Origin of the sequence: Streptomyces sp. DSM 15324, assembly GCF_001514285.1 — a bacterium.
Classification (GTDB): Bacteria; Actinomycetota; Actinomycetes; order Streptomycetales; family Streptomycetaceae; genus Streptomyces.
Genome location: NZ_KQ949027.1, coordinates 397,389 through 454,835, shown reverse-complemented (window position 1 = coordinate 454,835; position 57,447 = coordinate 397,389). Strand labels below are relative to the sequence as shown.

Sequence of the window (57,447 nt, the reverse complement as noted above, 5' to 3'; positions counted from 1 at the left end):
GCGGGAGTCCGATCCGTTCGCCGTGGGCGACGAGGTGCCCGGGTTCGTCGGCGGGGTCGAGATCCCGGAGATGCTGCGGGCCCCGCGGCCGCCGCGAACGGAGAAGGAGCCGGAGGAGCCCGGGGACACGCCGAAGGACCCCGACGGGGCGGCGGGCGAGGAGGCCGCGGCGGTCAAGGGACGTCGCCGGTTCCGGCCCGCCCTCCCGAGCGGCGGCTGGAGCAACCCCTTGCTGCTGCTCACGGCCGTCGCGCTGGTCGTCGGCGCGGTGCTGGGAAAGCTGTTGCTGCTGGTCGCGGGCTGGGCGATCGCCTATGTCTCGCGCCGGCTGACCGACCGGGAGACCAAGCTGGCGGTCATGTGGCTGCCGGGGCTGTCCGTCGCGGCCGGGCTGGTGTGGCTGTGGGGCCGCAGCGAGGGCCGCTGGGGCGCGCCCATCGCCGAGGGGCACATGAACGACGCGATCGGCGAGACCTGGCCGTGGGTGGTGCGGGGCGCGGCCGTGGCGTCGGCGCTGTTCCTGGTCTGGCGCTCGCAGCGGCGGACATAGGCCGGGCCCCCGGAGGACCGGGGGCCCGGCCCGGCACAATGTCCCGCATGACCGTCGCCTCCCTCCGTGCCCGTACCGTCGGCTTCGACCTCGACATGACCCTCATCGACTCCCGGCCCGGTATCCACGCCTGCTGGACGGAGCTGTCCGCGCGGACCGGGACGTACGTCGACGCCGATCTCGTGGTCACGCGGCTGGGGCCGCCGCTGGTGGAGGAGATGGCGAACTGGTTCCCGGCCAAGGACGTGGCGGCCATGGCCGACCTCTACCGGGAGATCTACCCGGCGTACGCCGTCACCGGCACCCTCGCGATGCCCGGCGCCCACGAGGCGCTGGAGGCGGTGCGGCGGGCCGGCGGGAAGGCGATCGTCGTCACCGCGAAGTGGGAGCCCAACGCCCGGCTCCACATGGAGCACCTGGGGATGCGGCCCCATGCGGTGATCGGCAACCTGTGGGCGGCGCAGAAGGCGGACGCGCTGCGGGAGCACGGCGCGTCCGTGTACGTCGGCGACCATGTGGGGGACGTGCGCGGGGCCCGGCTCGCCGAGGCGTTCTCGGTGGGCGTGGCCACGGGGCCGTGCAGCGCCGCGGAACTGACCGAGGCCGGGGCGGACGTCGTCCTCGACGACCTGACCCGGTTCGGGGCGTGGTTCGCGGACTACGAGGGCTGATTCCCCGCCCGCGCCCGACGCCGGCCCGCCGCGATCGACCGGAGCACCCCGGCGCCCGCGACGAGGAATCCGACGCCCATGAGCATGCTCAGCCCGAACATGTACGTCGGGAAAGGCGTCGTACCGAGGAACAGCGGGGCGATCGTCACGAGGGTGGCCACGGCACCGACGAGGAAGACGACGGCCCCGGCACGGATCAGTCGGTCACCGGGAGCGGCGGAATCGGTTGGGGTTCTGTCACGCACCGGACCAGGGTAGTTCCAGTGCGCCGCCCTACCTCTTCCCGGGCTCCTGACCGGCGGCAGGGCAAGCCATGGCCCCGGCTGCTCTCGAGAGGGCTTCGGCCGTCGCCGGGTCGGCCGGCAGGAACGCCTCCAGTTTCAGCTCGGCAAGCGTCACGTCGACGGCGGTGGCGAAGGTCGTCACCGTCGTCATCAGGCGCAGCTCACCGTACGAGGAGCGAAGGTGAAGCGGCACCGCGAAACCGAGGTGCCCGGCGGACGGCTCCAGCCCGGGAACGTACCCGGTGAGCTCCGCGCGCAACTGCTCCAGGTGGCCGAGGCGCACCACGATGTGGCGGGCCCACTCGGCGAGGTTGAGGATACGGGGAGCCAGGCCGTCGGGATGCAGCGCAAGGCGGTAGATGTTCGTGCCCGGCCCCACCAGCTCGGGGGCCGCACCCTCGGTGATCAGGTCCAATGCGGTGTTCGCGGCGATCAGGTCCCCGCTCCGGTCCACGACCAGCGCCGGGTACGGCAGGTGCCCGCGGAGGATGTGGTCGATCGCCGTGCGTACGGGGGCCAGCACCGGATCGTCCAGGGAGCTCTCCGGGTATGCGGGCGCGTACCCGGCGGCCAGCAGCAGCTCGTTGCGTTCCCGCAGCGGCAGCTCCAGCGACTCGGCCAGGCGCACGACCATGTTCCGGCCCGGGACGGACCTGCCGGACTCGATGAAGCTGAGGTAGCGCTGGGTGGTGCCCGCTCGCAGCGCCAGGTCGAGTTGGCTGACATGACGGCGGGTACGACGTTCACGAAGCGCACGGGGGAAGTCCACGAGCCTGTTGTAACGGCGGAGGAGGGTCACAGGCCATTCCCCGCAGGGAATTGTCGCCACTCGTACCGGTCGTGAACATGGCCGACATGGACATCGGTGTGCTACTTCCGACCGGAACCGCCCAGTGGGGCGCTGCGGACGACCCTCGCGAGCTGATCGCCTTCGGCCGGTACGCCGAATGCTCGGGCTTCTCCTCGCTCTTCGTCAACGATTCGCTGATCAGCCCGCGCATCGAGGCGCTCACGATGCTGGCCGCACTCGCCCCGGTGACCGAGACCGTCATGCTGGGCACGGCTGCGCTGATGCCGTTCCTCCGTCGGCCGATCCAGGCCGCGCAGTCCCTCGCGTCGATCGATGTGCTGTCCGGTGGCCGGCTCACCGTTGCCGTCGGCGCCGGCTTCCCGGGCCGATTCGGGCGGCCCCTCTACACGCTGTCCGAGGTGCCGTGGGAAAGGCGCTTCGCCCGCCTGGACGAGACCGTCGCGCTGTGGCGGGCCCTGTGGGACGGTGCCGACGCCTTCCACGGCGAGATCCTCCGGTTCGATGACATCCCGCCCACGACCGGGCCGTCCCGAGCCGGCGGCCCACCCATCTGGCTCGGCGGCGCGACACCCGCGGCGCTGGCCCGCACCGGCCGGCTGTACGACGGATGGCTGCCCTACCCGCCAGACCCCGCCGACTACGGGTCCGGCCTCCGTACCGTCCACGAGGCGGCGGCCGACGCCGGGCGGGCGCCCGAGGGCATCACCCCCGCACTGTTCGTCTCGGTACGGATCGACGACGACGTCGAGAGCGGCCGTCGGGCACTGGACGACTACGCGCGGGCCACATACGGAATGCCACTGGAGGAGCTGGAACAGATCCAGGCAGTGGTCACCGGCTCCGCGGGCCAGGTGGTGGAGCGCCTGGGAGAGTACGTCGCCGCCGGTGCTCGGCACATCGTCGCCCGCCTCGGTGCCCTGGACCTGCACTCCCAGCGCGAACAGCTCGCACGGCTCGCGGACCTGATTCCCGCCGTCCGGGGGGCAGCAGTGGACTTCCCTGACCGGCTCGGCCGGACGGGGCGCCCGGTGATCGGGGGTCTGCTCGGGGACGTTCGCTGAGGCCCGGGAACGGTCGTGCGGCTGTCTTCCGGATCAAGGAAGAGGCCAAGTCCGTCTGGATCCGCACACTTTCCACACGCAACCGAGCTTCTGTCCCGCCGGCCTCGGACCACAACGGGCTCCGCGCCGTTTTAAGGCGTGTTCCGCTGGAGAGACCCCCGGTAAGGTGGTTCGACGGCTTGTTCAACGGCGTCCGGGTGTCTGTCCAGGACGGATCGAGGGAGTGTGTGCTTTGCCGACTGGCAAGGTCAAGTGGTTCAACAGTGAGAAGGGCTTCGGCTTCCTCTCCCGTGACGACGGCGGTGACGTCTTCGTCCATTCCTCCGTCCTCCCCGCCGGAGTCGAGGCCCTGAAGCCGGGCCAGCGAGTGGAGTTCGGCGTCGTCGCCGGACAGCGCGGCGACCAGGCACTCTCCGTCGTTGTCCTCGACCCGACGCCCTCCGTCGCGGCGGCCCAGCGCAAGAAGCCGGACGAACTGGCCTCCATCGTGCAGGACCTGACGACCCTCCTCGAGAACATCACGCCGATGCTGGAGAAGGGCCGCTACCCCGACAAGGCCTCCGGCAAGAAGATCGCCGGCCTGCTGCGCGCGGTCGCCGACCAGCTGGACGTCTGACCCGCAGCCGGGTCCGGGAGATCGAGCAGCCCCGGCCGGGGGGCCCACAGCTTCCCGGCCGCCGGGGCGGCTTTTTTCTGCCGTTCTTCCGCGATCAGGGGAACGCGAGCGACTCGGGTCCGAGCGCGGGCACCAGGCCCTCGGCCGCCGCCCGCGTCAGCAGTCCCCGGACCGCCGCGTAGCCGGCCTCGCCCAGGTCGGCCGTGAAGGCGTTGACGTACAGGCCGATGTGCTGGTCGGCGACCGCCGGGTCCATCTCCTGCGCGTGGGCCATGACGTACGGGCGGGAGATCTCGGGGGCGTCCCAGGCGGCCTGTACGGAGCTGCGGATCGCGGACGCCAGCGCGGTCAGCGTGTCCGGGCCCAGGGAGCGCCTGGCGATGATCGCGCCCAGCGGGATCGGCAGGCCCGTGGTGGACTCCCAGTGCTCGCCCATGTCCGCCAACTTGTGCAGACCGTAGTTCTGGTACGTGAAGCGCGCCTCGTGGATGACGAGCCCCGCGTCGACCTTGCCGTCCCGTACGGCGGGCATGATCTCGTGGAAGGGCAGGACCACGATCTCGCCCACCCCGCCGGGCAGCGTGTCCGCCGCCCACAGCCGGAACAGCAGGTACGCCGTCGACCGCTCGGAGGGCACCGCGACCGTGCGGCCGGTCAGTCCCCCACTGCCGAAAGCGTGGGAGGTGCCCCCAAGCCCCGGCTCCCGGGTCAGGACCAGCGGTCCGCAGCCCCGGCCCAGCGCACCCCCGCACGGCAGCAGGGCGTACCTGTCGAGGACGTACGGCAGCACCGCGTACGACACCTTCAGCACATCGAACTCGCCCCGCTCGGCCATGCCGTTGGTGAGGTCGATGTCCGCGAACGTCACGTCCAGCGCGGGCGCGCCCGGCACCCGGCCGTGGGCGAGGGCGTCGAAGACGAACGTGTCGTTCGGGCAGGGGGAGTACGCGATCCGCAGCCGCTGCTCACTGGTCATGCCGGTTCCAACTTTCCAGAAGGGGCGCGAGCTTCCCGAAGCCGGTCGTCAGCGCGGCCAGCGCCTCGCCGATGCGCCAGGCCGCGCGGTCGCGGGGGCCCACGGGATTGGAGACCGCCCGGATCTCCAGGACGGGGGTGCCGTGCGCGCCGGCCGCCTCGGCGACCCCGAAACCCTCCATGGCCTCGGCCAGCGCCCCGGGGTGGCGTGCGCGCAGGGCGGCGGCACGGGCGGCGGTGCCGGTGACCGTGGAGACGGTCAGGATCTCGCCGGTACGGGCCCCGGTGGCGTCCGCGGTCACTCGTACGAGTGAGTCCGGCGGACGGTGGGTGACGGTGCCGAAACCCAGCTCGGTGACCGGCAGGAAGCCCTCCGCGCTCTCCGCGCCCAGGTCGGCGACGGTGATCCGGTCCGCCACCACCAGCGAGCCGACGGGCGCCCCGGGCAGGAAGCCGCCGGCGATACCGGCCGAGACGACCAGGCCGTACGGCTCACCGGTCAGCGTCGCGGCGGTCAGCGCGGCGGAGACGGACGCGGCGGCGAGCGCCGGGCCGACCCCGGCGGCGAGGAGGTCGAACGGCCCGCCGGCGCGGTGCAGCTCCACCCCGGGCCGGGACACCGGCCGGCCGGGCTCCGGAAACGCCCGTGCCACCGCGTCCCGTTCTGCGGGGACCGCGGTGGCCACGAGGATGCGGGCGGAGGACGTGACTAGTCGTCCTTCTTCAGCTTGAACGACCACAGACCCGTCGCGGTCTGGCTGTCCTTCTTGCCGTCGCCGGCCTTGATGGTGACGAGCGTCGAGTCGCCCTGGGCGCCGTACTGCGCGTTGAAGAACACGCTGCCCGGGATGGTGCGGTACGTCTTGTCGCTGTCCTCGGTGAGCGGCTGACCGTTCATCAGGATGGTCCAGCGCTTGTCCGCGATGTCGGGGTCGACACCGAAGCGGACCGTCTCGTCCGGGTCGACGTCGATGGACTTGATGTCCTTGTCGGCCAGGCACTTCGTCAGAGCGGCGGCGTTCAGCGCCTTGCCCTCGCCGCCGCAGGTGGCCTCGGAGCTCACCGAGGCGCGGCCGACGGTGATCGTGGACAGCGGCGTCGGCTTGTCACAGGCCGACAGGACGAGCAGTCCGGCGGAAACGGCGCCGGCGGCAGCGACGGCGCGGCGTCGCGTTACGGAGTGCAGCGTGGTCATGGGGCGAAGGCTATCGGGCGGGTGCGGCGGTCTCTTTATGCGGGGGGCCATGCCGCCGTGTGTTACGCCACGCGGGCCTTCGCCGCTCCTCCGTGACGGGCCGAGCCGATCAGGCCACGCACCGTCGTCAGCCAGCCGAGCGCGAGGACACCGGCGGCCACGCACAGCCCCAGCGTGCCGTTGAGCGGCATCACGATGCCGATCGCGCCGCCCAGCACCCACGCCATCTGGAGCATGGTCTCCGAGCGGGCGAACGCCGAGGTGCGCACCAGCTCCGGCACGTCCCGCTGGATCAGCGCGTCCAGCGACAGCTTCGCCAGCGCCAGACAGAACCCGGTCGTCGCCGTCAGACACGCCACCAGGAACGCGCCGAAGAAGACCGCCGTCGTGATCGCCGCGCCCAGGACCACCGCGAGCACCGTCACGATGATGATCTCCGGCGCCCGGGCCCGCAGCCACGCCCCCACCGCCGTACCGAGCGCGTTGCCCACACCCGCCGCGACCGCCACCATGCCCAGCGACACGGCCGCGCTGGACCCGGTCAGCGGGTGCTCGCGCAGCAGGAAGGCGAGGAAGAAGGTCAGGAAGCCGGACAGCCAGCGCAGCGCCGCGTTCGCGCCGAGGGCGTGGGTGACGGCGATGCCGACGGTCCGCAGACCGGGGCGCTTGACCGGCTGCCGGTGCGGGCCGTGCAGATGCTCCTCGTCCGCCGCGAGCAGCGCGATGTCCTCGCCCTTGGCGGAGTCCACCTTCGGCGGCAGGGAGAACGACAGGAACGTACCCGCCATGAAGATCACGAAGGCGCCGTACAGCGGCCAGCGCTCCCCGATCGCGTGCAGCCCCGCCCCCACCGGAGCCGCCACGCCGGTGGCGAGGAGCCCGCCGAGGGTGACGCGCGAGTTCGCCTTCACCAGGGAGAAGCGCGGCGGGAGGAGCCGGGGGACCACGGCGCTGCGGACCACGCCGTACGCCTTCGACGCGACGAGCACGCCGAGCGCCGCCGGGTACAGCTCCAGACTGCCGGTGGCGACCGCCCCGGCGATGATCAGCGCCAGCAGGGCCCGGGCGAGCATCGCGCCCGCCATCGCCGCCCGGCGGCCGTGCGGCAGCTTGTCCAGGAGCGGGCCGATCACCGGGGCGAGGACGGTGAAGGGCGCCATGGTGATGGCGAGGTACAGCGCCACCCGGCCCCGGGCCTCGTCCGTCGGCACCGAGAAGAAGACGGTGGAGGCCAGCGCGACGGTGATCATCACGTCCCCCGCGCCGTTCACCGCGTGCAGCTCGATCAGCTTGCCGAGGCCGGACTCGCCTGCGCCGTGCGCGTGCGTGGCCTTCCTGATGCCGCGGGCCGTGCCGGTGAACGGGAGGTGCAGGGCACGGCCGACGGCACGGACGGACCCGCCGATCCGGCCCGGCCCGCCGATCCGGCCCGTTCCCTTCGGCCTTCTCGATTCCCTCGTCCCACCGGTCCCGGTGGCACCTTCGGATGCTTTCGCGGCTGCCACCCCGTCATAGTGCCCCGAGAATGGCCCGCATAGTGCGGTTCCCGCGCGGATGGAGGGGGTCGGGTACCGTCCGGATAGGGTCCGGGTACGGGCCTGGGACGGGTCCGGGACCGGTTTGGATACGGTCCGGGTACGGGCCTGGGACGGGTCCGGGCGGGTCTGGATACGGTCCGGGTACGGGCCTGGGACGGGTCCGGGCGGGTCTGGATACAGTCCGGGGACGGGTCTGGGTACGGGTCCGGGGACGGGTCTGGACGCGGTGCGGGTGCGGGTCCGGGGACGGTCCGGTACGGGGAAACGTCCCGTCGGTGTAGGCCGAACGTCGCGGAACAGGTAGCGTGCGTAGCGCGCCGTGGCGATCGTTCTCGGCCGCGCGCCTCCCCGGCATCCAGCAGAATGGATGACAGCAGGTGCGCCCGAGCGCGATCGGGCGCGGACGTCGACGCGGCCCTTCGGTCCGCTCCGTCCGCACCCGCCGCCTTCAGGCCGGCGCACCCGAGAGACGGCGTAGGAGAGAAGCGATACCTGTGAGCGCAGCGACCACGCGAAGCCGCACCCCCGACCGCCTGTGCGCCGAGGCCGTCGACCTCGCCCGCGCCGCAGCCGAGGAGGCCGCCGCGCCCGGCGTCGTCGGCGAGCACGTAGGCCTGCTCTCCGAGGGCGACCGGGTCGTCACGCACTACTTCGAGTGCAAGGAGCTCGGCTACCGGGGCTGGCGCTGGGCGGCCACCGTGGCCCGCGCCTCCCGCGCCAAGATCGTCACCCTCGACGAGGTCGTCCTGCTGCCCGGCCCGGACGCCGTCCTCGCCCCCGAGTGGGTCCCGTGGAGCGAGCGCCTGCGCCCCGGCGACCTGGGCCCCGGCGACCTCCTGCCCACCGACGCCGAGGACCTGCGGCTGGAGCCCGGGTACTCCGGCGAGGACGAGCCGGCGCCCAACGCGCCCGTCTCGCAGGAGATGGCCGAACTGGTCGAGGCCGAGGACGCCGAGGTCACGGCGGCCCCGCCGGCCGCCCTGCCCGCGGCCCCGGCCCGCGGCTCGATCTCCGCGGTCGCCGAGGAGCTGGGCCTGCGCCGCGCCCGGGTCCTGTCCCGCTACGGCCTGCACACCGCCGCCGACCGCTGGGAGGAGTCCTTCGGTGCCAAGACGCCCATGGCCCAGGCGGCCCCCGCGACCTGCGTCAGCTGCGGCTTCCTCACCCCCATCGGCGGCTCCCTCGGCCAGGCCTTCGGCGTCTGCGCCAACGAGTTCTCCCCCGCGGACGGGCGGGTCGTGTCCCTGGCCTACGGCTGCGGCGGCCACTCCGAGGCCGCGGTCATGCCGAAGCCCCCGCAGCCGCCCGCGCCGGTGATCGACGAGACCAGGGTGGACCCCTTCCCACTCCGCCCGGCCGCGGACTCGGGCTCGGTCCCGCCCGCCCCCGACGAGGCGACGGCGGAACTGGGCCACGCGTAGGCCTCCGGCGGGGGAACCCGGGGGGCGGGGCCGGCGTTGGCCTCCGGCCGGGGTGGGCCTCCGGCCGGGGTGGGTTCCGGGCCGGGTGGGCTTCCGGCGCGGGTGGGCTTCCGGCCCGGGTGGGCCTCCGGTCGGGGAGCTTTGGGGACGGGGCTGGGGTGGGCCTCCGGCCGGTGTGCCTGTGGGCCGGGGCTTTCGGAGCGGGGCGGCCGCGCCCCCCGGGCCGGGGTTCTGGGGCCCGGGGCCCGTGGAGCAGGGCGGCCGTCGGTTCGGTGGGTGGAGGAGTGGGTGGCTGTGGTTCCGGTCGGTCGGGGGACGCTGAGGGCTCGTCCGCTGTGAGCCGCGCCGCCAGTCCTGTGTTAGGGGAGCCTGGGAGCCGGGCCGGGGCTTTCGGAGCGGGGCGGCCGCGCCCCCGGAGCCGAGGCCGGAGCTTCGGCAGCGTGGCAACCGTGGAGCGGGGCGGCCGCGCGTGGGAGCCGGGGCGCCGGGGCTTTCGGAGCGGGGCGGCCGCGCCCCCGGAGCCGCAGCCGGAGGTTCGGCAGCGCGGGGACCGTGGAGCGGGGCGGCCGCGCGTGGGAGCCGGGGCGCCAGCCCCCCCGGGCCGGGGCCCGGGGGACCATCGAGCGGGGCGGCCGTCGGTTCGGTGAGGGGACGAGTTGGTGGCCGTGGTCCGGTCGGTCGGGGACGCTGAGGGCTCGGGTGCCGTCAGCCGCGCTGCCGGTCCTGGGTCCGGGCGGCGGCCCGGGTGGGCCCTGGTGCGCGATACCTTCTCCTCACGCCGACGAGGAGAGTGAACGTGAGCAAGTTCGTGCGGCCGGCCCCCGAGGGCGCTGACCCCTTCGGCACGGCCCGCCTGCGCCGCGGCGTCCTGGACGCCTGGGCCACCAGTCCCGCCCGTTTCCGCGAGGACGCCAACGCCGAGGAGGACCTCGTCCTCGGCGGCTACCGTGACCGTCTCGTCGTGGAGCTCGCCCAGAACGCCGCCGACGCGGCCGCCCGCGCCGGGGTGCCCGGCCGGCTGCGGCTCACCCTCCGCGACGGCGTCCTCGTCGCCGCGAACACCGGCGCCCCCCTGGACGCGGCCGGCGTGGAGTCCCTCGCCACCCTGCGCGCCTCCGCCAAGCGCGACACCCAGGTGTCCGTGGGCCGCTTCGGCGTCGGCTTCGCCGCCGTCCTCTCCGTCACCGACGAACCCGCCGTCGTCGGCCGGCACGGCGGCGTCCGCTGGGACCTCGCCGAGGCCCGCGAGCTGGCCGCCGACACCGCCCGCCACAGCCCCGGCCTCGGCGACGAGCTGCGCCGCCGCGACGGCCACGTCCCGCTCCTGCGCCTGCCCTTCGCCGCCCAGGGCACCGCCCCGGACCCGTACGACACCGCCGTCATCCTCCCGCTGCGCGACGCGGCCGCCGCCGACCTCGCCGAACGCCTCCTCGCCGCCGTCGACGACGCCCTCCTGCTCGCCCTGCCGGGCCTGACGGAAGTCGTGATCGAGACCGGCGCCGACGCGCCCCGCACCCTGCGCCGCACCACCGACGGCGCCCTCACCGTCGTCACGGACTCCCGCGAGGGCACCACCCGCTGGCGCACGGCCGCCACGCACGGGCCGCTCACGCCCGAACTGCTCGCCGACCGCCCCGTCGAGGAGCGGCAGCGGGCGCACTGGTCGGTCACCTGGGCCGTCCCCGTGGACGAGGAGGGCGCCCCCGCCCGGCCCCGCACCAGCCCCGTCGTGCACGCCCCGACCCCCAGCGACGAACCGCTCGGCGTCCCCGCGCTGCTCATCGCGTCCTTCCCGCTGGACACCACCCGCCGGCACGCCGCCCCCGGCCCGCTCACCGACCACCTGGTCGAGCGCGCGGCCGACGCCTACGCCGAACTCCTCGCCGACTGGCGCCCGGTGACGTCCGGCGTCATCGACCTCGTGCCCGGCCCGCTCGGCAAGGGCGAGCTGGACGGGGCGCTGCGCCGGGCGATCCTTCAGCGGCTGCCGCGCACCGCCTTCCTGCCGCCCGCCGTGGAGCCCGTCAAGGACGAGGACGACCTGCCCGAGGCGCTGCGCCCGAGGGACGCCGAGGTCGTCGAGGGCGCGGGCGCGGACACCGTACGGGTCCTCGCGGAGGTCCTCCCGACCCTGCTGCCCGCCGGTCTGGAGCGGCGCGTCGAGCTGCGCACGCTGGGCGTCGCCCGGATCCCGCTCGCCGACGCCGTGGACCGGCTCGCCGGGCTGGAGAAGGACCCCGACTGGTGGTACCGGCTCTACGACAGCCTCGCCGGCGTCGACCCGGACCGGCTCACCGGACTGCCCGTGCCCCTGGCTGGGGGCACCTCCCAGGCTTTTGGCTCTGGGGGAGGCCGGACGACGATCGGTCCGCGCCAGGTCCTGCTGCCCGTCGCGGACGAGGCCGGGGCCGACCCGGAGGTCCTCGCCCGCCTCGGCCTGAAGGTCGCGCACGCGGCCGCCGCGCACCCGCTGCTGGAGAAGCTCGGCGCCCTGCCCGCCACGCCGCGCGCGGTGCTCACCACCCCGCAGGTGCGGGCCGCGGTCGCCGCCTCCCTCGACGACGACGCCGGCGCCTGGGACGACCGGGACACGCCCGACGCGGAGGAACTCGCCGACACCGTCCTCACCCTCGTCCGCGACGCGGCCCTGGAACCGGGCGACGAGCCCTGGCTGGGCGCCCTCGCGCTGCCCGACGAGGACGGCGAACTCGTCCCGGCCGGTGAACTCGTCCTGCCGGGCAGCCCGTTCGCCGACGTCATCCGCGAGGACGAACTCGCCTCCGTGGACGCCGAGCTGGTGGAGCGCTGGGGCGAGGGGCCGCTCGCCGCGGTCGGCGTCCTCGCCGCCTTCGCGCTCGTCCGCGCCACCGACGTCGTCCTCGACCCCGACGAGCTGGAGCCCCGCGAGGGCGACTTCGCCGAGCCGGACGACGCGGGGCTGCTGGACGCGGTGGACGTCTGGTGCGAGGACATCCTCGACCGCTTCCCCGACTCCCCCGTCCCGCCGGTGGCCACCGAACTCGTCGCCGTCCGCGACCTCGACCTGGTCGACGACGACCGCTGGCCCCAGGCCCTCGCCCTCCTCGCCCAGCCGCCCCTGCGCGACGCCCTCACCCAGCCGGTGCGGATCCTCCTGCCCGACGGCACCCACGAGGTCGTACGCTCCTACACGGCCTGGTGGCTGCGCGGGCACCCGGTGCTCGACGGCCGCCGCCCGGCGGGCCTGCTGGCGGCCGGCGGCGACCCGCTCCTGCGCGGCCTGTACGACGAGGCCGACGCGACCGGCTTCGACGACGAGCAGGTCCTGCGGGCGCTGGGCGTACGGACGTCGGTGGCGGCGCTGCTCGACGAGCCCGGCGGCGCGGCCGAACTCCTCGACCGCCTGGCCGACCCCGACCGCCCCGTCGGCCCCGCCCAACTGCACGGCCTCTACGGTGCGCTGGCCGAGCTGGACCCCGATCAGGTCACCCTCCCCGACGAGCTGCGGGCGGTCGTGGACGGCCGGGTGGAGGTCGTGGACGCGGCCGACGCCGTGGTCGTCGACTCCCCGGACCTGCTGCCCTTCACGGCGGGCGTCCCGCTCCTGCCGGTCCGCCCGTCCCGCGCCGCCGAGCTGGCCGAGCTGTTCCAGGTGAGGCGGCTGAGTGAGTCGGTGACCGGCCGGGTCGACTCCGAGGGCGCGGAACACGAGGTCCCGGACCCGGTCCGCGTCCTCCTCGGGCCGCGCACCCCGTCCGTCTACGTCGAACACGAGGAACTCGTCGTCGACGGAGTGGAACTGGACTGGCGCCTCACCGACGACGGCGTCCTGCACGCCGCCACCCTGGAGGGCGTCGCCGCCGGCCTCGCCTGGGCCGCCGGCCAGTGGCCCCGCCGCTTCGAGGTGGCCGCCCTCCTGGAGGACCCGTCCCGCACGGCGGAACTGGCCCGCGACCGCTGGTTCGACTGACGCCTGCCCGGACGCCGCAGGGGCCGCCCGACCGGATGGGACGGCCCCCGCGGAAAACCCGTCAGAAAATCTTCCCCACTTCGTACAACTATTCACATCCTCCGTCGATCTCTCCTCATGAGCCAACAGGCTTCACCACCACGTGGGCCCTGTCCGAGACGAGCCGTAGGGATCGGCCGCAGCCAGGGTCCTCCTGCACCGGGGGATTGCATGCACATCCGTGCCACCGTGGCCGCCGTCTGCGGCGCCCTGGCTCTCTCCGCCCTCGCCGTCCCGGCCGCCCAGGCCGCGGGCGGGTCCTCTTTCGGGAAGGACGACGTCCGGAAGGCGGCCGCCGCGGCGCAGGCCGCCTCGGGCAAGACGGCCTTCACCGGGGCGACTCCCGCAGCCGACGGTGTCCCGTACCCGCTGAACATCACCTTCTCGGCCGTGAAGATCAACAACGGCAAGCCGATCGTCGCGGGCACCAGCGGCCACGTGAGTGTGCCGGTGACGTACAAGGTCACGCACGACGCGGCCTTCGACCTCGCGGCACCCGACGTCTTCCTGGACGTCGAGATCTACCGCGGAACCGCCTACGACGCGCCGGCCAAGGTGCTGTGGGGCGACGACTGGCCGACCTGCACGGCCACCTCGTCCACGGTCGCCGGCTGCAAGGGGACCATCGACGTCTACCCGGGCCAGGAGCTGGACAACGTCGACGCCACCTCCTGGAAGGCCGGCGGCTACGTCATCGACTTCAACGACCAGCTCGGCGTCGACATCGACGACGTCGACTGGTCCAAGGTCGGCTACGCCGAGCAGGACAAGCTCGCCACCACCAGGCTCCAGCGCCTCTCCAAGCTGACCGTCGACGCCTCCCCCGAGCCGGTGAAGAAGGGCAGGACCATCACCGTCACGGGCAAGCTGACCCGCGCCAACTGGGACGACAACAAGTACCACGGCTACGCGAGCCAGCCGGTGAAGCTGCAGTTCCGCAAGAAGGGCAGCTCCACCTACACCACCCTGAGGACCATCAGGACCAGCTCCACCGGCACCCTCAAGGCCACGGTCAAGGCGTCGGTGGACGGTTACTTCCGCTACAGCTTCGCGGGCACCTCGACGACCCCGGCGGTCAACGCCGCGGGCGACTTCGTCGACGTCAAGTGAGCACAGCACACCCAGTCATCCGCACTTCTCTGCACAAGGGGAACACCATCATGCGCGTTCGCGCTCTCGTCGTCGCCGCCACCGGCGCCGTCGCTCTCACCGCTCTCGCCGTTCCGGCCGCCCAGGCCGCGCCGGCCCCGCCGGCCGGTCCCGCCGTCACCTTCTCCAACGTGAAGATCAACGGCGGCAAGAACATCGTCGTCGGTCCCACCACGAAGGTCACCGTCTCGGCGAGCTACACCGTCACCAAGTCCGCGAGCCAGAGCGCGGCCTCCCTCTTCACCTTCCCGGTCCTCTACCGCGGTGCCGCGCTCACGCTGGACACCCCGGACAAGGACGTCTGGGGCGGTGACGAGCCGGGCACCTGCACGACGTCCTCCTCGACCGTGCTCAAGTGCACGGCGAAGATCCAGTTCCGGCCGACCGACAACACCGACTACGGCGACCTGACGAACGCCCACGCGGGCGCGTGGAAGATCGGCGGGGCCGCGATCGACATGAACACCGGTGGCGTCACCCCGCTGAGCAACCTCGGCGCCACCAAGGTCCTCCGCAAGGCCACCCTCACCACCGACGCCGCCCCGGAGCCGGTGGAGGCGGGCACGAAGCTCACGATCACCGGCAAGCTCGCGCGGGCCAACTGGGACACCAACAAGAACGCCGGTTACGCGTCCCAGTCGGTGAAGCTCCAGTTCAAGAAGAAGGGCGCGACCGCCTACACGACGGTGAAGACCATCAAGTCCGGCTCCACCGGCCTCCTGAAGACCACGGTCACGGCCTCCGCGGACGGCTACTACCGCTACGTCTTCGCCGGCACCACCACGACCGCTCCGGTCACCTCCGCCGCCGACTTCGTCGACGCGCAGTAACCCGCGAGGGCACGAAGAACGAGAGAAGGAGAGGGGAAGGCGTTCTTCCCCTCTCCTTACCTTTTCCCGTACAACCCGCCCCAGGAGCCACGGATCTACGCAGGTGAGTCAACAGACTCCCGAGATCACTTCTCTCCTCATGGGGAACGCACATGCGCATACGCGCCCTCGTCCTCGCGGCCTCCGGCGCCGTGGCCCTGACCGCCCTCGCCGTGCCCGCCGCGCAGGCCGCCCCGGCCGGTCCCGCGGTCACCTTCTCCGGCCTGAAGGTCAACAGCGGCAAGAACATCGTGGTCGGCCCCACGACGACGCTCACCGTCACGGCCGCCTACACGGTGACCAAGCCCGCGAGCCTGGACCCGAACACCTTCGCGAGCATGCCGGTGCTCTACCGCGGCACCACCCTCGGCGACGACTCCGACGGGCTCGCCGGTGACGACGTCGCCACCTGCACCACGTCCTCCTCGACCGTCCTGAAGTGCACGGCGAAGATCCAGTTCCGCCCGAAGTCCTCCGACGTCGACATCGACCTGACCAACGCCGACGCCGGCAGCTGGAAGCTGGGCGCCTTCGCGGTCAACGCGGGCGGCGGCGTCACCTACCAGGGCGGCCTCGGCACCACCAAGCTGCTGCGCCGCGCCACCCTCACCGCCGACGCCACCCCCGAGCCGGTGAAGAAGGGCAAGACCCTCACGGTCTCCGGCAAGCTCTCCCGCGCCAACTGGGACACCAACACGTACGCGGGCTACGGCACCCAGTCGGTGAAGCTCCAGTTCAAGAAGAAGGGCGCGACCGCCTACACGACGGTCAAGACCGTCACGACCAGCTCCACGGGCACCCTGAAGACCACGGTCACGGCGTCCGCGGACGGCTACTACCGCTATGTCTTCGCGGGATCCTCGACGACGGCCCCGGTGAACTCGGCGGCGGACTACATCGACGTCCAGTAACCTCTCCGCCCCTCAGTCGGAACCGCGGCGGTCGACCCCCCTCCACACGAGCTCCAGGCCGACCGCCGCGACCGCCGCGATCCCCACCCCGATCCACGGCATCGTCATCCCCACCAGCCGCAGCGCGAAGAAGTCCTGGAGCCACGGCACCACCAGCACCACCAGGAACGCCGCGCCCATCGAGGCGACCAGCAGCACCCGCCACCAGGTGTACGGCCGCGCCACGATCGCCAGCACCCACATGGAGATCAGGAACAGCGTGAGGGTGGCGACACTGGTCTCCGCCTCCAGGGCCCCCGCCCCGCTGTAGTAGTGCCGGGCGGCCAGGTAGGACACGAAGGTGGCGACCCCGGCCAGCAGCCCGCCCGGGAGCGAGTACCGCATGACCCGCCGTACGAAGTGCGGCCGGGCGCGTTCCCTGTTGGGGGCGAGGGCGAGGAAGAACGCCGGGACGCCGATCGTGAGGGTGGACAGCAGGGTGACGTGCCGGGGCAGGAAGGGGTACTCCACCTGCCAGCCCACCACCAGCAGCGCCAGCAGCACCGAGTACACCGTCTTCACCAGGAACAGCGTCGCGACCCGGGTGATGTTGCCGATCACCCGCCGCCCCTCGGCCACCACCGACGGCAGGGCGGCGAAGCTGTTGTCCAGCAGCACGATCTGCGCGACGGCCCGGGTCGCCTCCGAGCCCGACCCCATCGCGACACCGATGTCCGCGTCCTTGAGCGCGAGCACGTCGTTGACGCCGTCGCCGGTCATCGCGACGGTGCGGCCCCGGGACTGGAGCGCGCCCACCATGTCCCGCTTCTGCTGTGGGGTGACCCGCCCGAACACCGTGCCCTCGTCGAGGGCCGCGGCCATCGGCTCGCGCTCCGCGGGCAGCCGTCGCGCGTCGACCGTACGGCCCCGCAGCCCCAGCTTGGCGGCCACCGCCCCGACCGACACCGCGTTGTCCCCGGAGATCACCTTGGCGCGGACGTCCTGCTCGGCGAAGTAGCGCAGGGTGTCCGCCGCGTCGGGCCGCAGCCGCTGTTCCAGGACGACGAGGGCGACCGCGCCCGCTCCCTCGGCGACACGGGGATCGTCCAGGCCCCGTACGGCCCGGGCGAGCAGCAGCACCCGCAGCCCCTGCTCGTTGAGCCGCCCGGTCTCGGCGAGAGCCGGGTCCGCGTCGTCGAGCAGCACGTCGGGCGCGCCCAGCAGCCAGGTGCTGCTCTCGCCGTCGCCCTCGCTGAAGGTGGCGCCGCTGTACTTGCGGGCGGAGGAAAAGGGGAGGGCCTCCGTGCAGCGCCACTTCTCGGCGTCCGGGTAGGCGTCGAGGATGGCCCGCAGGGAGGCGTTCGGCCGGGGGTCGGACTCGCCGAGCGCGCCGAGCACCTGGCGCAGGTACGCCTCGTCGGCGCCGTCGAGGGCGCGCAGCTCGGTGACGTCCATGCCGCCCTCGGTGAGGGTGCCGGTCTTGTCCAGGCAGACGGTGTCGACGCGGGCGAGGCCCTCGATGGCGGGCAGTTCCTGCACCAGGCACTGCTTGCGGCCGAGCCGGATCACGCCGATCGCGAAGGCGACGGAGGTGAGCAGGACCAGTCCCTCGGGGACCATCGGGACGATCCCGCCGACCGTCCGGGCGACGGACTCCTTCAGGTCGTGGTTCTGCACGAAGAGCTGGGTGACGACCAGGCCGATCGCGGCCGGGATCATCATCCACGTCACGTACTTGAGGATCGTGGAGATGCCGGAGCGCAGCTCGGAGTGGACGAGGGTGAACCGGGAGGCCTCCTCGGCGAGCTGGGCGGCGTACGCCTGCCGTCCCACCCTGGTGGCCCGGAAGGCGCCGCCGCCGGCCACCACGAAGCTGCCGGACATGACCTGGTCGCCGGGGCGCTTGACCACCGGGTCGGCCTCACCGGTGAGCAGGGACTCGTCGATCTCCAGCCCGTCCGCCTCGACGCACACCCCGTCGACGACGACCTTGTCCCCGGGGCCGATCTCGACCAGGTCGTCCAGGACGAGGTCGGAGGTGGCCAGCTTGACGGCCTTCCCGTCCCGGCGCACGGTGGGGCGGACCTCCCCGATGACGGCGAGGGAGTCCAGGGTCTGTTTGGCCCGCCACTCCTGGATGATCCCGATCCCGGTGTTGGCGAGGATGACGAACCCGAACAGGCCGTCCTGGAAGGGGGCGACGACGAGCACGATCAGCCACAGGACGCCGATGATCGCGTTGAACCGGGTGAACACGTTCGCCCGGACGATCTCGCCGACGGACCGGCTGCTGCGTACGGGGACGTCGTTCACCTGACCGCGCGCGACGCGCTCCGCGACCTGGGCGGCGGTGAGTCCGGTCGCCGCCGGCGCGGTGGCGGACGCGTCGATGTCGGTCATGGATTCGACGGTACGTGCGGATCGGGGGGTTCACCCCCCGGAGTCCCGGAAGATCCGACCTGGGGAGGAGCGGGGGAGAGCGGGGTAGTGCGCCGGGTGTAGGGGGCTTTGTCCCACCGGGCCGAAGAGAGGGCCGCGCAGCGGCTACTCGGCGGGGGCCTGCTCGGTCTCGTGCGTCTGCCCGGTCCCCGGCACCGGCTCGCCCTCCGCGGCCGCCCGCGCCCGCTTGATCGCCGCGTCCCGGCTGCGGGTGATCCGGATGCCGAGGAGGCCCAGCGCGGCCCCGGCCAGACAGGTCCACAGCCACCACAGATGGCCGTGGTCGTCGAACCAGCCGTAGAAGGGGAGCTGTACGAGGAAGAGGACGAACCAGATGATCGTGCCGCCGGTGATGACCGGGACCACGGGCCCCTCCAGGGGCTCCGGCGCCTCATGCTTCGGTGTCCACTTCGCCATGGGGACAGCTTACGAGGTGGTCACATCTACGCGCGAAGATGGCTGATCGCATCGCCATATGTTCATACTGAAACGGTTTGAGTCTGGCCACTTCTCTTCGTAGGAAACACTAAATACATGTCCACCTCGGCCCCCGCCAAGGTCCCCGCCCCTGAACAGCCGGGAGCCGGGCCCGCCTACGGCGCACTCGACCGCTACTTCAAGATCTCCGAGCGCGGCAGCTCCCTGCCCCGCGAGATCCGGGGCGGTTTCGCCACCTTTTTCGCGATGGCGTACATCATCGTGCTGAACCCGATCATCCTCGGCAGCGCGAAGGACATGTACGGTCATCAGCTCGACAACGGCCAGCTCGTCACCGCCACCTGTGTGACCGCGGCCTTCACCACGCTCCTCATGGGCGTCATCGGCAATGTGCCGATCGCGCTGGCGGCGGGGCTCGGTGTGAACTCGGTGGTCGCGCTCCAGCTCGCCCCCCGGATGTCCTGGCCGGACGCCATGGGCATGGTCGTGCTGGCCGGTCTCGTCGTCATGCTGCTGGTCGCCACCGGTCTGCGCGAGCGCGTCATGAACGCGGTCCCCTTCGGGCTGCGCAAGGCCATCTCGATCGGTATCGGCCTGTTCATCATGCTGATCGGCCTGGTGGACTCCGGTTTCGTCACGCGCATCCCGGACGCCGCCCACACCACCGTCCCGCTCCAGCTCGGCACCGACGGCCATCTGGTCGGCTGGCCGGTCCTCGTCTTCATCCTGGGCGCGCTGCTCACCCTCGCCCTGATCGTCCGCAAGGTCCCGGGCGCGATCCTGATCTCGATCGTCGCCATGACCGTCCTCGCGCTGGTCATCAACGCGGTCGCGGACGTCCCGTCCTGGGGCCTGACCATCCCCGAGTGGCCCGGCAACCCGGTCGCCACCCCCGACTTCGGGCTGATCGGCGACGTCAGCCTGTTCGGCGGCTTCGGCGAGGTCGGCGTGCTGACCGGCGTGCTGTTCGTCTTCACGGTCCTGCTGTCGTGCTTCTTCGACGCGATGGGCACGATCATGGGCGTCTCCGACGAGGCGAAGCTGACCGACGCCAAGGGCGAGATGCCCGGCGTCAACAAGGTCCTCTTCGTCGACGGTCTCGCCGTGGCCGCCGGCGGCGCCAGCTCCTCCTCGGCCACCACCGCGTTCGTGGAGTCCACGGCCGGGGTCGGTGAGGGCGCCCGCACCGGTTTCGCGAACCTCGTCACGGGCGGCCTCTTCACCGCCGCGCTGTTCCTCACGCCGGTCGCCACCATGGTCCCGTCCCAGGCCGCCACACCCGCGCTGCTCGCGGTGGGCTTCATGATCCTGGCGAACTCGGTCAAGGAGATCGACTGGGCCGACTACACGATCGCCATCCCGGCCTTCGTCACGATGGTGATGATGCCGTTCACCTACTCCATCACCAACGGCATCGGCATGGGCTTCATCACCTTCGTGCTGCTGCGCCTGGTGGCCGGCCGGCCCCGCGAGATCCCGGTCCCGATGTACGTGGTCTCGGCGGTCTTCACGTTCTACTACCTGATGCCGGCCCTCGGGCTGACCTGACCGGGGCGGCTCAGGTGAGCCCGTAGAACTTCTCGGTCTCCTCGACGGCCGACTGGAAGCGCTGGTCGAAGTCATCGCGAATGAGCGTCTGGACGACATAGTCCTGGACGCTCATTCCGCGTTTGGCGGCGTGCTGTCGGAGCCGTTCGAGCAGCTCCTCGTCTATCCGCAGGCTGAGCACAGTGGTCCCCATGAGTCGAGGGTCGCCGCACCGTGCCGTTCGTCAGTGACTTTCCCCGCGCGTCTCACTCGTTCGAGTGACGAAGCGGTTTCCGTGGCCAGGGTCACGGGAATCCTGGCGCGCCCCAGCTTGTTTAGCCAGAGTAATGAGTTACGCTAAAGAGATGCCTGACCTCACCCATGGCGACGACGTGGCCGCCGTGAACTCGCTCCGGTCCGCAGTGATGCGGCTCTCCCGCCGGCTCAAACACCAGCGGGTCGACGAGTCGCTGAGCCCCACCGAGATGTCGGTGCTCGGCACCCTCTCGCTCTGCGGCAGCGCCACCCCGGGCGAACTCGCCCGCAAGGAACACGTCCAGCCGCCCTCGATGACCCGCATCGTGGCGCTGCTGGAGGCCAAGGGCCTGGTCCGGCTGGAGCCGCACCCCGAGGACCGGCGCCAGAAGGTCGTCACCCGGACCGAGCAGGCCGAGACCATGCTCGAGGAGAGCCGCCGCAAGCGGAACGCCTTCCTGGCCACCCTGGTCGACGGTCTCGACGAGGACGAGTGGGCGAAACTGCGCGCCGCCGCCCCCGTGCTGGAGAAGCTCGCACACCTGTAACGCGCAGTAGTTGAGGAGGCGAACCCTGTTGAGTACGGGACCCGGAGCAGACTCCGCCCCCGCACCGACCACCCCCAACCCCCAGCCCGCCCCCGACACCCCCGCCCCTGCGACCGGATCCTCGATGTTCAGCTCGCTGAGGGTCAGGAACTACCGCCTGTTCTTCGCCGGCCAGGTCGTCTCGAACATCGGCACCTGGATGCAGCGGATCGCACAGGACTGGCTGGTCCTGAGCCTCACCGGCTCCGCCACCGCCGTCGGCGTCACCACGGCCCTGCAGTTCCTGCCGATGCTGTTCCTCGGCCTCTACGGCGGGGTCCTCGTCGACCGCCTGCCGAGGCGCCGCACGCTGCTGGTCACCCAGTCCGCGATGGCCGTCACCGGCATCGCACTCGCCGCGCTCACCCTCTCCGGCCACGTCCAGGTCTGGCACGTCTACCTCGCCGCCTTCGCCGTCGGCCTCGCCACCGTCGTCGACAACCCGGCCCGCCAGTCCTTCGTCTCCGAGATGGTCGGCCCCGGCCAGCTCCAGAACGCGGTCAGCCTGAACTCGGCGAACTTCCAGTCGGCCCGGCTGGTCGGCCCCGCCGTCGCCGGCCTGATGATCACCGGCGTCGGCACCGGCTGGGCCTTCCTCTTCAACGGCCTGTCGTTCGTCGCGCCCATCGCGGGCCTGCTGCTGATGCGCGCCCGCGAGCTGTACGCCGTCGAGCGCGCCCCCCGCGGCAAGGGCCAGCTCAGGGAGGGCCTCCACTACGTGGCGGGCCGCCCCGACCTGATCTGGACGATCGTCCTGGTCGGGTTCGTCGGCACCTTCGGCTTCAACTTCCCCGTGTACCTCTCGGCCTTCGCCGACGACGTCTTCCACGCCGGAGCCGGCTCCTACAGCCTCTTCAACACCCTGATGGCGGTCGGCTCGCTCGCCGGCGCCCTGCTCGCCGCCCGGCGCGGCACGGCCCGGATGCGGGTCATGATCGGGGCGGCGGTGCTCTTCGGCGCGATGGAGATCCTCGCCGCGACGGCCCCCTCGCTCTGGCTGTTCGCCCTGCTCATGGCGCCGATCGGGATGTTCGGCATGACGATCAACGTCACCGCCAACACCAGTATCCAGATGGGCACCGACCCCGCCATGCGCGGCCGGGTCATGGCCCTCTACATGATGGTGTTCCTCGGCGGCTCGCCCGTCGGCGCCCCCATAGCGGGCTGGATCACCGACGCGTACGGCGTCCGCGCCGGCCTCGCGGTGGGCGGCGCGATCGCCGCGGCGGCCGCGGTCACCGTCGGCCTGGTCCTGGCCCGCGTCGGCAACCTGCGCCTGACGGTCGGCTGGCACCACGGCCACCCCCGGGTGCGGTTCGTCCCGAGGAAGAGCGGGGAGCCGGCCACCGTGGGGTGACGGGACCGGCTGGGTCAGTCGCGAGGGAACTCGTCGGTCTTGAGGACGAGCCCGACGACGGACCCGGTCAGGTCGATCTCGTCGCCGAAGCCGAGGCTCACCTCACCGTGGTACTCGCCGTCCTTCGGCAGGGTGTACAGGTACCACTTGCCCTTGTAGGGGTCGACGATCAGGTACACCGGCACCTCGGCGGCGGCGTAGGCGCTCTTCTTCGGCCCGTAGTCGTTGTGTGCGGTGTCCTTGGAGATCACCTCGGCGACGAGTTCGACGTCCTGACAGCGCCAGCGGCCCCTGGCATCCCGTTGCGCGTGCTCGGCCAGCAGTGTGACGTCGGTCGCGAATCCGTTGAGGTGTCCGGGGTAGTCGATGCGGACGTCGGACTTCAGCCGTCGGCGGGGGTACCGGGCGCGCAGCTGATCGTAGAGGGCGGCGATGATCTCCCGGTGGGTGTCCCGTTGCGGCGCCATACAGATGCTCCCCCCGACGATCTCCGTCTTGTATCCCTCGGGGATGGGCATCTTCTCCAGCCACTCGAACATCGTGTCGAGTGTGAGTTCTTCACCGCTCTCGGCCATCTCGATCCTGTCGTCCAGGACGGTCATGGTGGCGCTCCTCCCCGGCGACCCCGATGGACCAGTGCCGCCGCGCAGTACAACGATACGCACGGTGTCCGGGACACCGCCCGACAGACTGGTCCCATGAGACTCTTCGCCGCCGTGCTGCCCCCGGCTGACGTCGTCCATGAACTCGCCACCGAGGTGAGCGTGTTGCGCAGGCTGCCCGGCGCGGAGGGCCTGCGGTGGACCGGCCCGGACGGCTGGCACTTCACGCTCGCGTTCTACGGCGAGGTCGACGACGACGTCGTACCGCGGCTGTCGGCACGGCTGGAGCGGACGGCCGGGCGCTGCGCGCCCTTCGAGCTGGCCGTGCGGGGCGGGGGGCAGTTCGGGCACGGCCGGGCGCTGTGGGCGGGGGCGGCGGGAGACCTGCCGGCCCTGCGCCTGCTGGCCGACCGGGCGGAGGCGGCGGCACGCAAGGCGGGCCTGGACATGGGGGAGCACCGCCGCTACAAGGCCCACCTCACGCTGGCCCGCAGCCGCGACGCGGTGGACGTGGAGCCGTACGTCGAGACGCTGCACGGCTTCCGGGGGCGGACCTGGACCGTGCGGGACCTGGTCCTGGTCCGCAGCCGGCTGCCGCGGTCCGGCGTGCCGGGGGAGCAGCCGCGATACGAGCCGGTCGGGCGCTGGGCTCTCGGCGGGGCCGGTTAGGCTCGATGCGTGGACCCGAAGACCCGGAACCGGATCATGGCCGGTGCGCTTGTGTTGATGTTCGTCGTCGTCGCCCTGGCCGCGGCGCTCGGTAGGTAGAGGCGGGGGCTGCGCGTCGCCCGCAGGTGCGGGCCCGCGGTGGCCGGACGCGCGGTTCCCCCTGCCCTTGCGCCCCCAGACCTACCAGGCGAAGGCCTCCGGGGACGGCCCCGGGCCCGCCCCGGCCCTGAGAAGATCTCGTCCAGGCCCTCCAGCAGACCCTCGCTCGGCTCCAGCCCGACCGCGCGGCTCGCGGAGTCGAGCTGTTCGGCGGTGCGCGGGCCGACGCTCGGACCCGTCCCGCCCGGCCGGGCGAGGAGCCGGGCCGGCGCGGCCTCATCGGGCGGCACGCCGTGCTTCTCCAGCAGGTCCTCGCAGGGCTGGATCCGCGCGCGTGCGGTCGGGTCGGCCAGGGTGTCGGTGGCCCGCCCGGACGCCCGGCGCCCGCCCTCTCGTGACCGAAGTCCTCGCTGCCGCGCGCTTTCGTGCACAACTCCGTCGCGCAAATGGCGTTTTGGTGAGCTGTGTGTGTCAGGCGCTCACCAGCCCGGGTCACCAAGATTTGTGATGTGCATCACATGAAATGTCCTTCTGTGCAGGTCGCCGGAGGTCTGGCCGCGAGGGGTGGCGGTAGGGGGTGATGTGCCACCGGAATAGACTCAAGTGCCTTACGGCGCAGTACATGTGACGGTGCATCAGTTATTTGGTCGGCGGTTCGGCGCGTGCCATGTGATGGCGGGCTGTTCGCTCAAGGTGTGCCCCATTTGTGGAGGCTTCATGGGTGAGGCAAGTGAATTCTGTGTTGCCCGTGTGTCGAGAGGGATCAACTCGGCTCTAGATTTCGCCGTGTAGAGCGCGAACGTCGCACATTTCGCCCACATGTTTGGGCATCGCTCCGGCTGGGGGGTCTGAGTTCGTGTCGAGCTTCTTCGACGATTTCTGGTCATGGGTAGTCACGGTGACCGCCGAGACGTCATGGCGTGAGGTGATGCCGCTGGGCATCGCCGGAGCGTTCGTCTGGGGGCTGTGGCTCTACCGGGCGGTGCTCTCCCGGTTCGCCAAGCCCGTGGTGAACAACTACCGGACCACGGTGTCCGTGGTGGTCCCGGCGTACCGCGAGGACGCGGACATCCTGGTGGACTGCCTGCACACCTGGCTCGCCCAGGACCCGACCGAGGTCATCATCGTCCCGGACGTGGAGGACACCGAGGTCCTGCGCCGCCTGGCGCTGGTGCAGGATCCCCGGGTCCGGGTGCTGGCGTTCGAGCACCGCGGCAAGCGGTCGGCGCTGGGTGTGGGCATCCGCGCCGCGACGAGCGAGCTCGTGGTGCTGGTGGACTCGGACACCCGCTGGGAGCCGGGGCTTCTGGCCGCCGTACAGATGCCGTTCGTCGACCCCGCGGTCGGCGGCGTCGGCACCCAGCAGAACGTCTACCAGCGCACGACCAGCATCTGGCGGCGCATCGCCGACTGGCTGGTCAACCTCCGCTACTACGACTACGTCCCGGCCATGGGCCGCGCCGGTGCCGTGGCCTGCCTGTCCGGTCGTACGGCGGCCTATCGGCGGGCCGCGATCGAGCCCGTCCTCGACAACCTGGAGAACGAGTTCTTCCTGGGCCGGCGCTGCGTCGCCGGCGACGACGGACGGCTGACCTGGCTGGTGCTGGCGTCCGGCTATCAGACCGTGCACCAGTCCTCCGCGCGGGCGATCTCCATGTTCCCCTCCTCCTTCCGCGCCTTCGTCAAGCAGCGGGTGCGCTGGAGCCGGAACTCCTACCGCTGCTATCTGACCGCCGCGTACAAGGGCTGGCTCTGGCGGGTCCCCCTGGTCACCAAGATCACCGTGCTGCAGATCCTGCTGACGCCGGTGACGATGGGCATGGCGCTCGGGTATCTGATCTTCAGCCGTCTGGAGCTGACCGGCCGGGGCATCGTCCTCGTGCTGATCTGGCTGCTCGTGGGGCGCGGTATCCGTGGCTACTCCCATCTGCGCAGACACCCGCAGGAGGTTCTGCTGCTGCCGGTGCTGGCCCTCGTCGTCATCATGATCTCGTTGCCGATCAAGCTGTACGCCTTCGTCACCATGAACAAGCAGGGCTGGCTGACCCGTACCAGCGACAGCGTCGGTGGCGAGGGACAGGACTCGGCGTCCCTCGGCGGCGCGGCCCGGACCGCCACGGCCTCGTGGCAGGAGGTGTCCCAGTCATGACCCGTCATCACCTCTCGGCGGGCCTGCGCGGAGCCGTGGTGCTGGCCCTCGCCGCCGGTGCGCTCCTCGTCTCCGCCCCAGGCGCCCCGGCCGCCGACGGAGACGACAAGCCCCAGGTCAACGCCACGGACGCGGAGAACGAGACCGCGCTCGTGGCCGCGGAGGACCACCGCCTCGACCAGGTCCGCGCGGTGGCCGCCGTCGCCCCCCTCAAGGGCGGGCAGTGGAAGGCCCCGTACCGACTGGACACCGGCAGCGGCTACACCCTGGTCCTGACCCAGCGCAGCAACGCCTACACCATCTCCGACCTGCTCGAACTGGCCCCGCAGACCTTCGTCCGCGAGCAGGACGGTTCGTATCTGCTGACCGAGAACCTCTATCTCAACGCCGGCGCCAAGCTGAAGCTGTCCAACCCCGGCGGACTCACCCTGCGGATGGCCAGCAGCAACAGGGGCTTCGTCAGCATCGTGTCCTTCGGCGGCCGGCTCACCCTGGAGGGCACCCCGCAGGCGCCCCTGCGGATCACCGCCTGGGACGTCAAGAAGAAGAAGCCGGACACGGACGTGCGGGACGGCCGGGCCTACATCCGTGCCATCGGCGGCCAGTTCTCCATGACGTACGCCAAGGTGAGCGACCTCGGCTTCTGGAGCGGCCGCACCGGAGGGCTGAGCCTCACCGGAACCGACCGCCCCGACACCGGCAACATCAGGGAGTCGAAGGCGCCCTCGGCCTCGGACGCGAGCAGCGGTGACGTGGTGGCCCGGCCCTCGGGATCGCTGGCCACGCCGGACACCCGGTTCTCGGTGCCCAGCCTCTCCTACGTCTCCGCCGAGATCGGGCACTCCACGCTCACGGGCAACGCGTACGGCCTGTTCATCTCCGGTGCCAACGGGGTCAGCATCAGCGACAGCACGGTGCAGGAGAGCCTGGAACACGGCCTGGTCCTGCACCGGTTCGTCACCAACGCGGTGGTCGAGCGGACCGTCTCCAAGGACAACGGCGGCGACGGCTTCGTGCTGGCCCGAGCCACCGAGCAGGTCCGGATCAGTGGCGCCACGGCCTCGGGCAACGGCGGCAACGGCTTCACGCTCAGCGGCCGGCCGCTCGCCGACGGTCCCTCGGCCTCGGGCGAGTCCATCAGCAGTTACGGCTCCAACTCCGTGTCCGACAGCACCGCCAAGGACAACGGCCACTACGGGATCGAGATCTTCGGCGGCACGGACGTGGGCGTGCAGAACAACCGGGTCGAGGGCGGCGACATGGGCATCGTGGCGCGCAAGGACGCCACCAAGGTGGCCATCACCGGCAACCGCCTCGTCGGCCAGTCGAGGCAGGGCATCTCGGTGCGCGACGGCGTGACCGCCGCGACGATCACCGGCAACATCGTCGAGAACGCCGACACCGGCATCTACCTACGGGACTCGACCGGCGAGATACGCGGCAACACCATCCAGGACGGCACCAACCACGGGATCAGTCTCGTCGGGACGGTCGACGACTCCCTCGTCTCGTACAACGTCATCTCGGGGGTCGGCCCCAGCGCCGTGGACACCACGCGCGCCCACGGTGGCGTCACCGTCAAGCAGAACCAGACGTTCGCCTGGCACGACACCAGTTCCTTTTGGGTCAGGTTCCGGCACTACGCCAGCCCCATGACGCTGCTCTGGACGGGCATGCTGCTGCTCATCCTGTTCTCGGCGGTGCTGGGCCGGAGCCAGAGCCGCCGGCGCCGTCACGGCGGCCACGGAATGCTGGGCGTCCACCCGTACGCGGACAAGAGGCCACTGGCCGGCGCCGTCAAGGAGATCCCGATCCGTCAGACGCCTCAGCTCGACCTGTTCTCCGGAGATGACACGGAGACCACCACCCGGCGTGTCCTGACTCCCCAGTCCACCCAGGCCGGGCAACCGTCCCACTGACCTCCGACCCCAGCCTCCAGCCCCCTCAATCGACTGACCGACCGGACGGACCGGAGTTCCCGCCCATGTCTTCCACACCGCCCATGCCGTCGACCCCGCCGCCCGCTCCGCCGCCCCCTGCTGAAGGCGGTCCCTTCCGGCAGCCGGCCGTCTGGCTGGCCGCGGGCGCGTTGCTGGTCGCGCTGGTCGCGCTCGCCGTGGCGGTGGCGGGGAGCGGCGGCGGAGGGGAACCGAGGATGAAGGCCGGGGCCGACAGCGCCGGGCCCAGGGCCTGGGCGACGGAGGCGCCCCCGGACGAGGCGGGCACGTCGGCCCTGCCGACCCGGTCGGGGGCCCCCAAGGCCCCGACCTCGCAGGCCACCAGCGGCTCGGTACCCGACTCCGCGGTCACCTGTCCCGCGTCCGACTTCACGGTGCGCACCGCCGCCATGCTCGAACAGGCCCTCTCCCAGGCACGGCCCGGCGACACCATCTCCCTGGCCAACGGCACCTACCTGGGCAACTTCACCGCCGAGGTCTCCGGTACGGAAGCGAAGCCGATCTACCTGTGCGGCGGTTCCGGGGCGGTCCTCGACGGCGGCGGCATCGACGACGGCTACGCCTTCCACCTGGACCACGTCAGCTACTGGCGGCTGGTCGGCTTCACGGTCCGCGACGCGCAGAAGGGCGTGATGGCGGACGGTGTGGTGGGCACCGTCATCCAGGGCCTCACCGTCGAACAGATCGGTGACGAGGGCATCCACCTGCGCGCGTTCAGCTCGGACAACATGGTCCGGGACAACACCGTCCGCACCACCGGGCTGCGCCGCGAGAAGTACGGCGAGGGCATCTACATCGGCACCGCCAAGTCCAACTGGTGCATCGTGACCCACTGCAAGACCGACACCAGCGACCGCAACGTCGTGCTGGGCAACCACATCAGCGACACCACCGCCGAGTCCGTCGACATCAAGGAGGGCACCAGCGACGGCAAGGTCATCGACAACACGTTCGACGGATCGAAGCTGAGCAGCTCCCACAACAACGACTCCTGGGTCGATGTGAAGGGCAACGGCTGGCTGTTGCAGGGCAACACCGGAAGCCACTCACCGCAGGACGGCTTCCAGACCCACCAGATCGTCGACGGATGGGGCACCGACAACACCTTCCGGGGCAACACCGCGAACGTGGACGGGCCCGGCTTCGGCTTCCATCTCACGTCCGACGGCAACAAAGTCACCTGCGACAACAAGGCGAACGACGCGGCCGACGGCCTCGCCAACATCGCCTGCACCTCCTGACCCCACCCCGCCCACCCCGTTCCCCGCCTTCCGCTGTCCCCCGCCTTCCGCTGTCCCCCGTCACCCCGTCACCCCGTCACCCCTTCACCCGTTTCCCCGTTCTCCCGCTTCGGCAGGCCGCCATCGGCCGGTGCGGCGGGCGAACACGCCCGGACACACACCCCTGGAGCCACCGTGACCTCTTCGGACGACGCACGCAGAGTCGACACCACGACACACGCTCCCCGCCTGACCGTCATAGGCACCGGCTACCTCGGCGCCACCCACGCCATCTGCATGGCGTTCCTGGGCTTCGACGTCCTCGGCGTGGACGTCGACCCGGACAAGATCGAGCGGCTCAACTCGGGCGAGGTGCCCTTCTTCGAGCCCGGCCTCCCGGAACTGCTCGCGAAGGCCCTCGACACCGGCCGGCTGCGGTTCACCACGAACTTCGCCGAGGCCGGCGCATTCGGCGACGTCCACTTCATCTGCGTGGGCACGCCTCAGCAGCCGGGCTCGCACGCGGCCGACATGCGCTACGTCGACAGCGCGGTCGGCGAACTCGCCCAGCACCTGCGCCGACGCACCCTCGTGGTGGGCAAGTCCACCGTCCCGGTGGGTACCGCCGCCCGGTTGACGGACCTCGTTCAGCGGACCGCACCGGCCGGGACGGACGTCGAACTCGCCTGGAACCCGGAGTTCCTGCGCGAGGGCTATGCCGTGGACGACACCATGCGGCCCGACCGGCTGGTCTTCGGTACGGCGTCGGAGTGGGCCGAGCAGCAACTGCGCGCCGCCTTCGCCCCGGTGATCGCTCAGGGCACCCCGGTGGTCGTCACCGACCTGCCCACCGCCGAACTGGTCAAGGTCGCCGCCAACTCCTTCCTCGCCACCAAGATCTCCTACATCAACGCCATGGCGGAGGTCTGTGAGGCGACCGGCGCCGACGTCACCGGCCTCGCCGAGGCGCTGGCCTACGACGACCGGATCGGCGGCCGGTTCCTCAAGCCGGGCCTCGGCTTCGGCGGCGGCTGCCTGCCCAAGGACATCAGGGCCTTCAGCCACCGCGCCGAGGAACTGGGCGTCGGCCAGGCCGTCTCCTTCCTGCGCGAGGTCGACGCCATCAACCAACGGCGTCGGGCCCGCACGGTGGACCTGGTTCGCGAACTGGCCGGCGGAGAGCTGGCCGGCGCCAAGGTCCTCGCGCTGGGCGCCGCGTTCAAGCCCAACTCCGACGACATCCGGGACGCTCCCGCGCTGCATGTGGCCAGGACCCTGCACCAGGCCGGCGCGCAGGTGACCGTCATCGACCCGGCGGCCACCGAGAACGCCCGGCGCGCCTACCCGGACCTGACCTACGGCACGGACGTGCTCGGCGCGGCCGCCGGGGCGGACGTAGTGGTGCTGCTCACCGAGTGGACCGAGTTCCGGGAGATCGACCCGCACGCGCTGGGCGCGGTCGTGGCCCGGCGACGGATCGTCGACGGGCGCCACGCCCTGGACCCCGTCCAGTGGCGCGGCGCGGGCTGGGAGTACCGCGCGCTGGGCCGACCCTGATGCCACGTACCTTGCCTTGAGCAGACTCGAAGGCGTTGGCTGGGGTCCCATGGAGTACACGCAGCTCGGACGCACCGGACTCAAGGTCAGCCGACTGGTCCTCGGCACCATGAACTTCGGTCCCCAGACGGACGAAGCCACCAGCCACGCGATCATGGACGCGGCGCTCGACGCGGGGCTGAATTTCGTGGATACGGCGAATGTGTATGGGTGGGGCGAGAACAAGGGCCGTACCGAAAGCATCATCGGCAACTGGTTCGCGCAGGGCGAGCGCCGTGACAAGGTCGTCCTCGCCACCAAGGTGTACGGCAACATGGGCGCGGACGGCGCGGCGTGGCCGAACCACGACAAGTTGTCGGCAGTGAACATCCGGCGGGCCGTGGACGCGTCGCTCAAGCGGCTCCGGACCGACTACATCGACGTCTACCAGTTCCACCACATCGACCGGAACACTCCGTTCGAGGAGATCTGGCAGGCCATCGACGTCCTGGTCCAGCAGGGCAAGATCCTTTACGTGGGGTCCAGCAACTTCCCCGGGTACAAGATCGCCCAGGCCAACGAGACCGCCGCCCGGCGCGGCGGCACGATCGGCCTCGTCAGCGAGCAGTGCCTGTACAACCTCTTCGAGCGCCGCGCCGAGATGGAGGTCATCCCGGCCGCGCAGGACTACGGCCTCGGCGTCATCCCCTGGTCGCCGCTGCACGGCGGGCTGCTCGGCGGCGTCATCAAGAAGGAGGCCGAGGGCGGGCGGCGCGGCTCCGGCCGGGCCGCCGACGTCCTCGCCGACCCGGCCGCACGCGCCAGGATCCAGGCGTACGAGGAACTGCTCGACAAGCACGGCCTGGAGCCCGGCGAGGTCGCCCTGGCCTGGCTGCTCACCCGGCCCGGCGTGACCGGGCCGATCGTCGGCCCGCGCACCGCCGAGCAACTCGACTCCGCGCTGCGGGCGGTCGAACTGGAGCTGCCGGAGGAGCTTCTGACGGCTCTCGACGAGATTTTCCCCGGCCCGGGTCCCTCTCCGGAGGCATTCGCCTGGTGATCCACCGGGCCGCCGTACCCAAGGCCGCCGCTCCTGTCGCAGGGGCGGCGGTCACTGCACGGCCACCAGGGCACGTGCCGACGCGCCGCCGCGGCTCAGCCCTCGTACTCCCCGCCCAGCCCCCACCCCTGGTGCATCGCGTCCGCGAAGGCCGCCGCCAGGCGGTGCTCACCGCGGGCGCTCGGGTGGGTGCCGTCGTAGGTGTCGGTGTGCAGGTCCCAGTCCCGGGGGACCGACGCCAGCAGGACGGGCGAGGCCGGCTCGTCCACGTCCGCCGCGGTCTTCGCCAGCAGCTCGTTGAAGAGGGCTACCTGGGCCGCGAAGCCGGGGTCGTCGGCGGCGCGGACGTTGTGTATCACCGGCAGCCAGACCATACGGATCCGCGGGTTGGCCGAGCGGGCCTCGGCCACGAACGCGCGGGCGTTGTCCGCCGTCTGCTCCGCGTTCGTGTAGAAGCCGAGGTCGATCAGGCCGAGGGAGACGAGGAGGACGTCCGCCCGCGCGGTGCGGACCGCGTCGGCGATCAGGGGTGCCATGTGCAGCCAGCCCTCGCCCCAGCCGGCCAGATGGGCGCGCGGGAAATCGGGGTCGGCGTACGCGTACGAGGCCGGGGCGTCCGCCGCCTTGTCGTAGAGCGTCTCGCGCGGGCCCACCAGGGTGAACGGGCCGCCGTACGTGGCGCACAGATGCCGCCACATGCGGTAGCGCCACGTGTGGTCGCCCGCGCTTCCGATGGTCATCGAGTCACCTACGGGCATCAACCTGAGCATCCGCTCATGATGCGGGATCAAGGCGGCCCCTGGCGTGTGAGACCGGCCACGACGCGGGAACGCCCGGGCGGGATGGCACGCTTGAGGGCATGCGCCGACCCTTCGCCGCCCGAGCCGGGGCCCTTCTCGCCGCCACCCTCCTCGTGGGCGCCTTCGCCGTGCCCGCCTCCGCCGCCGGGGCGGACCGGGACGACACCGGGGACAAGGGGGACCAGGGGTTCACCATCGAGGATCCGCGCATCACCGAGTCCAGCGGCCTCGCCGCCTCCCACCAGCACCCCGGCATCTACTGGACGCACAACGACAGCGACGACGGCCCCTACCTCTACGCCGTCGACAGCGCCACAGGGAAGACCGTCGCCCGCCTCACCCTCACCGGCATCGGCCGGCCCCGTGACGTCGAGGCCATCTCGATCGGCCCCGACAACAAGATCTACGTCGGCGACATCGGCGACAACCTCGGCGGCAACTGGCCGTACGTCTGGATCTACGAACTGCCCGAGCCCAAGACCCTCGCCGACGCCACCGTCCGCGCCACGCAGTACGTCGTGACGTACGCGGACGGGGCCCGCGACGCCGAGTCGCTGGTCGTGCACCCCAAGACCGGCCGGGTCTACATCATCGACAAGAACGAGGACGGCGGACACCTCTTCGAGGGCCCGGCGACCCTCTCCACCCGAGGCAAGAACGTCTTCAAGCCGATCGCCACCGTCGACCTGTGGGCCACCGACGCCGCCTTCTCCCCGGACGGCTCCCAGCTCGCCGTACGCGGCTACTTCGGCGGCATCCGCTACGACTGGAACGGCGGCGACCTCAAGCGCAAGGGCCGGCTCGACGTGCCGTTGCAGCGGCAGGGGGAGTCCCTCAGCTACTCGGCCGACGGCACCAAGCTGATGTACGGCAGCGAGGGCACCGGGAGCTCGGTGGTCGCGGAGGACGCCCCCGACAGCGGCTCGTCCGCCAAGTCTCCTTCGGGCAAGGACGGTTCGGACTCCGCGTCCGACTCCTCCGGTTCCTCGGCGGCCACCGGGAACGTCACGTTCGGCGCCCTCGCCGTGGCCGCCGTCGTCGCCGCCTTCTTCGGCTTCCGGCGGCTGCTGCGCCGCGGCTGATCCCCCTCGCGGTGCGGCGGCGTCACCCGTTCGCGCCGCACCGCGCGACACGGGTGCGGCCCGCCGGTCAGGCTGGGGTGTCCCGCGGGACGGGGGCGGACTCGGAACGCGGTCCCGCCCTCACCTTTGGGAGACCTGATGCGCGGTCCTGCTGTACGTGACGTGAGAAGACGCGTCGCTCGTCGCCTCTGTCTGCTCGTGGCCGCCCTGGCCCTGACGGGGCCGGTGACCCTCGCCGGTGCACAGCCGGCCGGGGCCGCCGCCGTCGCCTTCCCGGCCGTGCACGCGCGGACCGCCACGCTGGCGCTGAGCGGCCAGATCCAGGGCGCCGAGGAGAAGATCGACATCACCGGAAGCCTCTCCGTCACCGTCGTCACCCGGACGAACACGGGCGGCGGGGGCACGGCCCGGATCATCAGCGCCCTGGGCCCCACGACCGGCGTGGGGCAGACGACCGGCGGCCGGTATCTGTTCGTCGGCGCGGACAGCGACGAACTCGCCTTCCCACCGGGTCCCGTCACACCGCTGATCGCCTCCCCGGTCTTCCGCGAGATCGGCCTCTTCGTGCCTCCCCATCCGATCGTCCCCCCGCACCCGATCAGCTTCCTGAAGGTCGGCGTGACCGTCACCGGGGACGGGGAGATCGACGACATCGTCGCGCTGCTCAATCTCATCGAGGATCCCGACAATCCCTGACCCGTCGTCCGAGGCGGCGCGGCGGCACCCGCACCAGGTACCGCCGCGCTTCTTGACGCGCACATGCAGCGTCAGTTTCCTGGAGGGTGCGCGGGTATGGGAGCGCTCCCATGCAGTTCCGGGCCCGCGCCGCCCCGAGAGGAAGCAACGCCATGTTCCGCAACCTCCGCAGAGCGCTGTGCGCCGCCGCCGCGGCCCTGCTGCTCCCCCTGGCGGCGGGCGTCCAGTCCGCCCAAGCGGCCCCGGCGGCCACCGCCGCGGCGGCCGACGCCGGTGCCGGGTACTGGCACACCAGCGGCCGGCAGATCCTCGACGCGGCCGGGCAGCCGGTCCGGATCGCCGGGATCAACTGGTTCGGCTTCGAGACCGGCAACTACGTCGTCCACGGCCTGTGGTCCCGTGACTACAAGAGCATGATCGACCAGATGAAGTCGCTGGGCTACAACACGATCCGGATCCCGTACAGCGACGACATCTTCAAGAGCTCGACCGTGCCCACCGGCATCGACTTCAGCAGCGGCAAGAACGCTGGCCTCCAGGGGCTGGGCTCCCTGGGAGTCCTCGACAAGATCGTCTCGTACGCCGGTCAGGACGGCCTCAAGGTGATCCTCGACCGGCACCGCCCGGACTCCGGCGGCCAGTCGGCCCTCTGGTACACCGCGGCCGTCCCCGAGTCGACGTGGATCGCCAACCTCAAGGCGCTGGCGGCCCGTTACGCGGGCCAGTCCACGGTCGTCGGCATCGACCTGCACAACGAGCCCCACGACCCGGCCTGCTGGGGCTGCGGCGACACCGCGACGGACTGGCGGCTGGCCGCCCAGCGCGCGGGCAACGCCGTCCTGTCCGTCAACCCCAACCTGCTGATCTTCGTCGAGGGCGTCCAGACCTTCAACGGCGTCTCGGGCTGGTGGGGCGGCAACCTGATGGGGGTCGCGCAGTACCCCGTGCAGCTGAGCGTGGCGAACCGGGTCGTCTACTCGGCCCACGACTACGCCACCAGCGTGGCCCAGCAGAGCTGGTTCAGCGATCCGACGTTCCCCGCCAACATGCCGGGGATCTGGGACAAGTACTGGGGTTACCTCTTCAAGCAGAACATCGCGCCCGTGTGGGTGGGGGAGTTCGGCACCACGCTCCAGGCGACCGTGGACCAGCGGTGGCTGGCGGCGCTGGTGAGCTATCTGCGGCCGACGTCGACGAACGGCGCCGACTCCTTCCACTGGACGTTCTGGTCCTGGAACCCCAACTCCGGTGACACGGGCGGGATCCTCAAGGACGACTGGCAGACCGTGGACACGGTGAAGGACGCCTACCTGGCGAGCGTCAAGGCACCCGGCTTCCCCGGCACCGGCACCGGCGGGGGCGGGGGCGGCGGGGGAGGCGGCGGCTCGGCCACCTGCTCCGCCGCCTACACGGTCACCAGCGACTGGGGCGGCGGCTTCAACGCCGAGGTGAAGGTGACCAACACCGGGGCGGCCGCGATCGGTTCCTGGAAGGTCACCTGGAGCTGGAGCGGCGGTCAGCAGGTCACGACCATGTGGAACGCCTCGTACACCCAGAGCGGGACGACCGTGACCGCGGCGAACGCCTCCCACAACGGCGCGATCGCGGCGGGCGCCTCGACGACCTTCGGGTTCGGGGGCGCGCCCGGCGGCGGGACGGCGCCGACCGTGAGCTGCACGGCGAGCTGAGAGTCGGCCGGGCCGGGCCGGCGCGGGCGAGGGGGCGCCGTTGTCCTGCGGCGATCAGGCCCGTACCGGCTTGAGCTGGTGGCCCCTCGCCTCCCGGCGCGGGCTGAGCATGCTCACCCCGTTGTAGTGGCGGCCCTGGACGTACAGGACGGGTGCCGCCACGAAGGTGACGAAGACGCCGATCACGCTGACCGGGAAGAGGGCGGGCAGGGACTGCCCCTCGGGGAGCGTCTTGCCGCCCTCGTGGATCGCGTAGGCGAGGGCGGCCACGAAGAGGGCCACGGAGATCGCTGCGAGGGTCAGCAGGACGGCCTTGGTCCGGCCGGTCCGGGTCTCGTCGCGCACCTCGGCCAGCAGTGACCTCTCACAGACCCCGCAGACCACCTCGACCGTCTGCTTGCCCGACTGCGGCCGCCGGACCCGCAGGAAGGTGTCGCGCCAGGTGATCGTGCGGGTCCTCGGCCGGATGAAGCCGCCGGTCACCTTGTCGCTGAGGATGTGCCGTACCGCGACCAGCACGGTGCCGGGTATGTTCATGTCCCCGCCGCCCCTTTCGGTGTGATCGCCAGTCTGCGGCGCGCGGCTGCGGAGGCTCAACGGGTCCTGTCGGTCTTTGCCCTGACGTTGCGACAGCTTTCCGGCGCCTGTGGAGTCCGTCCGGGCCAAATGAGTTCCAAATTTTCGGCCGAAAACCTTCAGATGGGCGTGCTTCTTCGGAAAGATCCAGCGGGGATCGTGAATTTTCCGGTCCTGCCGAACCCCCCCATTCCGTGAAGGAACTTCATGAGAAGAAGCACAGCCGTGCTGTGTGGCGCGACCGTCGTCCTGGCCGGATCTCTCACGGCCGTCCCGGCCGAGGCCGCCTCGTCGCAGTCCGCGACGGCGGCCCAGGCGGCGAGGGTCACCTGGAAGAAGTGCGCGACGGAGGACTACCCGACGCTCCAGTGCGCGTCGGTGAAGGTGCCGCTGAACTACGCCAAGCCGAACGGCCGGAAGATAACCCTGGCCCTCTCCCGCGTCCCGCACACCGCGCGCAAGTACCAGGGCCCGCTGCTGGTCAACCCCGGCGGCCCCGGCGGCAGCGGACTGACCCTCGCGGGGTTCGTGGCGTCCTCCCTGCCCAAGTCGGTCGCGGCGCAGTACGACGTCATCGGCTTCGACCCGCGCGGCGTCGGCAAGAGCAAGCCCGCCCTGGACTGCAAGCCGGGTTACTTCAACCCGGTCCGCCCGGACTCCGTGCCCAGCACCGCCGCGATCGAGAAGGCCAACCTCGCGCGCGCCAAGGCGTTCGCCAAGGCCTGCGGCACCAAGTACGCGGACGTCCTGCCGTACATCAACACGGTCAGCGCCGTGAAGGACATGGACCAGATCCGCAAGGCGCTCGGCGCCAAGAAGATCAACTACTTCGGCTACTCGTACGGCACCTACCTGGGCCAGGTCTACGCCAAGCTCTTCCCGACCCGGGTGCGCCGACTGGTCCTGGACTCGATCGTCGACCCCGGCGGGGTCTGGTACGACGCCAACATCACCCAGGACTACGCCTTCGACGCCCGCCAGAAGGCGCTGATGGCGTGGATCGCCAAGTACAACGGCACGTACAAGCTCGGCACCGACCCGGCCGTGGTCGAGGCCAAGTGGTACGCGATGCGGGCCGACCTCGCCAAGAAGCCGGCCGGCGGCGAGGTGGGCGCCTCCGAGCTGGAGGACACCTTCATCCCCGGCGGCTACTACAACGGCTACTGGCCCGTCCTCGCCTCGGCGTTCGCCGCCCACGTGAACGCCGAGAACGACGCCCCGCTGATCAAGGCCTACGAGAGCATCGCGGCCATCGACGCCTCCGGCGACAACGGCTACAGCGTCTACACCGCCGTGCAGTGCCGTGACGTCTCCTGGCCGCGCGACTGGAACCAGTGGCGCAAGGACAACTGGGCCGTCTACGAGAAGGCACCGTTCATGGCCTGGAACAACGCCTGGTACAACGCGCCGTGCGCGTTCTGGCCGACGAAGACCCTGAAGCCGGTGAACGTCGCCAACAGCAAGCTCCCGCCGGTCCTGCTGTTCCAGGCGACGAACGACGCGGCCACCCCGTACCAGGGCGGTGTCGCCGTCCACCGTCTGCTCAAGCACTCCAGCCTGGTGGTCGAGCAGGGCGGCGGCAACCACGGCATCACGCTGAGCGGCAACGCCTGCCTGGACAAGTACCTCGCCAAGTACCTGACCGACGGGACCGTCCCGCGCGGCAGCGGTGTGGCCGACGCGGTCTGCAAGAAGACGGCCGACCCGGTGCCGGCGAGCTCGACGCAGTCCGCCCTGACCGCGGACCGGTCGGCCGGTACGACGTCCGCCGACACCCTGCACACGCTGGTCGGCGTTCGCGGCTGACCCGTCCGTCACCTGCCTGGAGGACCGTGGCGCCGGAAATGTCGGGTTCTGTGTGATCGGGGGGCGAGGCTGTCCCCGATCACCTCTCCACCGCTGAAGGAGCAGACATGTCCCAGGTGCCCACCCACCTCCGCTACACCGAAGACCACGAATGGGTCGAGACCGGGACCGACGGCACCGTGACCGTCGGCATCACGGACTTCGCCCAGAAGAACCTCGGCGACATCGTCTTCTTCGAGCTGCCCGAGGTCGGCCGGAAGGTCGAGGTCGGACATGCCGTCGGCACGGTGGAGTCGGTCAAGTCGGTGTCCGAGCTGTACAGCCCGGTCACCGGGCAGGTCGTCGCGGTCAACCAGGAGGTCACCGACAGCCCGGAGGACGTCAACGGCGACCCCTACGGGATGTGGCTCTTCAAGATCAAGGGTGCGGCGTCCTCCAACGGGCTGCTCGACGCCAAGGCGTACGAGAAGCTCATCAGCGAGAGCTGAGCGACAGCACACGAGGGGCGCCCGGTGGATCACCGGGCGCCCCTCAGCGTCGTGCGGAAGCCGTTACAGCTTCTCGATCACGTAGTCGATGCACCGCGTGAGCGCCTCGACGTCCGCCGGGTCGATCGCCGGGAACATCGCGACGCGCAGCTGGTTGCGGCCGAGCTTGCGGTAGGGCTCGGTGTCGACGATCCCGTTGGCCCGCAGGACCTTCGCGACCGCGGCGGCGTCGATCTCGTCCGCGAAGTCGATCGTGCCGATGACCTGCGAGCGCTTGGCCGGGTCGGTGACGAACGGCGTCGCGTGCTTCGACTCCTTGGCCCAGCTGTACAGACGGGTCGAGGAGTCCTTGGTGCGGCCCGTGGAGAAGGCCAGACCGCCCTGGCCGTTGATCCACTCCAGCTGCTCGTTCAGCAGGAAGAGGGTGGCGAGCGCCGGGGTGTTGTAGGTCTGGTTCTTGCGCGAGTTGTCGATCGCCGTCGGCAGGCTGAAGAACTCGGGGATGTGCCGGCCGGAGGCGTGGATCCGCTCGGCGCGCTCGATCGCCGCCGGGGAGAACACGCCGATCCACAGGCCGCCGTCGGAGGCGAAGGACTTCTGCGGGGCGAAGTAGTAGACGTCCGTCTCGGCGATGTCGACCGGGAGGCCGCCGGCGCCGGAGGTGGCGTCCACCAGGACCAGCGCGCCCTCGTCGGCGCCCTCGACGCGCCGGAGCGGGGCCGCGACACCCGTCGACGTCTCGTTGTGCGTGAAGGCGTAGACGTCCACGCCCGCCTCGGCCCGCGGCTCGGGGTGCGTGCCCGGGTCGGAGGAGACGACGGTGGGCTCGGCCAGCCAGGGGGCGAGCTTGGCCGCCTTGGCGAACTTCGAGCTGAACTCGCCGAAGGTGAGGTGCTGCGACTTGTTCTCGATCAGCCCGTGGGTCGCGACGTCCCAGAACGCGGTCGAGCCGCCGTTGCCGAGGATCACCTCGTAGCCCTCGGGGAGGGAGAACAGCTCGGAGATGCCCTCGCGCACCTTGCCGACCAGGTTCTTCACCGGAGCCTGGCGGTGGGAGGTGCCGAGGAGGGAGGTGCCGGTGGCGGCGAGGGCGTCCAGCGCCTCCGTCCGCACCTTGGAGGGGCCCGCGCCGAAACGTCCGTCGGCGGGCTTGATGTCAGAGGGAATCTGGATCTCAGCCACGGGGGGAGGTTATCGGGTGGGGGAAACCTGGGCGAAACCTCGTCCGTCGGGTGAGACGGTGTCTCAAGAGGTGGCAGAAGGGCGGGTGGCTGACGGATGGACGTCATGACGGAGCTGGAGGCCGGGCTTCGCGGGGCCGTCCGGGGCGAGGTGCGTTTCGACGCCGGCTCGCGCGCTGTGTTCACCATGGACGCGTCCAACTACCGGCGGGTCCCGCTGGGGGTCGTCGCCCCCCGGGACACCGACGACGTGAGCGCGGTCCTCGCGGTGTGCCGGGCCCACGGCGTGCCGGTCGTCGCGCGCGGCGGCGGCACGTCGATCGCCGGGCAGGCCACCGGTACGGGCGTGGTGCTGGACTTCACCCGGCACATGAACCGGGTGCTCGCCCTGGACCCGCGGGAGCGCACCGCCGTCGTCCAGCCCGGGCTGGTCCTCGACCGGCTCCAGGAGGCCGCCGCCCCGCACGGGCTGCGCTTCGGGCCCGACCCGGCGACGCACAGCCGCTGCACCCTCGGCGGGATGATCGGCAACAACTCCTGCGGCGCGCACTCGGTGGCCTGGGGGACGACCGCGGACAGTGTGCGCGAGCTGGAGGTCGTCACCGCGCGCGGGCGGCGGCTGCGGCTCGGGCAGGGCTGGTCCGGGGCGCCCGACGGGCTGCGGGAGCTGGTGGAGGGGGACCTCGCGCGGCTGCGGACCGGCTTCCCCGAGCTGCCCCGCCGGATCTCCGGGTACGCGCTCGACGCGCTGCTGCCCGAGAAGGGCGCCGATGTGGCCCGCTCCTTCTGCGGCTCGGAGGGCACGCTCGGCGTGCTCACGGAGGCGGTCGTACGCCTCGTCGAGGCCCCACGCGCGCGTGCGCTCGCCGTGCTCGGGTACGGCGACGAGAGCGCCGCCGCCGAGGCCGCGGCCGCACTGCTGCCCCACCGGCCGCTGACCGTGGAGGGGATGGCGGCCGACCTGGTCCCGTCACCGGCGGGGCTGCCCCGCGGGGGCGCCTGGCTGTTCGTGGAGACCGGCGGCGCGTCGCCGGGCGAGGCACGCGCGCGTGCGGAGACGATCGTGCGGGCGGCCTCGGACACCGTCGGCTCCCTGGTGGTCACGGACCCGGCCGCCCAGCGCGCCCTGTGGCGCGTCCGGGAGGACGCCAGCGGCACGGCGACCCGGATGCCCGACGGCTCCGAGGCCTGGCCCGGCTGGGAGGACTGCGCGGTGCCGCCCGCCCGGCTCGGCGCCTACCTGCGGGACTTCCGGGCGCTGCTCGCCGCGCACGGGCTGCGCGGGACGCCGTACGGCCATTTCGGCGACGGCTGCATCCACGTCCGGATCGACTTCGATCTGCTCACCGCGCCGGGCGTGGCGCGCTTCCGCCGCTTCTCCGGGGAACTCGCCGACCTGGTCGTCGCCCACGGCGGCTCCCTCTCAGGGGAGCACGGCGACGGGCAGGCGCGCGCCGAGCTGCTGCCGCGGATGTACGGCCCCGAGCTGATCGCGCTGTTCGAGCGGGCGAAGGGCGTGTGGGACCCCGACGACCTCCTCAACCCCGGCATGCTGGTCCGCCCCGCGCCCCTGGACTCCGGGCTGCGCTTCGCCGTGCTGCCCCGTGAACCGCTGCCGGTCGTCTTCGGCTACCCGTCCGACGGCGGCGACTTCCGGGCCGCCGTACGCCGTTGTGTGGGCGTCGCCAAGTGCCGTACGACGACGGCGACCGGGCCGGCCGTGATGTGCCCCTCGTTCCGGGTGACGGGGGAGGAGGCGCACTCCACGCGCGGGCGGGCCCGGCTGCTGCACGAGATGCTCGCCGGTGAGGTGGTGACCGACGGCTGGCGGTCGGCGGAGGTCCGCGACGCCCTGGACCTGTGCCTGTCCTGCAAGGGCTGCCGCTCCGACTGCCCGGTCGGGGTCGACATGGCCACCTACAAGGCGGAGTTCCTGCACCACCACTACGCGGGCCGGCGCCGCCCCGCCGCCCACTACGCGCTGGGCCGGCTGCCGCAGTGGCTGCGCTGGGTGTCCCGCACGCGCGCGAGCCGGCTCGTGAACGTCCTCGCGCGCGTGCGGCCCCTGGCGTGGGCGGCGAAACGGGTGGCCGGGATCGCGCCGCAGCGGGCGATCCCGCCGCTGGCCCCGCAGACGTTCACCCGGTGGTGGGGGCGGCTCCTGGTGGCACGGGCGCGGACGGGGGAGGGGCGGCCGTCGCCGCGGCCCGGCGCGCCCCGACCTGCGGTCGTGCTGTGGCCGGACACCTTCACCGAGCACCTCTCGCCGTCGGTGGGCAGGGCGGCCGTACGGGTGCTGGAGGCGGCGGGGCTGGACGTGCTCACCCCGCCCACCCGGCGGTGGCGGAAGGCGGCGGTCGGCGACGGGGTCTCGAAGGTCCTCAACCCGCTCACGGCGGAGCGCGGGCGGGTGTGCTGCGGGCTGACGTACGTCTCGACGGGCCAGCTGGACCGGGCGCGGGGGGTCATGCGGCGCACCCTAGACCTGCTGGAGCAGCTCCTGGCGGAGGAGGAGCCGGGGCAGGCGCCCTTCGTCGTCCTGGAGCCCAGCTGCGCCGCCGCGCTGCGGACGGACCTCCCGGAGCTGCTGGCCGACGACCCGCGCGCCCGGCGTCTCGCGGCGCGGGTGGTGACCTTCGCGGAGGCGCTGGAGCGGTACGCGCCCGGCTGGTCGCCGCCCCGGCTGGACCGGCCGGTCGTCGGCCAGACCCACTGCCATCAGCACGCGGTGCTCGGCGACGCCCCCGACCGGCGGCTGCGCGAGGCCGCCGGACTCACCGGCGAACTCAGCGGCGGCTGCTGCGGACTGGCGGGCGACTTCGGCTTCGAGAAGGGCCACTTCGAGGTGTCGGCGGCCTGCGCGGAGGAGCAGCTGCTGCCCGCTGTACGGCAGTCCCCGCCGGGCACGGTCGTCCTCGCCGACGGCTACTCCTGCCGCACCCAGCTCGACCAGCTGGCCGGGGTGCGGGCCCGGCACCTGGCTGAGGTGCTGGCGGACGCGCTCGACGACGCGTGACGATCCACCCGAGGCACGGGAACCGCCGCCGGAACGTCTCACGGCGCGAGACAGAGGCTTAAGCGGTTTACGCACCTGTCCAGGTTCACTACTGTGGACTGGACAGTCCAGCCGGATGAACACAGCCGGATGAACACAAGAGCCCTTGGACCGCCCGTGACCGCCCCCTCGGAAACCTCCCTCGCCACCCCCGCCCCGGCCGGCGCGCCCGGCGCACCCGGTTCCCCCGGACGCTTCGGTTCCCTCGGTCCGGTCGGTCTCGTCCTCGCCGGGGGCATCTCCGTGCAGTTCGGCGGCGCGCTGGCGGTGACGCTGATGCCGAGGGCGGGTGCGCTCGGGGTCGTGGCGCTGCGGCTGGCGGTCGCGGCGGTGGTCCTGCTCGTCGTCTGCCGTCCCCGGCTGCGCGGCCACTCGCGCGGCGACTGGGGGACGGTCGTCGTCTTCGGCGTCACCATGGCCGCGATGAACGGCCTCTTCTACCAGGCCGTCGACCGAATCCCGCTGGGCCCGGCGGTGACCCTGGAGGTCCTCGGCCCGCTCGCCCTCTCCGTCCTCGCCTCCCGCCGCGCCCTCAACCTGGTCTGGGCCGGGCTCGCCCTGGCGGGGGTCTTCCTGCTCGGCGGCGGGGGCTTCGCCGGCCTCGACCCGGCGGGCGTCGCGTTCGCCCTGGGGGCGGGCGCGATGTGGGCGGCGTACATCGTGTTCAGCGCCCGCACGGGCCGCCGCTTCCCCCAGGCCGACGGACTGGCCCTGGCGATGGCGGTGGGCGCGCTGCTCTTCCTCCCGCTGGGCATCGCGGAGTCCGGGGCGAGACTCGCGGACCCCGTGACGTTCGGCCTGGGCGCGGCGGTCGCGCTGCTGTCCTCCGTGCTGCCGTACACCCTGGAACTCCTGGCCCTGCGCCGGCTGCCCGCCTCCACCTTCGCCGTCCTGATGAGCCTGGAACCGGCCGTCGCCGCCACGGCCGGCCTCCTCGTCCTCGGCCAGTCCCTGTCCCTGCCCGAGACGGCCGCGATCGCCCTGGTGGTCGCCGCGAGCATGGGCGCGGTACGCACCCAGGTGGGCCGGGGGAAGGCGCCGGTGCCGGAGGCCTGAGGGAGTCTGTGGTGCGGCCTGTGGGCGTCTGTCGTGCGGGCCGAGGGGGTCCGCGCTGCGGCCTGAGGACGCCTGTCGTGCGGCCCGAGGGTGCCCGTTGCGCGGCCCGAGGGGGTCCGTGCTGCGGCGTGAGGACGTCTGTCGTACGGCCCGAGGGTGCCCGTTGCGCGGCCCGAGGGAGTCCGTGCTGCGGCCTGAGGACGCCCGTTGCGCGGGCCGAGGGAGTCCGTGCTGCGGCGTGAGGACGTCTGCCGTGCGGCCCGAGGGTGCCCGTTGCGCGGCCCGAGGGGGTCCGTGCTGCGGCGTGAGGACGTCTGTCGTGCGGCCCTGCGACGCCTGCCGTGCGGCCTGAGGACGTCTGTCGTGCGGCCCTGCGACGCCTGCCGTGCGGCCCCGAGGGAGTCCGTCGTGCGGCCCTGCGACGCCTGCCGTGCGGCCCCGAGGGAGTCCGTCGTGCGGCCCCGTGACTGCCTGCCGTGCGGCCCGAAGGTGCCCGTCGCGCGGCCCGAGGACGTCCGTCGCGCGACCCGAGCGCGCCCATCGCGCCGTCGGCAAATTAAATGCAAGCATGCTTGCTTGTTTCTGGGGGCCCTGCCATGCTCCCCCCATGGCCGACCCCACGCCCGTCATCGACGACCTGTGTGCCGAAAGCGACGAACTCGATCTGATCGTCGCCGAGTTGGAGCCGGAGCAGTGGACGCTTCCGACCCCCGCCCCCGGCTGGACCGTCGCCCATCAGATCGCCCACCTCGCCTGGACCGACCACTCCTCGCTGCTTGCCGTGACCGACCAGCGGGCCTTCTCGCGTGAGGTCGAGGCCGCCCTGACCGCGCCCGGGGACTTCGTCGACAACGGTGCGGAGGAGGGCGCCCGCAAGCCGCCCGGACAGCTCCTCGCGGACTGGCGGACCGGCCGCGCGGCCCTCGCCGACGCCCTGCGCGCCGCCCCCGAGGGCGCCCGCTTCCCCTGGTACGGGCCGCCCATGTCGACCGCGTCCATGGCCACCGCCCGCCTGATGGAGACCTGGGCGCACGGCCTGGACGTCGCCGAAGCCCTCGGTGCCGTCCGCGCCCCGAGCGACCGCCTGCGGCACATCGTCCGCCTCGGCGTCCGCACCCGCGACTACGCGTTCGGCGTGCACGGGCTGACCCCGCCCTTCGAGGACTTCCGCATCGAACTCACCGCCCCCTCCGGCGAGTCGTGGACGTACGGCCCGGACGACGCCACCGACCGCGTCAGCGGCCCCGCCCTGGACTTCTGCCTCCTCGTCACCCGGCGCGCCCACCGCGCCGACCTCGCCCTGCGCGCCGAGGGCGAGGACGCCGACCGCTGGCTCGACATCGCCCAGGCCTTCGCGGGCCCGCCCGGCAAGGGACGCGCCCCGCGAGGGGAATCCGCGTGACGCCCCCGCCGCCGTCACCCCCCGCGCCCCCGCCACCCCTGCGCATCGGCAACTTCTCCGGCTTCTACGGCGACCGCGCCGACGCCCTGCACGAGATGCTCACCGGCGGCGCGCTCGACGTCCTCACCGGCGACTACCTCGCCGAACTGACCATGCTCATCCTCGGCCGCGACCGGCTGAAGGACCCCTCCGCCGGTTACGCCCGCACCTTCCTGCGCCAGCTGGAGCAGTGCCTCGGACTCGCCCGGGAGCGGGGCGTGCGGATCGTCACCAACGCCGGCGGCCTGAACCCGGCCGGACTCGCCGACGCCGTACGCGAACTGGCCGGCCGGGTCGGCGTCCCCGTACGCGTCGCGCACGTCGAGGGCGACGACCTCGGCGACCGGTTCCCCGGCTCCCTCACCGCCCACGCCTACCTCGGCGGCTTCGGCATCGCGGCCTGTCTGCGCGAGGGCGCGGACATCGTCGTCACCGGACGGGTGACGGACGCGGCCCTGGTCACCGGGCCCGCCGCCGCCCACTTCGGCTGGACGCCGCACGACCACGACCGGCTCGCCGGCGCGGTCGTCGCCGGACACGTCCTGGAGTGCGGGACCCAGGCCACCGGCGGCAACTACGCCTTCTTCCGGGAGGCGGACGTACGCCGGCCCGGCTTCCCGCTCGCCGAGCTGCACGCCGACGGCAGCAGCGTCATCACCAAGCACCCCGGCACCGGCGGACTCGTCGACGTCGGCACGGTCACCGCGCAGCTGCTGTACGAGACGACCGGCGCCCGGTACGCCGGACCGGACGTCACCGCCCGTCTCGACACGGTACGGCTCACCCGGGACGGCCCCGACCGCGTCCGGATCGACGGCGTACGCGGCGAGGCCCCGCCGCCCACCCTCAAGGTCGGCCGCAGCCGGCTCGGCGGCTTCCGCAACGAGGTCGTCTTCGTCCTCACCGGCCTCGACGTCGAGGCCAAGGCGGACCTGGTGCGCGAGCAGCTGGCCGGCGCCCTGACGAAGGCCGCCGACGTCCGCTGGGAACTCGTCCGCACCGACCGCCCCGACGCCGGGACCGAGGAGACCGCGAGCGCCCTGCTGCGGCTCGTCGTCCGCGACCCCGACCAGGCCGCCGTGGGCCGGGCCCTGAGCGGTGCCGCCGTGGAACTGGCCCTCGGGAGCTACCCCGGCTTCCACGTCCTCGCCCCACCCGGCAAGGGCGCCCCCTACGGGGTCTTCGAGGCCGCGTACGTCCCCCGGGACGAGGTCGCGCACACCGCCGTCCTCGACGACGGACGCCGGATCCCCGTCCTCCCGGCCGGCGACACCCTCGTACTCGACGAGGTGAGCGCACCGGAGCTGCCCGAACCCCTGCCGCCCGGCCCCGTCCGCAGAGCCCCCCTCGGCCTCGTCGCCGGGGCCCGCAGCGGGGACAAGGGCGGGGACGCCAACGTCGGGGTGTGGGTCCGCACCGACGAGGCCTGGCGCTGGCTCGCCCACACCCTGACCGTCGACCGGTTCCGCGCACTCCTCCCGGAGACGGCGGAGCTGAAGGTCACCCGGCATGTGCTCCCGCGGCTGCGCGCCCTGAACTTCGTCGTCGAGGGCGTCCTGGGCGCCGGGGTCGCCGCACAGCACCGCTTCGATCCGCAGGCCAAGGCGCTCGGCGAATGGCTCCGCTCCCGTCATCTGGACCTCCCGGAGGCATTTCTGTGACCGTCCTGCCGTCGGCGCTGGACACGACCGGCCCCGACCACCGCGCCCACCGCGAGGCCATGCTCGCCAAACTGGCCGACCTGGACGCCGAACACGCCAAGGCCCTCGCGGGCGGCGGCCCGAAGTACGTCGAACGGCACCGCGCCCGCGGCAAGCTCCTCGCCCGCGAACGCATCGAACTGCTCCTCGACCCCGACACCCCGTTCCTGGAGCTGTCCCCGCTCGCCGCCTGGGGCAGCGACTACACCGTCGGCGCCTCCCTGGTCACCGGCATCGGGGTCGTCGAGGGCGTCGAGTGCCTGATCACCGCCAACGACCCCACCGTGCGCGGCGGTGCCAGCAACCCCTGGTCGCTGAAGAAGGCCCTGCGCGCCAACGACATCGCCCTCGCCAACCGGCTGCCCTTCATCAGTCTCGTGGAGTCCGGCGGCGCCGACCTGCCCTCCCAGAAGGAGATCTTCATCCCCGGGGGCGCCCTCTTCCGCGACCTCACCCGGCTCTCCGCCGCCGGCATCCCCACCGTCGCCGTCGTCTTCGGCAACTCCACGGCCGGCGGCGCCTACATCCCCGGCCTGTCCGACCACGTGATCATGGTCAGGGAGCGGGCGAAGGTCTTCCTCGGCGGACCGCCGCTGGTGAAGATGGCCACCGGCGAGGAGAGCGACGACGAGTCGCTGGGCGGCGCCGAGATGCACGCGCGCGTGTCCGGTCTCGCCGACCACTTCGCCGTCGACGAACGCGACGCGCTGCGCCAGGCCCGCCGGGTCGTCGCCCGCCTCAACCACCGCAAGGCCTACCCCGACCCGGGCCCGGCCGAGCCGCCCCGCTACGACCCCGAGGAACTGCTCGGCATCGTCCCGGGCGACCTCAAGACCCCCTTCGACCCGCGCGAGGTGATCGCCCGGATCGTCGACGGCTCCGACTTCGACGAGTTCAAGCCCCTGTACGGGACCAGCCTGACCACCGGCTGGGCCGCGCTGCACGGCTACCCGGTCGGCATCCTCGCCAACGCCCAGGGCGTCCTGTTCAGCGCCGAGTCCCAGAAGGCCGCCCAGTTCATCCAGCTCGCCAACCAGCGGGACATCCCGCTGCTGTTCCTGCACAACACCACCGGCTACATGGTCGGCAGGGAGTACGAGCAGGGCGGCATCGTCAAGCACGGCTCGATGATGATCAACGCGGTGAGCAACAGCCGCGTCCCGCACCTGTCCGTCCTCCTGGGCGCCTCCTACGGCGCCGGCCACTACGGCATGTGCGGCCGCGCCTACGACCCCCGTTTCCTGTTCGCCTGGCCCAGCGCCAAATCCGCCGTCATGGGCCCGCAGCAGCTCGCCGGCGTCCTGTCCATCGTCGCCCGCCAGTCGGCCGTCGCGAAGGGACAGCCCTACGACGAGGACGCCGACGCCGCCCTGCGCGCCCTGGTGGAGCAGCAGATCGAGTCCGAGTCGCTGCCGATGTTCCTGTCCGGGCGGCTCTACGACGACGGCGTCATCGACCCGCGCGACACCCGCACGGTCCTCGGCCTGTGCCTGTCGGCCATCCACACGGCGCCCTACGCGGGCGCGCGCGGTGGCTTCGGCGTCTTCCGGATGTGAGGCCCATGATTACTTCTGTCCTGATCGCGAACCGCGGCGAGATCGCCTGCCGTATCGTCCGCACCTGCCGTGAGCTGGGCATCCGGACGGTCGCCGTGCACTCGGACGCCGACGACGACGCCCTCCACGCGCGCGTGGCCGACACGGCCGTACGCCTGCCGGGGGAGGCCCCCGCGGACACCTATCTGCGCGCCGACCTGATCGTGAAGGCGGCCGTCGCGGCCGGCGCCGACGCCGTGCACCCCGGCTACGGCTTCCTCTCCGAGAACGCCGACTTCGCGCGGGCCGTCCAGGACGCCGGGCTCGTCTGGATCGGCCCGCCGCCGGACGCCATCGAGGCCATGGCGTCCAAGACACGCGCGAAGCGGCTGATGGGGCTGGCGCCCCTGGAGGACGTGGCGGAGCCGGACCTGCCGGTGCTGGTGAAGGCGGCCGCGGGCGGCGGCGGGCGCGGCATGCGCGTCGTACGCCGCCTGGAGGATCTGCCCGGCGCCCTGGAGACCGCCCGCGCGGAGGCCGCCAACGCCTTCGGCGACGGCGAGGTGTTCATCGAGCCCTACGTCGAGAACGGCCGTCACGTCGAGGTCCAGATCCTCGCCGACACCCATGGCACGGTGTGGGCGCTCGGCACCCGCGACTGCTCCCTCCAGCGCCGCCACCAGAAAGTGATCGAGGAGGCGCCGGCGCCCGGACTGCCCGCGGACCTGGAAGACGAACTGCGCGCGCTGGCGGTACGGGCGGCGCGCGCCGTCTCCTACACCGGCGCGGGCACGGTCGAGTTCCTGGTCGAGGGCGGCCGCGCGCACTTCCTGGAGATGAACACCCGCCTCCAGGTCGAACACCCCGTCACGGAGGCCGTCTTCGGCCTCGACCTCGTCGCCGAACAGATCCGCGTCGCGGAGGGCGCCGCCCTCGCCCCCGAACCGCCCCGCGCGCGGGGCCACGCGGTCGAGGCCCGCCTCTACGCCGAGGACCCCGCGACCGACTGGACCCCGCAGACCGGCACCCTGCACCGGCTGACCGTCCCGGACGCCGTCCGCCTCGACACCGGCTACACCGACGGCGACGGGATCGGCGTCCACTACGACCCGATGCTCGCGAAGATCGTCGCCCACGCCCCCACGCGCGCGGAGGCGATCCGCACACTGGCGGGCGCCCTGGAGCGCACCGTCCTCCACGGCCCGCCCACCAACCGCGACCTGCTGATCCGCTCCCTGCGGCACGAGGAGTTCACCTCGGCCCGGATGACGACGGCCTTCTACGACCGCCATCTGCCCAGCCTGACCGCGCCGGCGGTGGACCCCCTCGCCCCGCTGGCGGCGGCGCTGGCCGAGGCGCGGACCCGCTCCCGCTTCGGCGGCTGGCGCAACCTGCCGTCCCAGCGCCAGACGAAGCGGTACGCGAGGGCCGGCGAGGAGATCGAGGTGGCCTACGCGCACGACCGGTCCGGCCTCACGGCCGAGGGCGTCCGGGTCGTGCACGCCGACCCGTCCCTGGTCGTCCTGGAGGCGGACGGCGTGCGCCACCGCTACGACATCGCCCGCTACGGCGACCAGGTCCACGTCAACACCACGACGCTGACGGCCCTGCCGCGCTTCCCGGTCCCGCAGGCCCAGCACGCCCGCGGCTCCCTCCTGGCCCCGATGCCGGGCACGGTCGTCAAGCTCGCGCCCGGTCTCATCACCGGATCGAGTGTCGAAGCGGGCGAACCGCTGGTGTGGCTCGAAGCGATGAAGATGCAACACGTCATCTCCGCCCCGACGACGGGAACGGTGACGGCGGTCCAGGTGACGGAGGGACAGCAGGTGCAGGTCGGCACCCTGCTGGCGGTGGTGCAGGAGCAGGACGGCTAGGGGCGCGGGGAACCGCGCGACCGGCCGCATACGACCCGCAGTCAAAGGAGCCACAGTGACGACCCTGATCGAATCCGACGAGCACAAGGCACTGCGCGCAGCGGTCGCCTCCTTCGCCAAGGCCCACCCGCACGACTCCCGGACCCTCTGGCAGGACGCGGCCAAACTCGGCTACATCGGCGTCAACCTCCCCGAGGCCTACGGCGGAGGCGGCGGCGGGATCACCGAACTCTCCCTCGTCCTCGAAGAGATGGGCACCGCCGGCAACCCCCTCCTGATGATGATCGTCTCCCCGGCGATCTGCGGCACGGTCATCGCCCGTTTCGGCACGCAGGCGCAGAAACAGCAGTGGCTCCCCGCCCTCGCGGACGGCAGCCGCCTCATGGCGTTCGGCATCACCGAACCCGACGCCGGCTCCAACAGCCACCGCATCACCACCACCGCCCGCCGCGACGGCACCGACTGGCTGCTCACCGGCCGCAAGGTCTTCGTCTCCGGCGTCGACATCGCCGACGCCACCCTGATCGTCGGCCGCACGGAGGACGCCCGCACCGGCAACCTCAAACCCTGCCTGTTCATCGTCCCGCGCGACGCCCCCGGCTTCACCCACCGCAGGATCGACATGGAACTGCACAGCGTGGAGAAGCAGTTCGAGCTCGTCCTGGACGACGTCCGGCTCCCCGCCGACGCCCTCGTCGGCGACGAGGACGCCGGTCTCCTCCAGCTCTTCGCCGGCCTCAACCCGGAGCGGATCATGACGGCCGCCTTCGCGATCGGCATGGGCCGCCACGCCCTCGCCAAGGCCGTCGCGTACGCCCGCGACCGCACGGTCTGGAAGACCCCCATCGGCGCCCACCAGGCCATCGCCCACCCCCTCGCCCAGGCCCACATCGAACTCGAACTGGCCCGCCTGATGACGCAGAAGGCCGCCCACCTCTACGACGCGGGTGACGACGCCGGCGCGGGCGAGGCCGCCAACATGGCCAAATACGCGGCGGGGGAAGCCTGCGTGCGCGCCGTAGACCAGGCAGTGCAGACCCTCGGAGGGAACGGCCTCACCACGGAGTTCGGCATCGCCAGACTGATCACGGCCTCCCGCGTGGCCCGTATCGCTCCGGTGAGCCGGGAGATGATTCTCAACTACGTCTCCCACCAGACCCTGGGCCTGCCCAAGTCGTACTGAACCGTCTGGCCGAACCGTCTTGGAGGAACCGTGTTCCGCAGCGCGTACGCAGACGTCCCGCCCGTAGACCTCCCCATCCACGACGCCGTCCTGGGCCGCGCCGCCGCCTTCGGGGAGCAGCCCGCGCTGATCGACGGCACGGACGGCACCACCCTCACCTACGAGCAGGTGGACCGGTTCCACCGGCGCGTCGCCGCCGCCCTCGCGGAGGCCGGGGTCCGCAAGGGCGACGTCCTGGCCCTGCACAGCCCCAACACCGTCGCCTTCCCCCTCGCCTTCTACGGCGCCACCCGCGCGGGCGCCTCCGTCACCACCGTGCACCCGCTCGCCACGGCCGAGGAGTTCGCCAAACAGCTCGGCGACTCCCGGGCCCGCTGGATCGTCACCGTCTCCCCGTTCCTGGAGACCGCCCGGCGCGCCGCCGAACTCGCCGGCGGCGTCCGGGAGATCTTCGTCTGCGACAGCGCGCCCGGACACCGCTCCTTGATCGACATGCTCGCCTCCGCCGCCCCCGAGCCGCAGATCGACATCGATCCCGTCGAGGACGTGGCCGCCCTGCCGTACTCCTCGGGGACCACCGGCACCCCCAAGGGCGTCATGCTCACCCACCGGCAGATCGCCACCAACCTCGCCCAGCTCGAACCCCTGATCACCGCGGGCCCCGGCGACCGCATCCTCGCCGTCCTGCCCTTCTTCCACATCTACGGCCTCACCGCCCTGATGAACGCCCCCCTCCGGCAGGGCGCCACGGTCGTCGTCCTGCCCCGCTTCGACCTGGAGACCTTCCTCGCCGCCATCCAGACCCACCGCATCACCGGCCTGTACGTCGCCCCGCCGATCGTCCTCGCCCTCGCCCAACACCCCGCGGTCGCCCAGTACGACCTGTCGTCCCTGCGGTACGTCATCAGCGCCGCCGCCCCCCTGGACGCGGGCCTCGCCGCCGCCTGCTCCGACCGCCTGGGCCTGCCGCCCGTCGGCCAGGCCTACGGCATGACGGAACTGTCCCCCGGCACCCATGTCGTCCCCCTCGACGCCATGCGCGAGGCCCCCGCCGGAACCGTCGGCCGACTCGTCGCCGGCACCGAGATGCGCATCGTCTCCCTCGACGACCCCGCCAAGGACCTCGGCCCCGGCGAGGACGGCGAGATCCTCATCCGCGGCCCCCAGGTCATGAAGGGCTACCTCGGCCGCCCCGACGCCACCGCCGCGATGATCGACGCCGACGGCTGGCTGCACACCGGCGACATCGGCCGCGTCGACGAGGACGGCTGGCTCTTCGTCATCGACCGCGTCAAGGAACTCATCAAGTACAAGGGCTTCCAGGTGGCCCCCGCCGAACTCGAGGCCCTCCTGCTCACCCATCCCGCCGTCGCCGACGCCGCCGTCATCGGCGTCTACAACGACGAGGGCACCGAGGTCCCGCACGCCTTCGTGGTCCGCCGGCCCACCTCCCCCGACCTCTCCGAAGGAGAGATCGCCATGTACGTCGCCGAGCGCGTCGCCCCCTACAAACGCGTCCGGCACGTCACCTTCATCGACGCCGTCCCGCGCGCGGTCTCCGGGAAGATCCTCCGCCGGCAGCTCAGGGAGACACCATGACCCTCGTCGCCCGTACCCGCGCCCGCGGCATCGAGACCCTCACCCTCGACGCCCCCGCCACCCGCAACGCCCTCTCCGCCGCCCTCGTCGGCGAACTCACCGACGCGCTCGGCGACTGCGCCGGGGCCGGTGACGTCCGCGCCGTCGTCCTCACCCACACCGGCACCGCCTTCAGCGCCGGAGCCGACCTGCGCGACCCGCCCGCCCCCGACGCCTTCGTGGCCCTCCTCCGGCAGATCGTCGAGCTGCCGCGGCCCGTCGTCGCCCGGGTCACCGGCCATGTCCGGGCCGGCGGCCTCGGCCTCCTCGCCGCCTGCGACATCACCGCCGCCGCCACCCCGGCCACCTTCGCCTTCACCGAGGTGCGCATCGGCGTCGCACCCGCCGTCATCTCCCTCCCCCTGCTGCCCCGCACCGACCCCCGCGCCCTCACCCGCTACTACCTCACCGGCGAACGCTTCGACGCCCCCGAGGCCGCCCGCATCGGCCTGCTCACCGCCACCGGCGACGACGTCGACGCCGTCCTCGCCCCCGTGCTCGACGGACTGCGCAGATCCGCCCCCCAGGCCCTCGCCGAGACGAAAGCGCTGCTCACGGCTAAGGTGCTGGAGATATTCGACCGGGACGCCGGGCACCTCACGGCGCTCTCGGCCCGGCTGTTCTCCTCCGCGCCCGCCCGCGAGGGCATGACGGCCTTCCTCGAACGACGGGATCCCGCATGGGTGCTGTGACCGCGGCCGGGCGGCCCTCCGGCGACCGCCCCTCCGGCGACCGCCCCTCCGGCGACCGCCCCTCCGGCGACCGGCCGTCCGGCGACCGGGTCCCCAAGCAGGACCGCAGCCGGGCCACCCGGCAGCGACTCCTCGAAGCCGCCGTCGCCTGCCTCGCCGAACACGGCTGGGCCGGCTCCACGGTCGCCGTCGTCGCCGAACGCGCGGGTGTCTCCCGTGGCGCCGCCCAGCACCACTTCCCCACCCGCGAGGACCTGTTCACCGCGGCCGTCGAGTACGTCGCCGAGGAACGCTGCCTGGCCCTGCGCGCCCTGTTCCCCGACGGCGGCGCCGACCGCCGCGCGGTCCTGACCGCCCTCGTCGACGTCTACACCGGCCCCCTCTTCCGCGCCGCCCTCCACCTCTGGGTCGCCGCCTCCAACGAGGAACAGCTCGGCCCCCGCGTCACCGAACTGGAGGGCCGCGTCGGCCGCGAGACCCACCGCGTCGCCCTCGAACTCCTCGGCGCGGACGAATCCGTCCCCGGCGTCCGCGAGACCGTCCAGGGCCTCCTCGACATGGCCCGGGGCCTCGGTCTCGCCAACCTCCTCACCGACGACACCGGCCGCCGCGAGCGCGTGGTGGCCCAGTGGGCGGTGCTGCTGGACGGGCTGCTGGAAGGAGGGCGGGACGAGGGGCGGGACGGACGCCGGGACGGGGCGCGGGTCCAGGGGCGGGACTGACGGGCGACCGTTTCCAGGTGATCGTCGATGAGGACAGCGCGCCCCCGCTCAGGGAGCGAGCCGCTCCACCGACCAGCCGCCGTCCGCCCGGGCCACGTACCGCAGCCGGTCGTGCAGCCGGTTCTCCCGGCCCTGCCAGAACTCCACCGACTCCGGCACCACCCGGAAACCGCCCCAGTGCGGCGGCACCGGCACCTGCTCACCCTCCGGATACCGCGCCAGCAGCTCGGCGTAGGACGCGTCCAGCTCGGCCCGGCCGGCGATCACCGACGACTGACCGCTCGCCCACGCCCCGAGCTGCGAACCGTGCGGACGGCTCCGGAAGTACGCCGCGGTCTCGTCCCGCCCCGTCCGCCGGGCCACGCCCCGCACGATGACCTGCCGTGCCATCGGATGCCACGGGAAGAGCAACGACACATACGGGTTCTCGGCGAGATCACGCGCCTTGCGGGACTCGTAGTTCGTATAGAAGACGAACCCCTGTTCGTCGAACTGCTTCAGCAGCACCGTCCGGGAACCGGGCCGCCCCTCCGCGTCCGCCGTGGACACGATCATGGCGTTCGGCTCGAACAGGTGCGCCTCCACGGCCGCGTCCTTGAACCAGCGCGCGAACTGCTCCACCGGCGTCGCCGCCAGCTCCGCCTCGTCCAGCCCATCCGCCCGGTACTGCTTGCGCATGGCGGCGGGATCGGGAACGGGCCCTGAATAGACGGAGTCACGATCGGTCACGTGGCCATCCTGCCGTATGGAACACCCTGACGGACCGGGTGGCACTGAGTGCCGCACCACTCCCCAAAGGTGGCACTCGGAGTTATGGTGCAGATGCCACGACGAGAGCCGTACCGGCGCAGTGGCCACCCGCGCCACAACCCGCCGCACACCTCACGAGGAGCCGCCTGATGTCCGACTTCGTACCCGGGCTCGAAGGAGTCGTCGCGTTCGAGACGGAGATCGCCGAACCGGACAAGGAGGGCGGCGCCCTGCGATACCGGGGCGTCGACATCGAGGATCTGGTCGGCCACGTCTCGTTCGGCAACGTCTGGGGCCTCCTCGTCGACGGCGCCTTCAACCCCGGTCTGCCGCCCGCCGAGCCCTTCCCCATCCCCGTCCACTCCGGCGACATCCGCGTCGACGTCCAGTCCGCCCTCGCCATGCTCGCCCCCGTCTGGGGCCTCAAACCGCTGCTCGACATCGATGCCGAGCAGGCCCGCGAGGACCTCGCCCGCGCCGCCGTCATGGCCCTGTCCTACGTAGCCCAGTCCGCCCGCGGCCAGGGCCGCCCCATGGTCCCGCAGAGCGAGATCGACAAGGCCCACTCCATCGTCGAACGCTTCATGATCCGCTGGCGCGGCGAACCCGACCCCAAGCACGTCAAGGCCGTCGACGCCTACTGGACGAGCGCGGCCGAGCACGGCATGAACGCCTCCACCTTCACCGCCCGCGTCATCGCCTCCACCGGCGCCGACGTGGCCGCCGCCCTCTCCGGAGCCGTGGGCGCCATGTCCGGCCCCCTGCACGGCGGCGCCCCCTCCCGCGTCCTGCACATGATCGAGGAGATCGAACGCACCGGCGACGCCGAGGCCTACGTCAAGCGCGCCCTCGACCGGGGCGAACGCCTCATGGGCTTCGGCCACCGCGTCTACCGCGCCGAGGACCCCCGCGCCCGCGTCCTGCGCCGCACCGCCCGCGAACTCGGCGCCCCCCGCTTCGAGATCGCCGAAGCCCTGGAGAAAGCCGCCCTCGCCGAACTCCACGCCCGCCGCCCGGACCGCGTCCTGGCGACGAACGTCGAGTTCTGGGCGGCCATCATCCTCGACTTCGCCGAGGTCCCCGCGCACATGTTCACCTCGATGTTCACCTGCGCCCGCACCGCCGGCTGGTCGGCCCACATCCTCGAACAGAAGCGCACCGGCCGCCTGGTCCGCCCCTCCGCCCGCTACACCGGCCCCGGCACCCGCGGCCCCCAGGAGATCGAGGGCTACGAGGACATCGCGCACTGAGCCGAGGCAGGCCCGCTCACGCGGGGCTGAGCAGCCCCGCGTGATGCCGCTCCGCCACCAGCGGATGCGCCCGCAGCTTGCCCTTCAGCTCGTTGAACCCGTACTCCGCGAACAGCGGGTTGCCCGGATCGTCCGTCACCCCCGGAGCGGCGGCGGCGTACGGGAAGACCAGCGGCTCCACCCGGGCGTCCAGCCGCGGGTTGTAGAAGAACGGCACGGAGAACCGCTCCACGGCGTCGCGCGGCGAGACCACCCGGTGGTTGGTGGCGACGAGGTACCCGTTGGTCGCCACCTCCAGCAGCTCCCCGAGATTCACGACG

49 protein-coding genes and 1 pseudogene (2 of these 50 running past the window's edge) are annotated in these 57,447 nt (G+C 72.2%); 34 read left to right on the top strand and 16 right to left on the bottom strand.

Going from position 1 to position 57,447, the window contains the following annotated elements; genetic code table 11:
* Both AQJ58_RS18800 and AQJ58_RS18795 read left to right on the top strand, forming a co-directional pair.
* A protein-coding gene (locus AQJ58_RS18800; protein ID WP_067251842.1) for a hypothetical protein crosses the window boundary here: on the top strand, positions 1-550 show its 3' portion. Its footprint begins 380 nt before the window's first position; only the last 550 of its 930 coding nucleotides appear in the window; the start codon falls outside the window, past its left edge; its stop codon occupies positions 548-550.
* A 47-nt stretch (positions 551-597) separates the two neighbouring features.
* Positions 598-1,221: an HAD family hydrolase gene (locus AQJ58_RS18795; protein ID WP_067251840.1), complete on the top strand. Its 624-nt coding sequence runs from the start codon at positions 598-600 to the stop codon at positions 1,219-1,221.
* Here the strand turns inward: AQJ58_RS18795 and AQJ58_RS18790 are convergent.
* Positions 1,209-1,466, bottom strand: coding sequence for a hypothetical protein (locus AQJ58_RS18790; RefSeq protein WP_067251537.1), 258 nt, complete (start codon positions 1,464-1,466; stop codon positions 1,209-1,211). The two genes, AQJ58_RS18795 and AQJ58_RS18790, sit on opposite strands and share 13 nt — an antisense overlap.
* A 28-nt stretch (positions 1,467-1,494) precedes the next feature.
* Positions 1,495-2,274 (bottom strand): helix-turn-helix domain-containing protein, encoded by a 780-nt coding sequence (locus AQJ58_RS18785; RefSeq protein ID WP_067251838.1) that lies wholly within the window; start codon positions 2,272-2,274, stop codon positions 1,495-1,497.
* A 77-nt stretch (positions 2,275-2,351) separates the two neighbouring features.
* Between AQJ58_RS18785 and AQJ58_RS18780 the strand changes: the two genes are divergently transcribed.
* Together AQJ58_RS18780 and AQJ58_RS45645 are read left to right on the top strand one after the other, a co-directional pair.
* On the top strand, positions 2,352-3,377 hold the full coding sequence (locus AQJ58_RS18780) for an LLM class flavin-dependent oxidoreductase (protein ID WP_324613778.1): 1,026 nt from the start codon (positions 2,352-2,354) through the stop codon (positions 3,375-3,377).
* Positions 3,378-3,609: 232 nt separating this feature from the next.
* Positions 3,610-3,993 carry a cold-shock protein gene (locus AQJ58_RS45645; RefSeq protein ID WP_067251536.1) on the top strand — a complete coding sequence of 128 codons (384 nt, stop codon included), beginning with the start codon at positions 3,610-3,612 and terminating at the stop codon, positions 3,991-3,993.
* 94 nt (positions 3,994-4,087) lie between these two features.
* Here the strand turns inward: AQJ58_RS45645 and AQJ58_RS18770 are convergent, their stop codons facing one another.
* From AQJ58_RS18770 to AQJ58_RS18755, 4 genes are all read right to left on the bottom strand, one after another.
* Positions 4,088-4,969, bottom strand: coding sequence for a 1,4-dihydroxy-6-naphtoate synthase (locus tag AQJ58_RS18770; protein WP_067251534.1), 882 nt, complete (start codon positions 4,967-4,969; stop codon positions 4,088-4,090).
* The gene (locus AQJ58_RS18765) at positions 4,959-5,654 is read right to left on the bottom strand and encodes a futalosine hydrolase (RefSeq protein WP_079079020.1); all 696 of its coding nucleotides are present in this window, start codon (positions 5,652-5,654) and stop codon (positions 4,959-4,961) included. Before AQJ58_RS18765 ends, AQJ58_RS18770 begins: the two co-directional genes overlap by 11 nt.
* Positions 5,655-5,677: 23 nt before the next feature.
* Positions 5,678-6,163 carry a DUF2771 domain-containing protein gene (locus AQJ58_RS18760; RefSeq protein WP_067251533.1) on the bottom strand — a complete coding sequence of 162 codons (486 nt, stop codon included), beginning with the start codon at positions 6,161-6,163 and terminating at the stop codon, positions 5,678-5,680.
* Positions 6,164-6,225: 62 nt separating this feature from the next.
* Entirely contained in the window at positions 6,226-7,668 is a 1,443-nt protein-coding gene (locus AQJ58_RS18755) for an MFS transporter (RefSeq protein ID WP_079079046.1), read from the bottom strand.
* A gap of 527 nt (positions 7,669-8,195) precedes the next feature.
* On the opposite strand from AQJ58_RS18755, the gene AQJ58_RS18750 reads away from it, so the two are divergent.
* The 5 genes from AQJ58_RS18750 to AQJ58_RS18730 all read left to right on the top strand — a co-directional run bounded on the left by AQJ58_RS18750 (position 8,196) and on the right by AQJ58_RS18730 (position 16,039).
* The gene (locus AQJ58_RS18750) at positions 8,196-9,122 is read left to right on the top strand and encodes a DUF3027 domain-containing protein (protein WP_067251531.1); all 927 of its coding nucleotides are present in this window, start codon (positions 8,196-8,198) and stop codon (positions 9,120-9,122) included.
* 796 nt (positions 9,123-9,918) lie between these two features.
* A complete protein-coding gene (locus AQJ58_RS18745; RefSeq protein ID WP_067251529.1) occupies positions 9,919-13,071 on the top strand; it encodes a sacsin N-terminal ATP-binding-like domain-containing protein in 3,153 nt (1,050 codons plus the stop codon).
* A gap of 210 nt (positions 13,072-13,281) precedes the next feature.
* Positions 13,282-14,220, top strand: a complete 939-nt coding sequence (locus AQJ58_RS18740) for a hypothetical protein (protein WP_067251527.1) — start codon at positions 13,282-13,284, stop codon at positions 14,218-14,220.
* Between the two features lie 50 nt (positions 14,221-14,270).
* The gene (locus tag AQJ58_RS18735) at positions 14,271-15,089 is read left to right on the top strand and encodes a hypothetical protein (RefSeq protein ID WP_067251525.1); all 819 of its coding nucleotides are present in this window, start codon (positions 14,271-14,273) and stop codon (positions 15,087-15,089) included.
* 152 nt (positions 15,090-15,241) lie between these two features.
* On the top strand, positions 15,242-16,039 hold the full coding sequence (locus tag AQJ58_RS18730) for a hypothetical protein (RefSeq protein ID WP_067251523.1): 798 nt from the start codon (positions 15,242-15,244) through the stop codon (positions 16,037-16,039).
* 12 nt (positions 16,040-16,051) lie between these two features.
* On the opposite strand, the gene AQJ58_RS18725 is transcribed toward AQJ58_RS18730, so the two are convergent.
* Together AQJ58_RS18725 and AQJ58_RS18720 are read right to left on the bottom strand one after the other, a co-directional pair.
* Complete coding sequence (locus AQJ58_RS18725) at positions 16,052-18,418, bottom strand: cation-translocating P-type ATPase (RefSeq protein ID WP_067251521.1); 2,367 nt, start codon at positions 18,416-18,418, stop codon at positions 16,052-16,054.
* Between the two features lie 144 nt (positions 18,419-18,562).
* A complete protein-coding gene (locus AQJ58_RS18720; RefSeq protein WP_067251519.1) occupies positions 18,563-18,874 on the bottom strand; it encodes a DUF2530 domain-containing protein in 312 nt (103 codons plus the stop codon).
* Positions 18,875-18,991: 117 nt separating this feature from the next.
* Here AQJ58_RS18720 and AQJ58_RS18715 point away from each other — a divergent pair, with 117 nt between their 5' ends.
* Positions 18,992-20,443, top strand: coding sequence for an NCS2 family permease (locus AQJ58_RS18715; protein ID WP_067251517.1), 1,452 nt, complete (start codon positions 18,992-18,994; stop codon positions 20,441-20,443).
* Between the two features lie 10 nt (positions 20,444-20,453).
* Here AQJ58_RS18715 and AQJ58_RS18710 read toward each other — a convergent pair whose 3' ends face one another.
* Complete coding sequence (locus AQJ58_RS18710) at positions 20,454-20,636, bottom strand: CopG family antitoxin (RefSeq protein WP_067251515.1); 183 nt, start codon at positions 20,634-20,636, stop codon at positions 20,454-20,456.
* A gap of 151 nt (positions 20,637-20,787) precedes the next feature.
* Between AQJ58_RS18710 and AQJ58_RS18705 the strand changes: the two genes are divergently transcribed.
* Together AQJ58_RS18705 and AQJ58_RS18700 are read left to right on the top strand one after the other, a co-directional pair.
* The gene (locus tag AQJ58_RS18705) at positions 20,788-21,225 is read left to right on the top strand and encodes a MarR family winged helix-turn-helix transcriptional regulator (protein WP_067251513.1); all 438 of its coding nucleotides are present in this window, start codon (positions 20,788-20,790) and stop codon (positions 21,223-21,225) included.
* A gap of 28 nt (positions 21,226-21,253) precedes the next feature.
* The gene (locus tag AQJ58_RS18700) at positions 21,254-22,621 is read left to right on the top strand and encodes an MFS transporter (protein WP_107122079.1); all 1,368 of its coding nucleotides are present in this window, start codon (positions 21,254-21,256) and stop codon (positions 22,619-22,621) included.
* A 14-nt stretch (positions 22,622-22,635) separates the two neighbouring features.
* Here the strand turns inward: AQJ58_RS18700 and AQJ58_RS18695 are convergent, their stop codons facing one another.
* Positions 22,636-23,223, bottom strand: coding sequence for a Uma2 family endonuclease (locus AQJ58_RS18695; RefSeq protein WP_067251509.1), 588 nt, complete (start codon positions 23,221-23,223; stop codon positions 22,636-22,638).
* Between the two features lie 96 nt (positions 23,224-23,319).
* Between AQJ58_RS18695 and thpR the strand changes: the two genes are divergently transcribed.
* Entirely contained in the window at positions 23,320-23,892 is a 573-nt protein-coding gene (gene thpR, locus AQJ58_RS18690) for an RNA 2',3'-cyclic phosphodiesterase (protein WP_067251507.1), read from the top strand.
* 180 nt (positions 23,893-24,072) lie between these two features.
* On the opposite strand, the pseudogene AQJ58_RS40930 reads toward thpR, so the two are convergent.
* Positions 24,073-24,383 (bottom strand): annotated as a pseudogene (locus tag AQJ58_RS40930) (aldo/keto reductase); the annotation flags it as partial.
* 506 nt (positions 24,384-24,889) lie between these two features.
* Between AQJ58_RS40930 and AQJ58_RS18680 the strand changes: the two are divergent.
* From AQJ58_RS18680 to AQJ58_RS18660, 5 genes are all read left to right on the top strand, one after another.
* Positions 24,890-26,140: a glycosyltransferase family 2 protein gene (locus AQJ58_RS18680; RefSeq protein WP_234360092.1), complete on the top strand. Its 1,251-nt coding sequence runs from the start codon at positions 24,890-24,892 to the stop codon at positions 26,138-26,140.
* Positions 26,137-28,059, top strand: coding sequence for a right-handed parallel beta-helix repeat-containing protein (locus AQJ58_RS18675; RefSeq protein ID WP_234360091.1), 1,923 nt, complete (start codon positions 26,137-26,139; stop codon positions 28,057-28,059). Before AQJ58_RS18680 ends, AQJ58_RS18675 begins: the two co-directional genes overlap by 4 nt.
* Before the next feature lie 65 nt (positions 28,060-28,124).
* Positions 28,125-29,339, top strand: a complete 1,215-nt coding sequence (locus AQJ58_RS18670) for a right-handed parallel beta-helix repeat-containing protein (RefSeq protein WP_067251503.1) — start codon at positions 28,125-28,127, stop codon at positions 29,337-29,339.
* A 174-nt stretch (positions 29,340-29,513) separates the two neighbouring features.
* Positions 29,514-30,875 (top strand): UDP-glucose dehydrogenase family protein, encoded by a 1,362-nt coding sequence (locus AQJ58_RS18665; RefSeq protein WP_067251501.1) that lies wholly within the window; start codon positions 29,514-29,516, stop codon positions 30,873-30,875.
* Positions 30,876-30,924: 49 nt separating this feature from the next.
* The gene (locus AQJ58_RS18660) at positions 30,925-31,914 is read left to right on the top strand and encodes an aldo/keto reductase (protein WP_067251500.1); all 990 of its coding nucleotides are present in this window, start codon (positions 30,925-30,927) and stop codon (positions 31,912-31,914) included.
* 95 nt (positions 31,915-32,009) lie between these two features.
* On the opposite strand, the gene AQJ58_RS18655 is transcribed toward AQJ58_RS18660, so the two are convergent.
* Complete coding sequence (locus tag AQJ58_RS18655) at positions 32,010-32,684, bottom strand: GDSL-type esterase/lipase family protein (RefSeq protein ID WP_067251498.1); 675 nt, start codon at positions 32,682-32,684, stop codon at positions 32,010-32,012.
* 89 nt (positions 32,685-32,773) lie between these two features.
* On the opposite strand from AQJ58_RS18655, the gene AQJ58_RS18650 reads away from it, so the two are divergent.
* The 3 genes from AQJ58_RS18650 (at position 32,774) to AQJ58_RS18640 (ending at position 36,180) form a co-directional block, all read left to right on the top strand.
* Positions 32,774-33,796 (top strand): hypothetical protein, encoded by a 1,023-nt coding sequence (locus tag AQJ58_RS18650; RefSeq protein ID WP_067251497.1) that lies wholly within the window; start codon positions 32,774-32,776, stop codon positions 33,794-33,796.
* Positions 33,797-33,958: 162 nt separating this feature from the next.
* Positions 33,959-34,492 carry a hypothetical protein gene (locus AQJ58_RS18645; protein ID WP_159056263.1) on the top strand — a complete coding sequence of 178 codons (534 nt, stop codon included), beginning with the start codon at positions 33,959-33,961 and terminating at the stop codon, positions 34,490-34,492.
* A 152-nt stretch (positions 34,493-34,644) separates the two neighbouring features.
* Positions 34,645-36,180, top strand: a complete 1,536-nt coding sequence (locus AQJ58_RS18640) for a cellulase family glycosylhydrolase (protein ID WP_067251493.1) — start codon at positions 34,645-34,647, stop codon at positions 36,178-36,180.
* A 54-nt stretch (positions 36,181-36,234) separates the two neighbouring features.
* Here the strand turns inward: AQJ58_RS18640 and AQJ58_RS18635 are convergent, their stop codons facing one another.
* Positions 36,235-36,717: a hypothetical protein gene (locus AQJ58_RS18635; protein WP_067251491.1), complete on the bottom strand. Its 483-nt coding sequence runs from the start codon at positions 36,715-36,717 to the stop codon at positions 36,235-36,237.
* 246 nt (positions 36,718-36,963) lie between these two features.
* On the opposite strand from AQJ58_RS18635, the gene AQJ58_RS18630 reads away from it, so the two are divergent.
* Complete coding sequence (locus tag AQJ58_RS18630; protein ID WP_067251490.1) at positions 36,964-38,562, top strand: alpha/beta hydrolase; 1,599 nt, start codon at positions 36,964-36,966, stop codon at positions 38,560-38,562.
* Between the two features lie 107 nt (positions 38,563-38,669).
* The gene (gene gcvH, locus AQJ58_RS18625; protein ID WP_067251488.1) at positions 38,670-39,050 is read left to right on the top strand and encodes a glycine cleavage system protein GcvH; all 381 of its coding nucleotides are present in this window, start codon (positions 38,670-38,672) and stop codon (positions 39,048-39,050) included.
* Between the two features lie 63 nt (positions 39,051-39,113).
* On the opposite strand, the gene serC is transcribed toward gcvH, so the two are convergent.
* On the bottom strand, positions 39,114-40,232 hold the full coding sequence (serC, locus tag AQJ58_RS18620; protein ID WP_067251487.1) for a phosphoserine transaminase: 1,119 nt from the start codon (positions 40,230-40,232) through the stop codon (positions 39,114-39,116).
* 105 nt (positions 40,233-40,337) lie between these two features.
* Between serC and AQJ58_RS18615 the strand changes: the two genes are divergently transcribed.
* The 10 genes from AQJ58_RS18615 (at position 40,338) to AQJ58_RS18570 (ending at position 55,127) form a co-directional block, all read left to right on the top strand.
* A complete protein-coding gene (locus AQJ58_RS18615) occupies positions 40,338-43,247 on the top strand; it encodes an FAD-binding and (Fe-S)-binding domain-containing protein (protein ID WP_067251832.1) in 2,910 nt (969 codons plus the stop codon).
* Between the two features lie 129 nt (positions 43,248-43,376).
* Positions 43,377-44,342 (top strand): EamA family transporter, encoded by a 966-nt coding sequence (locus AQJ58_RS18610; protein WP_067251484.1) that lies wholly within the window; start codon positions 43,377-43,379, stop codon positions 44,340-44,342.
* A 607-nt stretch (positions 44,343-44,949) separates the two neighbouring features.
* Positions 44,950-45,744 (top strand): TIGR03084 family metal-binding protein, encoded by a 795-nt coding sequence (locus tag AQJ58_RS18605; RefSeq protein ID WP_067251482.1) that lies wholly within the window; start codon positions 44,950-44,952, stop codon positions 45,742-45,744.
* Positions 45,741-47,444 (top strand): acyclic terpene utilization AtuA family protein, encoded by a 1,704-nt coding sequence (locus AQJ58_RS18600; protein WP_067251481.1) that lies wholly within the window; start codon positions 45,741-45,743, stop codon positions 47,442-47,444. The genes AQJ58_RS18605 and AQJ58_RS18600 overlap by 4 nt, the downstream gene beginning before the upstream one ends.
* A complete protein-coding gene (locus AQJ58_RS18595) occupies positions 47,441-49,039 on the top strand; it encodes an acyl-CoA carboxylase subunit beta (protein WP_067251478.1) in 1,599 nt (532 codons plus the stop codon). The genes AQJ58_RS18600 and AQJ58_RS18595 overlap by 4 nt, the downstream gene beginning before the upstream one ends.
* A gap of 5 nt (positions 49,040-49,044) precedes the next feature.
* Positions 49,045-50,892: an acetyl/propionyl/methylcrotonyl-CoA carboxylase subunit alpha gene (locus AQJ58_RS18590; RefSeq protein WP_067251476.1), complete on the top strand. Its 1,848-nt coding sequence runs from the start codon at positions 49,045-49,047 to the stop codon at positions 50,890-50,892.
* A 55-nt stretch (positions 50,893-50,947) separates the two neighbouring features.
* Positions 50,948-52,075: an acyl-CoA dehydrogenase family protein gene (locus tag AQJ58_RS18585; RefSeq protein ID WP_067251475.1), complete on the top strand. Its 1,128-nt coding sequence runs from the start codon at positions 50,948-50,950 to the stop codon at positions 52,073-52,075.
* A gap of 30 nt (positions 52,076-52,105) precedes the next feature.
* Positions 52,106-53,674 (top strand): 4-coumarate--CoA ligase family protein, encoded by a 1,569-nt coding sequence (locus AQJ58_RS18580; protein WP_067251473.1) that lies wholly within the window; start codon positions 52,106-52,108, stop codon positions 53,672-53,674.
* The gene (locus AQJ58_RS18575; RefSeq protein WP_067251471.1) at positions 53,671-54,405 is read left to right on the top strand and encodes an enoyl-CoA hydratase family protein; all 735 of its coding nucleotides are present in this window, start codon (positions 53,671-53,673) and stop codon (positions 54,403-54,405) included. The genes AQJ58_RS18580 and AQJ58_RS18575 overlap by 4 nt, the downstream gene beginning before the upstream one ends.
* A complete protein-coding gene (locus AQJ58_RS18570) occupies positions 54,393-55,127 on the top strand; it encodes a TetR/AcrR family transcriptional regulator (RefSeq protein ID WP_234360089.1) in 735 nt (244 codons plus the stop codon). Before AQJ58_RS18575 ends, AQJ58_RS18570 begins: the two co-directional genes overlap by 13 nt.
* A 48-nt stretch (positions 55,128-55,175) precedes the next feature.
* On the opposite strand, the gene pdxH is transcribed toward AQJ58_RS18570, so the two are convergent.
* On the bottom strand, positions 55,176-55,856 hold the full coding sequence (pdxH, locus tag AQJ58_RS18565; protein ID WP_067251469.1) for a pyridoxamine 5'-phosphate oxidase: 681 nt from the start codon (positions 55,854-55,856) through the stop codon (positions 55,176-55,178).
* A gap of 170 nt (positions 55,857-56,026) precedes the next feature.
* Here pdxH and AQJ58_RS18560 point away from each other — a divergent pair, with 170 nt between their 5' ends.
* Positions 56,027-57,127, top strand: coding sequence for a citrate synthase 2 (locus tag AQJ58_RS18560; protein ID WP_067251468.1), 1,101 nt, complete (start codon positions 56,027-56,029; stop codon positions 57,125-57,127).
* A gap of 16 nt (positions 57,128-57,143) precedes the next feature.
* On the opposite strand, the gene AQJ58_RS18555 is transcribed toward AQJ58_RS18560, so the two are convergent.
* Positions 57,144-57,447: the final stretch of an isopenicillin N synthase family dioxygenase gene (locus tag AQJ58_RS18555; RefSeq protein WP_067251466.1), read on the bottom strand. Its footprint extends 725 nt past the window's final position; the window shows 304 of its 1,029 coding nt (coding positions 726-1,029); its start codon lies beyond the right edge, outside the window; it ends in the stop codon at positions 57,144-57,146.

Bases quoted from the DNA above. Each gene is read 5' to 3' on its own strand.
- AQJ58_RS18795 (WP_067251840.1), top strand. From the start codon at position 598: ATGACCGTCGCCTCCCTCCGTGCCCGTACCGTCGGCTTCGACCTCGAC.
- AQJ58_RS18780 (WP_324613778.1), top strand. From the start codon at position 2,352: ATGGCCGACATGGACATCGGTGTGCTACTTCCGACCGGAACCGCCCAG.
- AQJ58_RS18770 (WP_067251534.1), bottom strand. From the start codon at position 4,969: ATGACCAGTGAGCAGCGGCTGCGGATCGCGTACTCCCCCTGCCCGAAC.
- AQJ58_RS18760 (WP_067251533.1), bottom strand. From the start codon at position 6,163: ATGACCACGCTGCACTCCGTAACGCGACGCCGCGCCGTCGCTGCCGCC.
- AQJ58_RS18740 (WP_067251527.1), top strand. From the start codon at position 13,282: ATGCACATCCGTGCCACCGTGGCCGCCGTCTGCGGCGCCCTGGCTCTC.
- AQJ58_RS18735 (WP_067251525.1), top strand. From the start codon at position 14,271: ATGCGCGTTCGCGCTCTCGTCGTCGCCGCCACCGGCGCCGTCGCTCTC.
- AQJ58_RS18730 (WP_067251523.1), top strand. From the start codon at position 15,242: ATGCGCATACGCGCCCTCGTCCTCGCGGCCTCCGGCGCCGTGGCCCTG.
- AQJ58_RS18725 (WP_067251521.1), bottom strand. From the start codon at position 18,418: ATGACCGACATCGACGCGTCCGCCACCGCGCCGGCGGCGACCGGACTC.
- AQJ58_RS18720 (WP_067251519.1), bottom strand. From the start codon at position 18,874: ATGGCGAAGTGGACACCGAAGCATGAGGCGCCGGAGCCCCTGGAGGGG.
- AQJ58_RS18715 (WP_067251517.1), top strand. From the start codon at position 18,992: ATGTCCACCTCGGCCCCCGCCAAGGTCCCCGCCCCTGAACAGCCGGGA.
- AQJ58_RS18710 (WP_067251515.1), bottom strand. From the start codon at position 20,636: ATGGGGACCACTGTGCTCAGCCTGCGGATAGACGAGGAGCTGCTCGAA.
- AQJ58_RS18705 (WP_067251513.1), top strand. From the start codon at position 20,788: ATGCCTGACCTCACCCATGGCGACGACGTGGCCGCCGTGAACTCGCTC.
- AQJ58_RS18695 (WP_067251509.1), bottom strand. From the start codon at position 23,223: ATGACCGTCCTGGACGACAGGATCGAGATGGCCGAGAGCGGTGAAGAA.
- thpR (WP_067251507.1), top strand. From the start codon at position 23,320: ATGAGACTCTTCGCCGCCGTGCTGCCCCCGGCTGACGTCGTCCATGAA.
- AQJ58_RS18675 (WP_234360091.1), top strand. From the start codon at position 26,137: ATGACCCGTCATCACCTCTCGGCGGGCCTGCGCGGAGCCGTGGTGCTG.
- AQJ58_RS18670 (WP_067251503.1), top strand. From the start codon at position 28,125: ATGTCTTCCACACCGCCCATGCCGTCGACCCCGCCGCCCGCTCCGCCG.
- AQJ58_RS18660 (WP_067251500.1), top strand. From the start codon at position 30,925: ATGGAGTACACGCAGCTCGGACGCACCGGACTCAAGGTCAGCCGACTG.
- AQJ58_RS18655 (WP_067251498.1), bottom strand. From the start codon at position 32,684: ATGCTCAGGTTGATGCCCGTAGGTGACTCGATGACCATCGGAAGCGCG.
- AQJ58_RS18650 (WP_067251497.1), top strand. From the start codon at position 32,774: ATGCGCCGACCCTTCGCCGCCCGAGCCGGGGCCCTTCTCGCCGCCACC.
- AQJ58_RS18640 (WP_067251493.1), top strand. From the start codon at position 34,645: ATGTTCCGCAACCTCCGCAGAGCGCTGTGCGCCGCCGCCGCGGCCCTG.
- AQJ58_RS18635 (WP_067251491.1), bottom strand. From the start codon at position 36,717: ATGAACATACCCGGCACCGTGCTGGTCGCGGTACGGCACATCCTCAGC.
- AQJ58_RS18630 (WP_067251490.1), top strand. From the start codon at position 36,964: ATGAGAAGAAGCACAGCCGTGCTGTGTGGCGCGACCGTCGTCCTGGCC.
- gcvH (WP_067251488.1), top strand. From the start codon at position 38,670: ATGTCCCAGGTGCCCACCCACCTCCGCTACACCGAAGACCACGAATGG.
- AQJ58_RS18615 (WP_067251832.1), top strand. From the start codon at position 40,338: ATGACGGAGCTGGAGGCCGGGCTTCGCGGGGCCGTCCGGGGCGAGGTG.
- AQJ58_RS18610 (WP_067251484.1), top strand. From the start codon at position 43,377: ATGAACACAAGAGCCCTTGGACCGCCCGTGACCGCCCCCTCGGAAACC.
- AQJ58_RS18605 (WP_067251482.1), top strand. From the start codon at position 44,950: ATGGCCGACCCCACGCCCGTCATCGACGACCTGTGTGCCGAAAGCGAC.
- AQJ58_RS18590 (WP_067251476.1), top strand. From the start codon at position 49,045: ATGATTACTTCTGTCCTGATCGCGAACCGCGGCGAGATCGCCTGCCGT.
- AQJ58_RS18575 (WP_067251471.1), top strand. From the start codon at position 53,671: ATGACCCTCGTCGCCCGTACCCGCGCCCGCGGCATCGAGACCCTCACC.
- AQJ58_RS18570 (WP_234360089.1), top strand. From the start codon at position 54,393: ATGGGTGCTGTGACCGCGGCCGGGCGGCCCTCCGGCGACCGCCCCTCC.
- AQJ58_RS18560 (WP_067251468.1), top strand. From the start codon at position 56,027: ATGTCCGACTTCGTACCCGGGCTCGAAGGAGTCGTCGCGTTCGAGACG.